The following is a 57,671-nucleotide window of genomic DNA, read 5'->3' as shown; positions in this document are numbered from 1 at the left end:
TGATACTGCTGAGGTGCGGTTTTTATACTCCAGTGACACCTCTATCAACAGAGACAATAACTAATGATCTGCCCTACTTTTTGTCATGTTGGCGCCCTGACGGGCGCCGTGCCCCCTCTCCCCTCTTTTCCCCTGTTCATCTTGTGATCCTGGGCATGGGCAAGGTCAGCGCAGGGCGGTCAGCAGCCATGCCGAGAATCCTTCCAGCTCGGGGTTGGCCGAAAACGTCGCCCGCCACTGACGCAGCAACTCGTCGATGGCCTCGGGACGATAGGCCACCCCGGGCAGGCGTGCGGCCAGGTCATCCAGGGGCGCAGGGTCCAGGGTGTCGCTGAAGATCTGTGCCCGTCCTATCACCCCCTTCTCCACGTCGAAATGAAGCTCGACCCCGCCCCAGGGGAAGCGCTCCTCCAGCAGGTGGCTGAAGGCGGGAGCATGGCCGAAGTTCCACTCCCAGCTGCGTTGGCGGGCAAAGGTCTCGGCAAAGCCGGGCAGGTCGGGCATCCGCTCGGGGGAGATGTGCTCGGGCGGCACCACCTCACCGTGATGGGCAAAGAAGGCGTCGCACAGGGCCTGCACCACCTGCTCATGACCCAGGCCAGGCAACAGCTCGCCAAGGTTCGCCACCCGGCTTCTCACCGAGCTGATACCCTTGGCCGCCAGCTTCTTGGGGTCGGGATTGAGGTAGTGGGCGAGGCGGCCGAGATCGGCATCCAGCAGCAGGGTACCGTGGTGAAAGCCGCGATCATGGGTCTCCCGGTAGGCCGAACCCGACACCTTGCGATCCCCGTCCGGGGTCGCCACCAGCAGGTCGTTGCGCCCGGAGGCAAAAGCACTCACGCCGAGTCTGGCGAGGGCATCAATGACGATGGCGGTGGAGACGCTCTTGTCATAGCCGGGCTTGCCCGCCATGAAGGTGAAACAGCTGTTGCCAAGGTCGTGGAACACGGCGCCGCCCCCGCTGCTGCGCCGGGCCAGGGTCACCCCGTCCTCTTCCATGCGGCGGGTGTTGCACTCCTTCCAGGGGTTCTGGGCCCGGCCTATCACCACCGTATTGTCGTTGCGCCACAGGAACAGCACCCGCTGGGCCGGGTCCATCTGGCGAAAGATGCACTCCTCCACCGCGAGGTTGAACAGGGGATCGTGGGAGTCGGAGAGCAGCAGGCGCAAGGAAGACATGACAGGACCTTCTCGGGAAACAGGAAACGGATGACTACCATACCACCCTGAACGAAGGAAGGCGTCCCCCGACCGCCACAGGTCGACACCCGATACGGACAAGAGCATCAACTTCTGATACGACAGGAGAAGATAAGAGGGAATTGCCGAAAACACGCAGTTTGTCATTAACAGGCGAGAAGAGAGGCGGCAGCCATCCCTCTTGGAATGACACCTAATGCCCTTGTCACCGGGCCGGTGACGAGTCAACAAGGTTTCAAAATGAGCCGTGACGCCCATTGACGTGATGAATGACACAAAAATGACTTTTAATGCCTCCCGCGCCCCATCTTATTGGGGCTTGCTCCCCTTGCGAATAACAGGAAATTGTTTGACTCTAGCCAGAAGAGCACCTCCCGAGAGAACAGCGGTATGACGGAGTCCGATGCATCTCGCCAGCCTGTACGCTGGCTTCTGCCCTTCTGGGTGATGATTGCCACCCTGACCACGGCTCACCTCAGGGCGGATGAGCGCGTCATCCTGCAGCTTCCCTGGCAGCACCAGTTCCAGTTTGCCGGTTACTACGCCGCCATCGCCAAGGGGTTCTACCGGGAGGCCGGCCTGCAGGTCACCCTGCGGGAGGCGGGGCCGGGCACCGACGTCATCAATGAAGTCACCACGGGTCGCGCCCAGTTCGGCATCCGCGGCAGCGATCTGCTGCTGGCCCGGGCAGCAGGTCGCCCTGTGGTGGTGCTCGCCGCCATGTTGCAGCACTCCCCCCTGATGCTCATCACCCTGGAGCGGCCGGATATCCAGACCCCGGGCGATCTGGCCAACAAGCGGCTGATGCTCGAACCCGGCTCCAACGAGCTGCTCACCTACCTGCATCGCTACACCCGCAGCCGGAAGTGGGAGACCCTGCCCTACGAGCGGGGGGTACAGGCACTGCTGAGGGGCGAGGCGGACGTCATCAGCGCCTACAGCACAACCGAGCCCTTCACCCTGCAGCAACTGGGCATTCCCTTCCGGGTGTTCAGCCCCCGCGACATCGGTTACGACTTCTACGGAGACAACCTCTTCACCTCGGAGAGTGAGGTCATCAACCAGCAGGAGCGGGTCCAGCGCTTCTTGCAGGCCAGCCTCAAGGGGTGGCGCTATGCCATGGATCATCCCGAGGAGATGATCAACCTGATCCTGGAGCACTACCCCAGCGGGGCCGGGCGCGAGGCGCTCGCCTTCGAGGCCCGTGAAACCCGGGCCCTGATGCAGCCCGACATCATCGAGCCCGGTTACATGCAGCAGGATCGCTGGCAGCAGATCGCCCGCACCTACCAGGAGGCCGGGATGATCAAGGCGGTGCCCAACCTCACCTCCTTCCTCTACAACAGTACCCAGGCGAGCCTTCGTCAGCAGCGCCAACTGCTCGACAGGAGCGTGGCCATCGCCATGCTGATCTCTTTCTCCCTGCTGGCCCTGCTCGGCGTCTTCCTGCACCTCTATCTGCGTCTGCGGGAAGAGGCCAGTGACCGACAGCGGCTCACCCGGGAACTGGCACAGCGCGAGCAGCACTACCGCTTCGTGGCGGAGAACAGCGGCGACGTGATCTGGACCATGGATACCAATAGCCTGCGTTTTCGTTACATCAGCCCCGCCATCGCATCCCTGAGCGGCTATGAACCCGCCGAACTCTTTGCCCTCTCCCTGCGCCAGCTGCTCCCCGATGAGTCCTGGAAACAGCTTCGCGACGGCATCACCGCCTCCCTCGAGGCCTGGCAACGGGGGGATCATGGGCAGACCCGGTGCGTCATCCACTCCCAGCTGCGCCACAAGCAGGGTCATCTGGTGACCATCGAGACGGTCACCACCTTGCACGGCAGCACCAGCACAAGACCGGACGCCATTTTGGGGGTGACCCGGGATGTCACCGAACGTTCGGCCCGGGAGGAGATGATGCGCCGCCTCGCCTTCTATGACCCCCTCACCGGCCTGGCCAACCGCCGCCTGCTGCAACAGCGGCTCAAGGAGACCCTGGAGCAGGCTCCACAGCAGCCCCTGGCCCTGGTCTTCATCGATCTCGACCACTTCAAGCCCATCAATGACACCTTCGGCCACGAAACTGGCGACCTGCTGCTCAAGCTGGTGGCCGAGCGCATGGGGGAGTGCGTCAGGGAAGAAGACCTGGTGGCACGCCTTGGGGGGGACGAGTTCGTGATCATGCTGCCCGATACGGATGCCTCAGGCCTCGCGGTCGCCGACAAGCTGCACCACTGCCTGCATCACCCCTTCCAGCTTGAACAGCAGGCGCTGCGTATCTCCGGCAGCATAGGGGTCGCCCTCTATCCGGATCACGGCACCGACCCCAAGACCCTGATGCACCACGCCGATCAGGCCATGTATCAAGCCAAGCACCATGGCAGGGGCAGGGTCTGCCTGTTTTCCACCGGGCAGGATCCCCTCCCCGGCACCCTACAATGGCAGCCCGCCCACGCATGCGGCCACCCCCGCATCGATGCGGACCACCGCCAGCTCTACCTGCTGGCCAACCGCTTGCTCGAGCACATGCAGGATCCCGGCATCCATCCGGATGCCTTGCTGGCAGACATGGCGCAGATATTCGAGATGGCGCGCCAGCACTTCCTCCTCGAAGAGCAAGTCCTCGCGCAATATGGCTATGAGGAGCTGGCGGCCCATCGCCAGGAGCACCAGCATCTGCTGAAAAAAGCCGGTCAGCTGATGGCGGCCGCACAGGCGGGCACCCTTGGCAACGACGCCCTGCTCAACTTCATCATCCAGGAGCTGGTCGTGGGTCACATGAGCCAGGCGGATCGCCGTTATTTCCCCCTGATGAAAACCTGCGATGCCCGCGAGGCGGTGTGATGCCAGAAAACAGGGGGCACGTGCCCCCTGTGTTTACCTCTGACTTCGGCGAACAAGCAGGCTGTAGTAGAGCAGCGGGATCACCACCAGGGTGAGCAGGGTGGAAACCAGGATCCCGAAGATAAGGCTGATGGCGAGGCCATTGAAGATGGGGTCATCCAGGATGAAAAGCGCCCCCATCATGGCCGCCAGCGCCGTCAGCATGATGGGTTTGGCTCGCACCTGCGCCGCCTCGATCACCGCCTGCTCGAACGCCACGCCACTCGCCCGCTGCTGCTCGATGAAATCCACCAGCAGGATGCTGTTGCGCACGATGATCCCGGCCAGCGCAATCATCCCGATCATCGAGGTGGCGGTGAACTGGGCCCCCAGCAGGGCGTGACCCGGCATCACCCCGACGAGGGTGAGCGGAATGGGGGCCATGATGATGAGCGGCACCAGATAGGAGCGGAACTGGGCCACCACCAGCAGGTAGATGAGGATCATCCCCACTCCGTAGGCTAGCCCCATGTCGCGGAAGGTCTCGTAGGTTATCTTCCACTCCCCGTCCCACAAGAGCGCCACCTCCCCCAGCTTGTCGGGCTGATGCACGTAATACTGTGGCAGCGAGATGTCGGCACCGGCGGCAAACATGCCGTAGAGCGGGCTGTCGGTATGGCCGCCCATGTCAGCCACCACCATCACCATGGGCTGCATGTTCTTGTGCATGAGGTAGCTGGGGGCCACCTCGTCACGACGGCTCACCAGCTCGGAGACCCGCACCAGCTGGCCGCTCTGGCTGCGTACCTTGAGAGCCAGGATGCCGGTCAGATCCCGCTTGTCACCGGGGGCGAGCTCGATGCGGATCGGTACCGGATACTTGGCGCCTTGCCCTTGCAGCCAGCTCGCATTCTGATAACCCACCCCGCCATTGAGGGTGTTCACCAGATCCCCGAGATCGACCCCGAGCAGGGCCGCCTGGGCGCGATCCACCACCAGCCGCCACTTGGGCTGGGGGTCGGTCAGATAGATGTCCACGTCCACCAGATCCGCCGTGGCCACAAAGCGGGCCTGTACGGCGCGGGCAGCGGCTTCACGGGCGGCCTGCGTCGGGCCATACACTTCCGCGACGATGGGTGACCAGACAGGCGGTCCCGGGGGCACCTCCACTACCTTGAGGTTGCCCCCTGCCGCACTGGCGATGGCCTGCAAGGGCGCACGCACCGACCGGGCAATCTCGTGACTGCTGCGATCCCGTTCATGCTTGTCCACCAGATTGACCTGGATGTCCCCCACGTTGGCGCCGCTGCGGATGAAGTAGTGGCGCACCAGCCCGTTGAAGTTGATGGGGGCGGCGGTGCCAGCGTAGATCTGGTAATCCTTCACCTCGGGCACCCTGGCGAGCTCCCGACCCACCGCCAGCAGGGTGCGCTCGGTCTGCTCCAGGGTCGCCCCCTCCGGCATGTCGAGCACCAGCTGGAATTCAGACTTGTTGTCGAAGGGGAGCATCTTGAGCACCACCCACTGCACCACCGGCATGGCAGCCGCCCCCGCCACCAGCAGCAGAATGACCAGCCAAAGCTTATGTCTCGCTCTCCTGGCACCCGCCCCCATCAGAAAGGGGGTCATCAGCCGGTGAAAGAGCCCGGCCTTGGCCTCGCCGTGGGCACCGTGCGCCTCCCCCTTGAGCAAATGGCTCGCCAGCCAAGGGGAGAAGATAAAGGCCACCAGCAGGGAGATGAGCATCCCCATGCTGGCATTGATGGGGATGGGGCTCATGTAGGGGCCCATCAGGCCGCTGACGAAGGCCATGGGCAGCAGGGCCGCGATGACGGTCAGGGTCGCCAGAATGGTCGGCCCCCCCACCTCGTCCACCGCGCCCGGAATGAGATCCTTGAGGGAACCCTTGCCCAGGCCACGATGGCGGTGGATGTTCTCCACCACGACGATGGCGTCATCCACCAGGATGCCGATGGAGAAGATCAGCGCAAAGAGGGACACCCGGTTGAGGGTAAAGCCCCACGCCCAGCTGGCAAACAGGGTCAGCGCCAGGGTGATGACGATGGCGACCCCCACCACCAGCGCCTCGCGCCACCCCATGCTCACCAGCACCAGCAATACCACCGCCGTGGTGGCAAAAATGAGCTTGCCGATGAGGGTGTTGGATTTGGTCTCGGCGGTGACGCCGTAGTCACGGGTCACCGTCACCTCGACGCCAGCCGGGATGAGTCGATTCTTGAGGCTCTCGACCCGTTCTTCCACCCGCTTGGCCACCTCCACCGCGTTCTGCCCCGGCTGCTTGCCGATGGCCAGGGTCACCGCCGGGTAGCTGGCTTGCCCCTGCCCCATCCAGCTGCGCTGGACCGGGGTCTCTTCCCCAAGCGCCACCCGGGCCACCTCACCGAGATAGACGGGCTTGCCGTCGTGCAACCCTACCACCAGCTCGCGGGCCTCCTGCTCGCTTTGCAGGAACTGCCCCACCTGCACCTTGATTTCCCGGTTATCCTGCACCACGGCCTGCTCGCTGCCCACCCGGTTGGCGGCCGCAAGTCGCTGGCTCAGCTCGCCCCAACTGATGCCATGGGCGCTGAGGGCCGCCGGGTCCGGGATCACCCGCAGAACGGCGCGCTGTCCCCCCAGGCTGTAGATGTCCCGGGTACCGGGAATGCGCTTGAGTTCGGTCTCCAGCTCGTGGGCGACCCGGGTCAGATCGGGGGCCCCCAGTTGCTTGCTCCAGAGGGTCAGACTGACGATGGGCACATCATCGATCCCCCGGGGTTTTACCAGTGGCTGACCCACCCCCAGCCCCTGGGGCAGCCAGTCTCGATGGGAGTCGAGCTGGTTGTTGAGATCCACGATGGCCTGCTCCCGGCTCACGCCTACCTTGAACACCACCACCAGCAGGGCACCATCGGGTTGGGAGAAGGAGTAGAGGGTATCTATCCCCTTTATCTGGGAGACCACCTGCTCGGCAGGGGTGGTGACGAGGGATTCCACCTCTGCCGGGCTGGCGCCCGGGAAGGGAATGTAGACGTCGGCGAAGGTGACATCGATCTGGGGCTCCTCCTCCTTGGGGGTCACCAGCACGGCAAAGAGGCCGAGCAAGAGCCCCACCAGCGCCAGCAGCGGGGTGATGGCCGAGCCCTGAAACAGGGCCGCCAGCCGACCCGCCGGCCCCAGGTGGCCATGGTTGTCGTTCAGATCGCTACTCATGGGGCACCTCCTGTTGACGGGTCCAGGCATCGGGGGCCAGGGTGTCACCGCCCTTGAGACCCGCCAGGACCTCGCACAGCCCAGCCTCGCAGTGGCCGACCCGCACCGGGGTCAGGGCCCAGCCCTCCCCCTCTTTGAGGTAGACGCCGTTGAACTCCCCCTGCCGCAGCAGGGCGGGCTCCGGCACTTGCAACACCTGACGCTCACCCTGTTTGAGCTGCACCTTGAGCCACATGCCAGGCAGCACCCCTGCCGTGTTCGGCGGCAGATCGAGGCGCAGCCGGAAACTGTGGCTCTGGCTGTCGGCGTAGTTGAAGCGGGTCAGCTTGACGGGAGTCACGGCCTTGCCACCGGGCAGCAGCACCTGCACATCCGACGGCTGGCCGGCGAGAGCCAGTGCGGACTGGGGCAGCTCCAGCTCCACCCTCAGCTCGCCCAGGGAGAAACCGGATAGCAGCGGCGTACCGGGGGCCACCGTCTCCCCCAGCTCCACCAGCCGCCTGGTCACCACCCCGGCGTAGGGGGCGAGGATACGGGTATAGCCGTAGGCTTCCCGGGCCTGGATGAGGGCGGCCTCGGCGGCATTGACCTCGGCGCGGGCGGCCCGATCCGTTGCCTGGGCGTTGTCGAGCTGGGCCCGGGTGATCACCCCCTTGGCGATGAGGGCCTGATAACGGGTGAGCTGGCGCTCGGCCTCCACCTGCTGGGCCTGGGCCCTGGCCACCCGCGCCTCGGCGCCGGTCACGGCGGCAGACTGCTCCTTGCCGCTTATCTCGAGCAGGGGCTGCCCGGCCTGTACCTCGTCGTTCACATCCACCAGCATGCGGGAGACCCGGCCACTGGTCTGGGCCGCGACAGTCCCCTGATGAATGGCGCTCACGGTACCGCTCAGGGTGAGCCAGTCGGTGACGCGCTGCGGGGTCAGCGTCAGCGACCCCTTGGCCTCCTCGGCCGCCACCAGGGTGGATGTCATGACCAGCAGGGTGGTCACCAGCAACCGGATTGTGTTCATCATGATTCTCCTTCCCTGGCTCATGGGCACCTTGAAAACTCAGGCAATACGGTGCTGGCGAGCCTTCTCCAGCACCCTGTTCCAGACCTTGTCCACCAGCAGGATCCCGGCCGCCATAGCCCCGATGAACAACAATATCATGGGCTGTCCGCTGGAAATGAGACTCAAGGCAGGCCCTGGACAGATGCCGACCAGGCCCCAACCGATCCCGAACAGTGCGGCCCCGCCAATCAGGCGGCGATCCAGCACGGGAGCGGGAACCCGGGCCATGGGCTCCCCCAGCAGGCTCAGACGACGGGGTTTCACCAGCAGGAAGTAGCCCGGCATGAAGACAGCCAGGGCCCCTCCCATCACGAAGGCCAGGCTGGGATCCCAGGCACCGGCCAGATCGAGAAACCCGGTGACCCGCGCCGGATCCATCATCCCGGAGAGGGCCATTCCCAGCCCGAACAACAGACCCGCAAACAGACTTGTCAGCAATTTCATGGCAATCAACCCGTCAAAACATGTGGTGAGTAAAGAACACGGTCGCCACGCCCATCCCCATAAAGGTGAGCGTCGCCACCACGGAGCGCGTCGACAGCCTCCCCATGCCGCAGATGCCGTGACCGCTGGTGCAGCCATTGCCAAGACGGGTGCCGATGCCCACCAGCAGGCCGGCCAGCAGCACCACGGGCCAGCCGGGCAAGGCATCAAAGGCGGGCATGGTGGCCCAACCCAGGGTCAGCGCCAGCCAGGCCCCCAGTCCCAATCCCAGCAGAAACAGCACCCTCCAGGGGGTCTTGTACTGCATTGCACCGGCCAGAATGCCGCTGATCCCGGCCACCCGGCCGTTGAACAACATCAGGATCAGGGCCGAGAGCCCCGCCAGCATGCCGCCCCCCAACGAGAGCAGCCATTGGCTTTCCATCATCGAATTTCCTCATCTGAGTGACAAAAATGGGTTTGCAGCGCCGCCAGCACATCGGCCGCCGCCTCGCTCACCAGGGAGTAGTAGATCTGCTGGGAGACTTTGCGCGAGCGGATAAGGCCCTGGCGCTTCAATACCGACAGTTGCTGGGAGAAGGCCGACTGCCCGAGCTGGCTGTGGGCCAGCAGCTCCCCGACCCCCTTCTCCCCTTCCACCAGCTGGCAGAGCACCATCAGGCGTTCGGGATGAGCCAGCGCCTTGAGCAGGCCGGCGGCGGCTGTCGCATGTCGGTTCATCTCGTCGAAGTGGCTCATAAGATTAAATTAGCAATTGCTGATATTTGTTCTATTGTATAAAACAACTCTAAATTAGCAATCACTAAACAAAAGGAGACGAGAAATGACCGTCGATAACGGAGTCAGAGTGGTCGCAGGTGGCATGTTGCTGCTGTCGCTGCTGCTCACGGCCTGGGTCCACCCGGGCTTTGTCTGGTTGAGCGTCTTTGTCGGGGTCAACCTGATCCAGAGCGCGTTCACCGGGTTCTGTCCCGCCGCCGCCGTGCTCAGGCGAATGGGGCTCAAGTAGGCAGGCGGACATATTGGCTCACAGGAGCCGTGTAATAGAGCGGAGGCTCATTATGGCAACCATCATCATCATCGGGGCAGGGTTGGGGGGCATGTCGGCCGCCTACGAGCTCAAGGCCGAACTCGGCAAGCAGCACGACGTCATCCTGGTGAACGACAAACCTGACTTTGAATTCAACCCTTCGAACCCGTGGATTGCGGTCCGGTGGCGAGAGCGCAAGGATATCTCCCTCCCCATAGAGCCTCATGTGAAGAAGAAGGGGATCCGCTTCATCCACGCCGCCCTGACCGGGTTGCAACCCCTCGAACAGCAGATCCGCCTCTCCGATGGCCAGCACCTGCACTACGACTTTCTGGTGCTCTGCACCGGCCCCGCACTCGCCTTTGAAGAGGTGCAGGGAGCAGGCCCGACGGCGGGCGGCACCGCCAGCGTCTGCACCCTCTCCCACGCAGAGGAGTGCCTGCACAGTGTCAACGGGCTGCTCGACGAACCGGGTCCGGTGATCGTCGGTGCCATGCCCGGCGCCTCCTGCTTCGGCCCGGCCTACGAATACGCCTTCATCCTCGATCGCCACCTGCGCGACAAGAAGGTGAGAAAGGACGTGCCCATGACCTTCGTCACCAGCGAACCCTACATCGGTCACCTCGGCCTCAACGGCGTGGGGGATTCCAAGGGCATGCTGGAGAGCGAGCTGCGCATGCGCGACATGCAATGGATCTGCAATGCCCGCACCGTGGCGGCCAGGGATGGGGTGATGACGGTGGAGGAGCTGGATGAAGATGGCAACGTCAAGCGCACCCACAGCCTCCCCTACAAGCATGCCATGATGCTGCCGGCCTTCGCCGGCATCAGCCCCCTGCGGGGCCTCGAGGGGCTGGTCAATCCCCGCGGGTTCGTCATCGTCGACGAACACCAGCGCAACCCAGTCTTCCCGCAGATTTACGCCGCCGGGGTCTGCATCGCCATCCCGCCCCAGCACAAGACGCCGGTCCCGACCGGGGTGCCCAAGACCGGCTACATGATCGAAGCCATGGTGCGCACCCTGAGCCACAACATCAAGGCGGAGCTGGACGGCCAGCCCCCGGTCACCCGGGCGGTGTGGAATGCCATCTGTCTGGCGGACATGGGGGACACAGGGGCCGCCTTCGTGGCCATGCCGCAGATCCCGCCGCGCAACGTCGCCTGGTTCAAGAAAGGAAAGTGGGTCCACCTGGCCAAGATAGCGTTCGAGAAGTATTTCCTGCACAAGATGCAGGTGGGCGACACCGAACCCATCTATGAAAAACTGATGCTCAAATACCTGGGCATCGACAAGACCCGGTAACCCCCCAAGGGCCCGCCGGTGAAGGGAAGAGGGCTCCCTTTACCGGCGCTTTCATCTCTTTTTTATTATGTTTCAATATGTTGCTATCAAGGGCTCGGGGTTTACCCAGGCCGCCGTATCGGCTACCATGTCGCCTCTTTATCACTAGCGGAGACCATCGGTGGGCAACTCATCAAGTGACAGACGCACGCCGACCCTCGTCGTCGGCACCCTGGTCGCGAGCTAGCCGCAGGTTTTTCTCTGCCGCGACTCGCCACCCTGCGAGAAGTGGATCCCTCTTTTCCCCGCTTTTCACACTTGACGTCAGGTGACGCGGACTCATCCCCCGACACCTTGCCTGCATAGTTTCTGCTTCCCAAAAGGAGGCTGCTATGCGCTTGATTTCAAACAACCCTGTCGCTGACAAATCCCCTTCCCTGCTGAGCAGACTGGGACGGGGCCTGCGACCACTCTGGCAACGTGGCAGACGGCGTCAGCACCTCTATCGGCTGCACATCCGCTGCGAAGACAGAGCCGACATGGAGCAGGTGCTGGCGGCGGTGAGCCACACCCTGCAACCGGCCGGACTAAGTCCCCTGCAGTCCATGAAGCCCGGGCGCGGTGAAGGCCGCGTGCTGGTGCTGAGCCTCTACTGCACGCCGCCCCAGCGCCGCTATCTGGTGCAGTTCATCCACCAGGTCGGGGCTGTCCACCCGGTACGCTGGGAACTGCGCCCCCGCACCGGGGACGACGCCACCAGGCATTGACCCTCGAATGAGGCGAGGTCCTTCCCGGGCAACCGTGAAGGGCCTGTTCCCTGTTCTGCGCCATCCCGCCCCGTCAGGAGGCGGGTCGCGCCCTTGCATTCACCACGATGTCGACCTTGCCCCCCGTCTCTCACGCAACCCGGGGGAGCAGGCTGGTCGGCATCCCCAGAAGGAGACCCTTCATGAGAATGTGGCAACAACTCGATTTTCTCGCCCTGCTCGACACCCTGGCCAGCCTGCTGCTCGCCTTCGTGCTGGGCAGCCTGGTCGGCCTGGAGCGCCAGTACCGCCAGCGCACCGCCGGCCTTCGCACCAACGTGCTGGTCGCCGTGGGGGCGGCCCTGTTCGTCAACCTGGCCCAGCGCATCTATGACCTGCATGGCGGCAGTTACGGGGTCGTCCACGTGGTGGCCTACATCGTCTCCGGCATCGGTTTTCTCGGCGCTGGCGTCATCATGCGGGAATCCGGCAACATCCGGGGCATCAACACAGCGGCCACCCTGTGGGGCGTGGCCGCGGTCGGGGCCGCCTGCGGCGCCGGGTTCGCCCTGGAGGCCATCCTCGGCGCCCTCTTCGTGCTGGCCGCCAACACCCTGCTGCGCCCCCTGGTCAACCAGATAAACCGTGACCCGGTGGACAACATGGACACCGAAGTGACCTATCACGTGACCGCTCTCATCGGCCGCGCTCACCAGAAGGAGGTGCTGCCCTGGCTCGAGCAGATGCTGGAGCAGGCCCACTACCCCCTGAGCGAGCTCGACATCACCCCCTTCGGCGATCAGGATCTCGAGATCTCGGCGGCGCTGCTCGCCACCGCCATCGATGGCACCAAGCTCGATGCCCTGATGAACACGCTCGGGGAGCACCCTCACATCAAGCAGATCTTCTGGCGGGCCAGCATCACCGATTGACGCCCTCATACCAGGCGCAGCAGAAAAAGCCCCGCCGGATCCGGCGGGGCTTTTTCACAGGAAAGGGAAGCCGTGTGCCTAACGGCGGCTGCGCCAGCGCACCCTGGGGTTAATGACCTGGGCGGTCTGGGCTGGGGGATTGCCCGCGATGAGTTGCTGCATCATCTCGAAGGCGGCCCGGGCCAGGGCCGGGCAATCCTGGGCCACGGAATCGATGCGCATGGGGATGCAGTCGAGCAGATCGTGATCGTCGAAGGTACACAGGCGCATGCCGGTCTCCATCAGTTCCGCCTCGTTGAGGTAGCGCAGCACCCCCTCCAGCAGGGTGAAGGAGGCGGTAAAAAGCCCCTTCGGCGGTGCCCCGAGTTCGTCCACCAGCTCAGACATCAGCTGATAACCCGAGCTCGGCTGGTAGTCACGGTGGCGGACCCGGTCTGAAGTGGCCTCCAGCCCGGCCCGGTGCAATCCGAGCTCGTAACCCGCCAGCCGGTGGCGGCTGGGGGAGAGATCCAGCAGACCGCCGAAGTAGTAGATCTCCTCCCCGCAATCCTCGGCCATATCCTGCACCAGCTCGGCGGTAGCCTTGCAGGCGTCCGAGATCACCATGGGCAGGCGCGACTCACCGATGTGGCGGTCGAGCTGCACCACCGGCAAGCGGTCGTGGATGCGGGCATAGATATCGTCACTGTGGCCGCTGGAGGCGACGATGAGGCCATCCACCTGGCGGCTGATGAGGTTGTCCACCACCCGCTGCTCCAGTGTGGGGTCATCCTCGGAGCAGGCGATGAGCAGCTGGATCCCCGCCTCCCGACAGCGGGCCTCCAGGGCACGGGCGATGCTGGCGAAGCCGAAGTTGGTGAGATCGGGGATCACCAGCCCCCAGGTGTAGCTGCGCACCTCCCGCAGGGAGCGGGCGTGGATGCTCGGCTGATAGTGGCACTCGTCCGCCACCGCCTGGATCCGCTTGCGGGTATCGTCGGCGATGCGGTATTCCGCACTCTTGCCGTTGAGAACCAGACTGGCGGTGGCCTTGGAGACCCCCGCAAGCGTGGCTATCTGGGCAATCGTGATCCGTTTCTTCTTCTCCACCTGACCTCCCGGCACACTGAGACCGGGCTATTGTACTAGGCAGGTCGCCAGCGGCCAGTGATCGAGGCAAATTTTGCTGCCATCACCACCGCAACGTGCGGAAAGTACTGGGTTTTCGCCGGGGAAGTAACGGGTCGACAAGCTCTGGCGCCCGCCATCGACGAAGCACTCCAGGCTGGAGCGGTCACACAAGACGGTGATCTTGCCCCCAAGCCAGGGGGCGCTTCGCTCCTCCCACTCCCCGCTCTGCCAGTTCTGGCGACGCAGCACAAGACGCCCCGGCTGCCAGCACAGCTCGACCACGGCCCCGAACCCGAGGCGCCCTTCACCGCACAACGCCAGATCGAGCCAGGCCGAGTCGATGGCCAGTGCAGGCAGCTCATCCGGCGCCCCCTCGAAGCGGGTCTGCTCCCCTTTCAGGGCGCCCAGCTCAGCCACCGGCCGCTGGCAGAGCCACTCATCCTGCCAGAACAGCTCCCGCGGGCAGCTCATCTGGTGGATCCAGCCGTGCTCGAGAGTGGGCTGGCTCATCTCGTTCTCCTCCGGCAAGCCCAGCCAACCGAACAGCAGGCGCCGCCCCTGGCTGTCCTGGGTAGTCTGGGGGGCATAGAACTCGAATCCCCTGTCCAGCTCGTGGAAGGCACCGTGGGCGAAATGCGTCCCATCGAAGTGGCCCACCAGCCAGCCGCACTGGTAGAGGTTGCGATAATCCTCTCCCTGCGGGGCAATCCCCTGGGGGCAGCTGATCAGCACATGGCGATCTCCCAGGGGGAAGAGATCCGGACACTCCCACATGTAGCCAAACTCCCCGAGACCGCCGCGCCCGCTGCCGGCGATGGGGCCCACCAGCGTCCAGGCATCCAGGGTATCACCGCGATAGAGCAGCACTTCCCCCCGATCGTCCAGGGTGCGGGCCCCCAGCACCATCAGCCACTGCCGACCGTCGTGCCACACCTTGGGGTCGCGCACATGGCCGCTGTAGCCTGCGGGCAGGTCCAGCACAGGGCCCAGCTTGGCAAAGCCCCCCGCACCGTCGGCGCGGGCCAGACACTGGTAGGCGGTGCGGCTGCCGTCCGGGTATTTGACGTTGCCGGTGTAGATGAGGGTCAGACGCCCCTGCTCATCGCTCACCGCCGAGCCCGAATAGCAGCCGTGGCTCTCATAGGCCTCGGTGGGCAGCAGCGCCACCGGCTCGTGCTGCCAGTGCAGCAGATCGGTGGAGGTGACATGCCCCCAGCCCTTGTTGCGGTGCTCGCAACCGAGCGGGTTCCACTGGTAGAAAAGATGGTAGTGCCCGTCGTGCTCGATGAAGCCGTTGGGATCGTTGAGCAGCCCCACCGGGGCTGCCAGATGCCAGCGGGGCCGATGGGGATCGGCCGCCGCCTTGAGCTGTCCGGCCAGCAGGGACCGGACAACCTGGTTCAGGAGATGGCTTTCCTTCATCACTCCACCTTGTACTTGAGCAGGTAGGAGGCGGCGAAAGCGGCGCCAAAGGCGATCACCAGACCGATGACGTAGTGGATGAGGCTCATGGGCTGGACGATGGCCATGCCCGGGATGCCGGTCAGGCCCACCGCCGTCATGCCGACCTTGGCCGCCACCACGTAGGCGCCGCCGCAGGCCCCGCCGAACAGACCGGCCAGGAAGGGCTTGATGTAGCGCAGGTTGACCCCGAAGATCGCCGCCTCGGTGATGCCGAGCAGGCAGGACATGGCCGCCGGCACCGTGATGGCCTTGATCTTCACATCGCGGGTCTTGAAGTAGACCGCGAGGCAAGCCCCACCCTGGGCCACGTTGGCCATGGCCCAGATGGGCAGCAGGAAGTTGACGCCGATGGCCGGGTTGGTGAGCAGGCCCGCCTCGATGGCGTGGAAGCTGTGGTGGATGCCGGTGATGACGATGAGCGAATAGGTGCCGCCAAACACCAGACCCGCCAGCCAGCCTGCCTGCTCATAGAGGGCGCTCAGACCGAACGAGATGCCATCCCCCAGCACCCGACCGGCGGGGCCGATGAAGAGCAGTGCCACGAAGCCGGTGATGATGACGGTCAAAAACGGGGTGAGGATGAGATCCAGGGCGTCAGGGATGCGCTTGCGCAGCTGCTTCTCCAGGTGGGACATGAACCAGACCGCCAAGAGCACCGGGAAGACGGTGCCCTGGTAGCCGATCATGGCGACATCCAGGCCGAAGAAGTCCATGGTCTTGAAGCCCCCGGCCACGCCCCAGGCGTTGGTCAGGGCCGGGTGGGTGAGAATGCCGCCGAGCGTCGCCCCCAGATAGGGGTTGCCGCCAAACTCCCGCGCCGCCGTAAAACCGATGAGGATCGGCAGGATGATGAAGGCTGCCGAGCTGAACATGTCGAGCATGACGAACAGGGCGCTGTCGGCGTTGACCCAGCCGTAGGTGCGCACCATGCCGAGCAGCCCCATCAGCAGGCCGGAGGCGACGATGGCCGGAATGATGGGCACGAAGATGTTGGAGAGGGTCCGCGCCAGACGCTGGGCCACGTTGAGCTTGGCCGTCGCCATGTCGGTCAGCTCCGCCTTGCTGGCGGTGCCGGTCCCGGTCAGGGTGACGAACTCCGCATAGACCTTGTTGACCAGGCCGGTGCCGAAAATGACCTGGATCTGGCCGGCGTTGCTGAAGCACCCCTTGACCCCCTCCAGCTTGTCGATGGCGGCCTTGTTCACCTTGCTGTCGTCCGCCAGCACCAGCCGCAGCCGGGTGGCGCAGTGGGCGGCGCTGACGATGTTCTCCCTGCCCCCGAGCAGGGGCACCAGATCCTGGGCTATCGCACTAATATTCATATTCTTCCTCTTATGACCCGCCACGCTGGCGGGCCCTTGTCACATGAGAGTAGGGGCTGTCGAGCCGGGCTTCTAGCCGCAGATCAACAGCCGTCTGCGCCTGATCGCAAAAATTCATCCAGCCGGGTGCGGGTGGGCAGTGCCGTCATCGCCCCCTTGGCGGTGGTGGCGAGCGCCCCGCAGCCGTGGGCCTGGGCCAGAATGGCGGGCAGCTCGGCCAGCGTCGGCAGCGAGGTCCGTTCGGCCAAGGCCGCCAGCAGCCCGGCGACGAAGGCGTCCCCCGCCCCCGTGGTATCGAGTGGCGTCACTTTGGGCCCCACCCACTCCAGCAACTCGCCACCCAGACGGGCCACCACGCCCCCCGCCCCCCGGGTCACCAGCACCAGTGCCGGGCCTGAAAGAGTGGCAAGCCCCGCCGCCAGATCGTCCAGACCGCTCAGCAGTTGCAGCTCCTCCACCGAGAGCTTGACCACGTCTGCGAGGGCCATGGCCTCGCGCACCACGGGCAGCATTTCGGCAGGGTTGCCCCACACCTCTGGCCTCAGGTTGGGGTCGAAGCAGACCCGCCCCCCGACGGCCCGAATGGTCGCCATGGCTTGCAGGCAACTGCTGCGCACCGGCTCGTTGGCGAGCGCAATGGAGCAGGTCAGCAGCCACTGCCCGGCCTGGAAGACCGGCAGATCGGCGGGGCTCAGGAACTGATCGGCGCTCGGGCGCACCATGAAGGTGAAGCTGCGCTCCCCCGCCTCATCGAGATCCACCAGTACCGTGCTGGTGCGATGGGCCGGATCCTGGATCAGATGGCGAATGTCGACCCCCTCCCTGGCCAGAGTCTCCCCCATGAAGCGGCCGAAGGGATCCGCGCCGACCCGGCCAATGAAGGCCGACTCCCCGCCGAGCCGGGCAACGCCCACCGCCACGTTGGCCGGTGCGCCACCCGGACACTTGAGGTAGTGCTGCTCCCCTTCCGGGATCAAGTCCACTACCGCATCCCCCATTACCCACACACGATTCGTCACCTTGTTGCTACTCCACTGCTGCACAGGATTTGCCGGGGTCAGCCCCGGGTTCTGGGTCCGCATTATCAGCTAAACCGTTTTAGCTAACCAACAGATCCCGGGGCCGCCTGCCATTTTTGTGATCGGGATAACGAACTAGAACCAGGTTTCCATCTGCACGCCAAAGTTCCACTCGCCCCCGGCGGTGAAGTTGCTCTGGCCCATGGCATCGGAGCTGGCGTAGTTGTCGAGCTCGGAGGACCAGTCCATCCAGGTGGCGAACACCCGAAGCTCGGGCCGCTCGAAGAAGCCGGCGGTCTGCGCCTTGAAGGTCGGCGCGAAGGTGAGCTTGGTGAAATCGCCGCTCACCGCCTGACGACCCTTGTAGCCCTTGGGATCGAGGTCCATGTACTGCCAGGTCGCCTCGTAGACCAGCTCGACGTTCTGGCTCAGCACCTGGGCCAGGCGGCCATTGAGGGTCACCCAGCGGTACTCGTCCCCTTTCACGTAACGATCCTGGCTGTGCTCGGCCAGCAGGGCCGGGGCCACACGCCAGCGGGGCGCAAGATCGGTGGCGCCAAACACGGCGACCCGCACCGCATCGGCATCCGGCAGCAGCTCGCTGTCGGAGCCCAGCCCCTTGAGCTCGGCACCCAGACCGTGGCCATACAGCACCGCCGCCTTGGAGAAACCGGGGTTGATGCCAAAGAAGCTGTCGGCGTGGTAGGCCACCAGGGTGTGGGCCCCCTTGTTCGCCGCTTCGCTGCCCGTGCCGCCGTCGTTGATGCGCGCCTCGTTATCCTTGGCGGAGAGGCCGTTCAGCATCCACTGCCAGTTGCCAACGCGGTTGTTCATGGTGAGGATGTAGCTCTCGATGTCGGAGAGACCGCTCGCGCTGATGTCGCCGTAGTCGCGCCCGTAGAGGGAGAAGTTCGCCTTCCAGCTGTCGGCCAGCTGCACGTCGTAGACGCCGCCGCCGGTACCGGCCAGGAAGACCACATCCGAGTCGAGCCAGTGGATGTCGAAGTTGTCCCGGTCAAAGCGCTTGCCCGCCCAGAGCACCGAGTGCTGGAAAGGACCGCTGAAGCTCGCCAGATCGCCGATTTCGGCAAACACCTGGCGGGTATTGAGGCTGGAATCGCTGGCGGTCCAGTCGTTGCTGGTCTCCACCCCGTCCGCCAGCATCAGCTTGTAGCGGGCCCAGCTGCCATCGTCGAAGGTCTGGGTCTTCAGCAGGTTGGCCTCCATGTAGGTGTCATCCTCGTTGCCAAGGCGACCCACGGCGCCGCCCACCGAGCCGGCCGGGGTGATGTAGGGGCCGCCGCGGCCACCATTGCCGTTGCCGTTCACCAGCAGGCCCGAGCGGGCATAGCCGTGGAACTCGAAGCCCTGGGCCCCGGCGGTCTGCTTGTCCACCTTCTCGCTCTGGGCCTTGGCCACCACGGCCGTCTCGCGGGCTTCGTTTGCCTTGCTCTGGGCCTCATCGGCCCGCGCTTCGGCAGCGGTGGCGCGCGCCTCGGCTGCCTGCACCCGCGCCTCCAGCGCCGCCAGACGAGCCTCGATACCACCATCCGCCGCCCACAGCGGGCTGCTCATTCCCAATCCCAGCGCCACGGCCAGCGCCAACTTGCTCTTGAACATCGTCATCGTCCTCACCTGTCTTCTGTCGCCCGTCCGGGCTCTGTTGTTGTTGACGAGCCGAGGATAGCTAAACCGCTTTAGCTGACTCAATATGCCAGCTAAACCGTTTCAGCAGGAGTGTGAGCGGGATAACATTTGTACAGGAGGAATTGGTGGAAGTTGTGAGGAGGATCCCTCATCGGGATCCACTCAATAAGGGGGGATCCAGGCCAGATGGCGGGCAAAAAAAAAGCCGGCACATCCGTGCCGGCTTGGGTAACGCGGGTCGCGTTTATTTGGTCAGGTCGTCGAAGAAGCGTTTCACCCCTTCGAAGAAGCCTTCGGATTTCGGCTTGTGAGTCTTGGCAGCGGCGCCGCTGAAGGAGTCATCCAGCTGGCGCAGCAGATCTTTCTGGGTCTCGGTCAGCTTGACCGGAGTCTCGATCACCACCTTGCACATCAGATCCCCCACCTGGCCGGAGCGCACGGACTTGACGCCCTTGCCCCGCAGGCGGAACAGCTTGCCGGTCTGGGTCTCCGGGGTCACCTTGAGCTTGACCCGGCCATCCAGGGTCGGCACTTCAATCTCGCCGCCGAGCGCCGCCGTGGTGAAGCTGATGGGCACTTCGCAGTAGAGGTCGTTGCCGTCACGGACGAAGATCTCGTGCTCGCGCACGTGAACCTGTACGTACAGATCCCCCGCCGATGCGCCGGTTTCCCCCGCTTCCCCTTCGCCGGAGAGACGGATGCGATCCCCGGTATCGACCCCGGCCGGGATCTTGACCGACAGGGTCTTGGTCTTCTGGTAGCGCCCTTCCCCATGGCACTTGCGGCACGGATCCTTGATGATCTTGCCGCGACCGTGACAGTGGGGGCAAGGCTGCTGCACCGCGAAGAAGCCCTGGCGCATCTGCACCTGGCCGGAGCCGTGGCAGGTGGGGCAGGTCTGGGCCTGGCTGCCGGTATGGGCACCGGAGCCGTTGCAGACTTCGCAGTGGACCTGGGTCGGGATCTTGATCTCCTTGGAGACCCCGCGCACCGCCTCTTCCAGCGTCAGCTCCATGTTGTAGCGCAGATCGGCGCCACGGGCCGGGCCGCGACGACCGCCCCCGCGACCACCGAAGATGTCGCCAAACACGTCGCCGAAGATGTCGCCGAAATCGGCACCACCGCCAAAGCCGCCGTGGCCGCCACCCTGGCTCGGATCCACCCCGGCATGACCGTACTGGTCATAACGGGCACGCAGGTTCTCGTCGGTCAGGACCTCGTAGGCTTCCTTGACCTCTTTGAACTTCTCTTCAGCCCCGGCATCACCCTGGTTGCGATCCGGGTGATACTTCATGGCCAGACGCTTGTACGCCTTCTTGATCTCGCGCTCGTCGGCACCTTTCGATACCCCGAGCACTTCGTAGAAATCGCGCTTCGACATACTCATCCTGTTGCTATATCAGCAGTTACGCAGACGGGCGTTGGTTACCCAACGCCCGTAAATTCATTGACGAATCTGCTCACACTCTTACTACGAAGCCGTGATCAAGGCTCATGTGCTGCTCGGAATCCTCACGTATATCTATACGCTCCGGTTCCTGCGCTGCTCTTTACCTTGCTGACGGCCTCTCGCGACAGACCGTGAACAGATTCTGAGCCGATGGGCGAAGCGGACTTCGCCCATCCGGGTCGGGCTTACTTCTTGTCGTCTTTCACTTCTTCGAACTCGGCGTCGACCACGTCGTCGTCAGCCTTGGCAGAAGAGGAGGACTGACCGGCGTCAGCACCGGCGGCGCCTTGCGCCTGAGCCTGCTGCTGGGCAATCTCCATCAGCTTCTGGGACGCTTCCAGCAGCGCTTGCTGCTTGGCTTCGATGGCAGCCTTGTCGTCACCCTTGATGGCGGATTCCAGCTCGCTCAGGGCAGTCTCAATCTTGGTCTTCTCGTCGGCAGGCAGGGCTTCACCGGCTTCGGTGACCTGCTTGCGCACGGAGTGGACCAGACCGTCAGCCTGGTTGCGGGCCTGCACCAGCTCTTCGAACTTTTTGTCCTCGGCCGCGTTGGCTTCGGCTTCGCGTACCATGCGTTCGATCTCGTCATCAGACAGACCGGAAGAGGCCTGGATGGTGATCTTCTGCTCCTTGTTGGTCTCCTTGTCTTTGGCGGAGACGTGCAGGATGCCGTTGGCGTCGATGTCGAAGGTCACTTCGATCTGCGGCAGACCGCGCGGTGCCGGACGGATGCCTTCCAGGTTGAACTGGCCCAGGGACTTGTTGTCGCTGGCGCGCTTGCGCTCACCCTGCAGCACGTGAATGGTCACGGCAGACTGGTTGTCTTCGGCGGTGGAGAACACCTGGGACTTCTTGGTCGGAATGGTGGTGTTCTTCTCGATGAGCGCGGTCATCACGCTGCCCATGGTTTCGATCCCCAGGGAGAGCGGAGTCACGTCCAGCAGCAGTACGTCGGTCTTGTCACCGGACAGTACGGCACCCTGGATGGCAGCACCCATGGCCACGGCTTCGTCCGGGTTGACGTCTTTACGCGGCTCTTTGCCGAAGAAGTCGGCCACGGTCTTCTGAACCAGCGGCATACGGGTCTGACCGCCCACCAGGATGACGTCGTCGATCTCGCCAACCGCCAGACCGGAGTCTTTCAGGGCGACACGAACCGGCTCCAGGGAGTCTTTCACCATGTCTTCCACCAGGGATTCCAGCTTGGCGCGGGTCACCTTGATGTTCATGTGCTTCGGACCGGTGGCATCTGCTGTGATGTACGGCAGGTTCACGTCGGTCTGCTGGGCAGAAGAGAGCTCGATCTTGGCTTTTTCGGCGGCGTCTTTCAGACGCTGCAAGGCCAGCTGGTCGTTGCGCAGGTCAATGCCCTGCTCGCGCTTGAACTCGTCAACCAGGTAGTTGATGACGCGGTTGTCGAAGTCTTCACCACCCAGGTGGGTGTTACCGTTGGTTGCCAGCACTTCGAAGGTGGTCTCGCCTTCGACTTCGTCGATCTCGATGATGGAGATATCGAAGGTACCGCCCCCTAAGTCATACACGGCAACCTTGCGCTCGCCCTTGACCTTGTTGACGCCGTAGGCGAAAGCCGCGGCAGTCGGTTCGTTGATGATGCGTTTTACATCCAGACCGGCGATGCGACCGGCATCCTTGGTGGCCTGACGCTGGGCGTCGTTGAAGTAGGCCGGTACGGTGATGACGGCTTCGGTCACCGGCTCGCCCAGGTAGTCCTCGGCGGTCTTCTTCATCTTTTTCAGCACTTCGGCAGAGATCTGCGGCGGTGCCATCTTCTTGCCTTTCACTTCAACCCAGGCGTCACCGTTGTCGGCCTTGGCGATGGCGTACGGCATGATTTTCAGGTCACGTTGTACTTCGTCATCTTCGAAACGACGGCCGATAAGACGCTTGATGGCGAACAGCGTGTTCTTCGGGTTGGTGATGGCTTGGCGCTTGGCCGGCTGACCAACCAGGATTTCGCCGTCATCGGCATAGGCAATGATGGACGGAGTAGTACGGTCGCCTTCCGCGTTCTCGATCACGCGAGCATGGTCGCCATCCAGAATAGCGACGCAGGAGTTGGTAGTACCCAGGTCAATACCGATGATTTTACCCATTTGACGAATCTCCAAATACTTTGAATAAACTGGCGAGGGGCTCGCCTTGATACGTTAACGGCTAGGTGGGGCCTGCCACTGTGGCTTTCAAGCTCCCGGCATCAAATTTTTTGTGCCGCCGTGGCCTTGCAACCTATATGGGGTCTCAAGTCGGCGCTTCAAGTCCGGCCCTGAAAAAACCTGCATACAGACCACCTGACAGCCAAATGACGCCAGACACGTTTTTTGGCGCCACATCCAACAAAAAGCCCGCCAAGCGGCGGGCTTGGTGAGAACAGCGTGATCAGTCAGCGGACTTGGAGACCATCACCATGGCCGGGCGGATGACGCGGCCATTGAGCTCGTAGCCCTTCTGCATCACGGCGATCACTGTGTTCGGCGCCACGTCGGCACTGGGCACCATGCTCATGGCCTGGTGGGCATTGGGGTCGAACGGCTGGTTGGTCGGGTCCAGCGCCACCAGGCCAAACTTGGCCACGCCGCTCTGCATGGATTTCAGGGTCAGCTCGACCCCTTCAATCATCGGCTTGAGAGTGTCGTTCTCCTTGTCCGCCAGCTCGATGGCGCGCTCCAGGTTGTCCAGCACCGGCAAGAGCTCTGCGGCGAACTTCTCCAGTGCAAACTTGTGGGCTTTCTCCACGTCCTGAGCGGCACGGCGACGCAGGTTCTCCATCTCGGCGACGGCGCGAATGGCGCGCTCGCGCTCTTCCAGGGAAGCCTGCTGGGCCGCCTCCAGCTGGGCCTCCAGCTCGGCGATGCGGGCCTGTTCGGCTGTCACTTCACTGTCTACATCGGTCGGCTCGACTGGCTGGGCTTCCACTTGCTCCATCGCTTCAACCTTTTGTTCTTCGTGGCTCATGACATCTCCAATATTCAGGGGTTGCGTGTGAGGGTGGCTGGCGTTCAGACAAGCGACACGCGCCAGCAGACCCTGTGTTGGCGCTATTATGGGGACACAGCCCCGGCTTTCAAGGGGAAAAGGGCAGATCGGGCACAATGGCGCCCATCCGCGTGCCAGGCAGCCCCTTTTCGGGGCCGATTGCACCAACCGCCACGGAGGCAGACAAATCCCCGGCAAAGCGCGGTATACTCCCCCCAAGACTCTCCCAGACCCGATAACCTATGGATTCTCCGTTCAAAACCGTTGCCCTCATCGGCAAGCCCCATCACGAGGGGGCCAACCAGACCCTGACCGGCCTGTATCAGTACCTGACCAGCCGCGGCTTTCGTGTGCTGCTGGAGAGCCGGGTGGCCCATACCCTGGGGCTGCTCGGGGAGAACGTGATGGATCTGGTGCAGCTCGGCGAGCAGGCGGATCTCGCCATCGTCGTCGGCGGTGACGGCAACATGCTGGGGGCCGCCCGGGTGCTGTCACGGTTCGATGTGGCGGTGATCGGGGTGAACCGGGGCAACCTCGGCTTCCTGACCGATCTCTCGCCCCAGGATTATCTGCTGCCCCTGGAGCAGGTGCTCTCGGGTCACTTCAAAAGCGAGCATCGCTTCCTGCTGGAGGCCGCCGTCTATCGCCACGGGGAGCGCAAGTCGAGCAACCTCGCGGTCAACGAGGCGGTGCTTCACCCGGGCAAGATCGCCCACATGATCGAGTTCGAGGTCTACATCGACGGCAGCTTCATGTACAGCCAGCGCTCGGACGGCATCATAGTGGCGACACCCACCGGCTCCACCGCCTACTCCCTGTCGGCAGGGGGCGCCATTCTCACCCCCAAACTCAACGCCATCACGCTGGTGCCCATGTTCCCGCATACCCTGAGCAGCCGCCCCATCGTGCTGGATGCGGACAGCGAAGTGCGGCTGCTGGTCTCGCCAGACAACCAGGACGACGCCATGCAGGTGAGCTGCGACGGCCAGGTCACCCTGGCGGTCCACCCGGGGGACGAGATCCTCATCAAGAAGAGCAGCCACAAGCTTCATCTGGTGCATCCGCTGGATTACAGCTACTTCCACGTGCTGCGCAACAAGCTCGGTTGGGGCAGCAAGCTCTTCTAGCCAGGCAACACCGGTGGCGAGGGTCTACCCCTCGCTGCTTTCGACCAGCCGAGGCAGTGCCGGCTCGAATGCCAGATGCACCCCGTTTCTCCCCGCTTCCTTCACCCGGTACATGGCAGCATCGGCTTTGGTCAGCATCAGTGCCAGGTCAGCCTCGGCACTGGCGCACACAACCCCCATGCTCACCGTGACCCCCTCGCACGGCAGGCAAGCCCCCTGCCGGGAGCCCGTCTCTATCTGGCGGCGGATCCGGTCACAGATGTCGTGGGCCATCTGGCCGCTCACGCCCCCCATGATGATGGCGAACTCCTCGCCACCGATGCGCCCCACCAGATCATCCTTGCGTACCTCGGCCACCAGCACCCCGGCCACATAGCGAATGACCTCATCCCCGCAGCCGTGACCAAACTGGTCGTTGACCCGCTTGAAGTGATCGATGTCCAGGACCACCACGCAGCGCGTCTGGCCAGGCGTAGCCCCCTCCCCCTGCCTGAAGAGACCGCGCCGATTAAGCACCCCGGTGAGGGGATCCCGCTCCGAGAGCGCCAGCAATGCCTCCTCCGTCTCCACATAGGCCACCAGAGGCAGCAGCAACACCGAGCCGATGGTCAGCACCATGTGCATGAAGAAGATGAGATCGAGCCAACCTCCGCCCCCCATCCGCCCTTCGACTCCCAGCAAGAGCAGCCCCCCCTGGCTCAGCAGGATGGTGAAATGCAGCAGGTAAATGAGCGCCACCGCATGGAGCACCCGCTTCTGTTGCCGGCCGAGAGAGACGATGAGGCAGGCGCACCACAGGTACAACATCGACTCCATCAGAGCCAGCACAATGCGCACGGGGGCGAGGCTGGACAGTCCCAGATAGAGCAGCAGCAACACCGCCACGCCTCCCCCCACGGCATGGGGATGCCATGCGCGTTCGTAAAGCGCACAAAAACCGGCGAGCAACAGCAGGATGCTCATGAGCGAGACCAGGCCGCCGACCCGGATGCCCAGCGCCGGATGACCACCCAACACCCCCAGACTGAGCAGCAGGATGGAGAGGGAGAAGAGAAAAGCGGAGAGGGACCAGTACAGAAAGTTGCCTCGACCCGGCTTCAGGGAGTGGATGAACAGCATGATCAGCCCCGACATCAGGTTGATTGCCAGGGAGATCAGCAGCAGGGTCGGGGTATGGATCATCTTGACGCATCCTTGCGAAGAGGTCTGTGCACAGCCCAGGCTCAACCAGGACTGTTTCGAGTGTGTCTCAGCCAGCCACTCACCACAAGAGAGCCCCTCAAGGTGGCTTCTCGCATCGCCTCAGCCCATGCCAGGTAGGCAGGTAGGCAGGTAGGCAGGTAGGCAGGTAGGCAGGTAGGCAGGTAGGCAGGTAGGCAGGTAGGCAGGTAGGCAGGTAGGCAGGTAGGCAGGTTGATTTTGCAGGCCATCGGATCGGCGTCACCCCCATGCCGCGGCCTTGACATCCTTGCCCTCCCCCTGTTTCGCAAAAATCCTCCCTGCCCACTTTACTGTATATAAGACCAGTATATACTGGATGCATACACAGTAATGTTGGCCCATACAGGATGAGACCATGCTGACCCAGCTGACCGTCAACAACTTCGCCATCGTCAAGTTTCTCGAGCTCGATCTGCAACCGGGGATGACCTGCATCACCGGGGAGACCGGCGCGGGCAAATCCATCGCCATCGATGCTCTGGGGCTGTGCCTGGGGGAGCGCGCCGAAGCCAGCATGGTGCGCCCGGGCAGCGACAAGACCGAGGTGAGTGCCCGCTTCCTGCTGGAGGGAAATCCTGCCGCCCGGGCCTGGCTCGCCACCAACGAGCTTGAAAATGACGGTGAGTGCATCGTCCGGCGGGTACTGTCCGCCGAGGGGCGCTCTCGCAGCTATATCAACGGGGTTCCCGTCCCCCTCGCCCAGCTCAGGAACCTGGGTCAACTGCTGGTCAACGTCCACGGTCAGCACGCTCACCAGATGCTGCTCAAACCCGATTACCAGCTCGCACTGCTGGACGGCTACGCCGGTCATCATCTGCTCCTCGACGATGTGCGCCGCCACTACCAGCAGTGGCGCCAGTTGCAAAACGAGCTCAACCGGCTCAAGGCCGAGCAGCAGCAGCGGGAAGCCCGCCGTCAACTCATCGAATACCAGGTGCAGGAGCTGGACGAATTTGCCCTTCAGCCGGGAGAGTTTGAAGAGATTGAAGAGGAGCATCAGCGGCTCGCCAATGGCACCGAGCTGATGCAGGAGTGCGGGTATTGCCTCGATCTGCTCTATGACAATGAAGAGACCACCATCGCCGGTCTGCTGCAGACGGCCGTGGACAGGGCCGAGACCCTGGTCGGCATGGACAGCCGGCTTGGCAACGTGTTCGGCATGCTCAACGAAGCCCTGATCGGCGTACAGGAGAGCCACAGCGAGCTGCGCAGCTATCTCGACCGGCTGGAACTGGATCCAGAGCGCTTCAACGAGCTGGAGAGCCGCCTCTCCAAGGCCATCAACTTGGCACGCAAGCACCATGTCAAACCGGCGGAGCTGGCCCTGCACCATCAGGAGCTGGCCGCCGATCTGGCCCGCCTCAACTCCGACGAGGAGCGCCTCGAGGGGATGGAGGACGAGCTGGCCTCGGCCCGCCAGGCCTTCGTGCAGGCCGCCGAGGCCCTGAGCCAGAGCCGCCAGCGCTATGCCGAGGAGCTGGGCGCCAAGGTAAGCGCCAGCATGCACGAACTGGCGATGCCCGATGGCCGCTTCGCCATCGAGGTGCGACCCGATGCCCAGAGCAGCCTCTCGCCCCTTGGCATCGATCGGGTGGAGTTCATGGTCACCACCAACCCGGGTCAGCCCATCCAACCCCTTGGCAAGGTGGCTTCCGGCGGCGAGCTGTCGCGTATCAGCCTCGCCATCGTGGTGATCAGTGCTCGCAAGATCTCCACCCCGACCCTTATCTTCGACGAAGTGGATGTGGGGATCAGCGGCCCGACCGCCGCCGTGGTGGGCCGCCTGTTGCGCCAGCTCGGCGAATCCACCCAGGTGATGGTGGTCACCCACCTGCCCCAGGTGGCAGGCAAGGGTCACCAGCACATGGTGGTGAGCAAACACACCGACGGCAAGACAACGGAAACCCAGATGCAGGCGCTCACCCCGGGCGCCCGGCTCAACGAACTGGCCCGCCTGTTGGGGGGCGACCAGATCACCGACAACACCCTGGCCAATGCCCGTGAGTTGCTCGCAAGCTGACCACGGGGCGGGCGGGACATCCTCCCGTCCATGTCGCCCCTTTTAGATTGACCGAGTCATCATCGCGGTAGCCATTTGAAGCCTTTTGCCGACGGCGCCGGCCTGGTTGGCCGATGCCGTAAGCCGCAAGAAAGAGGGGCTGCCCTGGCTAATCCGCGGCACGTGTCTTGATGCTCAGTCTGAGTCTGTCAGCCTGGTCATCACCCAGCCGGGCTTCCATCGCCATGGTCAGAACGCCACTCATCTTCGTTGCACTCATTCATATATCGAACGGACCCACTCCTTCATTTTCCATTCAACTCAGTCTGTTATGATGATGTAAACGGACTCGGTACCTTCAGTTGCCATCGACAGAAGATGACGCTTGATGCAAACACACCGGGTTCGTTTGAGCTGACATTTCGCGGGAAGGGAGAATGGGAGCGCGCTTCCGCCGTCTGACCCGCACCTGCCAAGGAGAACTGCTTATGAGCCCGACCAATATTGTGCTGTTGCTGGAAGGCAAGGATTACGAGCAGGAGACACTGGCCAAGGCGAGCCGTCTGGCACAAGGGCTGGGCGCCAACCTGACCTTGTTGCACCTGACCCACAGCAGCAAGACCCGTCGCAATAGTCTGTCCCTGTCACAAGAGGAGCGCAGCGCCCAGGGCACCCTGGATGCCAAGGCGATCATCAGTGAACTCATCACCCAGCTGTCTCATCCGGTGGATTACCAGTGTCTGGTGGTGGATGACGTGGTGCCGGATCTCCAGCACTGGCTGGCCGCCCACCCCGCCGACCTCTTGCTGGTCGGCAGCCGTCATCACTGGATGGAGGGCTCGCTAGCCCGCCTGCTCCTCTACAAACTGCCCCTCGATATCCAGATCTGCCACGAGCCTCACGCCGCCTTGCTCAAAGCCGTCGGTTGACACCAGAAGACCCGCTCCCTGAGCGGGTCTTCTTGTTTCTGACGCCCCGCCGTCACCCTCCCCCAGCTTGACCTCCTCCACTGCGTCACCGCCAGAACCACACGATTTCTTACACATTGCTCGCTTCTTTTTGAGGGCCATTTGCTGCACGATATGGCCCTTGCACGCCTTCGCTCGTTTCGTTCAGGTGATAAATGAAAGCTCTTCGAAAACCCGGCAAGCTCGCCCTGCTCGCCCTTGTGCTGATCCCTCTCGTCACCTGGCTGGCCTGGCCAGGCAACACACCGGACCCGGTACTGACCGCAACGGTTACCCGCCAGGATGTGGAGCAGACGGTGCTCGCCAGTGGCGTACTGCAGGCCATCGAGCAGGTGGATGTGGGGGCTCAGGTCTCGGGTCAGGTCACCTATCTCGCGGTGGAAGCGGGTCAACAGGTCAAACAAGGAGAGCTGCTGGCGGAGATCGATCCCCTGATCGCCCAGAACAACCTCAAGACCGCCGAGGCGGAGCTGGCCAGCCGCCGCGCCCAGCTCAAGATCAAGCAGGCACAGCTCAAACAGAACGAGCTTGCCTGGCGCCGCCAGCAGCAGATGTTTCGGCAGGAAGCGAGCTCTCGTGCGGATCTGGAGAGCGCCGAAGCCCAGCTTGCCGTCACCCGGGCCGAGCTGCAAAGCGCCCAGGCCGACATCGACAACGCCATCATCAAGGTGGAGCGCGCCAAGACAGAGCTCGGCTACAACCGCATTCAGGCCCCCATGGATGGTACCGTCGTCTCCATCGTCACCCGGCAGGGGCAGACCCTGGCCGCCAGCCAGACGGTACCGACCCTGCTCAAGCTCGCCAATCTTGACACCATGACGGTCAAGGCCCAGATCTCCGAAGCGGACGTCACCCGTGTCAAGGCGGGCATGCCGGTCTATTTCACCCTGATAGGGGATCCGGATACTCGCTACCACGGTACCCTGCGCACGGTCGAGCTGGCACCCACCAACATCAATGAGCAGACGGCCAGCACCACGGCCACCAGCAATGCGGCCATCTACTACTATGCCCTGTTCGATGTGCCCAACCCCGGCCATCAGTTGAGGGTCGCCATGACGACCCAGGTCACCATCGTGCTCGGCGAGCGCAAGCAGGTACTGGCCATTCCCCAGACCGCCCTCGGCAAGAAGACTGGCGACAACGAGTACGAGGTCAGCCTGCTCAAGGCAGGGGACCAGAGAGAGACCCGCCGCATCAAGACCGGCATGAAGGATGACATCAAGATTGAGGTGGTGAGCGGCCTGACCGAGCATGAGAAGGTGATCCTGGAGCAGGGCAAGCCGGCCCTGCACGATGAAGGGGAGATGGAGCCGTGAGCGAGCCCCTGATCCGTCTCAAGGGCATCGAGCGGCGCTACCAGAGCGGAGAGCACGAAGTGACCGTGCTGCACCCGCTGGATCTCGCCATCGATGCCGGGGAGATGGTGGCCATCGTCGGCGCCTCCGGCTCCGGCAAATCGACCCTGATGAACCTGCTGGGCTGCCTCGATCGCCCGAGCGGCGGCCAGTATCTGTTTCGCGGCCAGGATACCGCGACCCTGGATACCCTCTCCCTGGCACGGCTGCGCTGCCACCACTTCGGCTTCATCTTCCAGCGCTATCACCTGCTGCCCCATCTGGATGCGGCCGCCAACGTGGAGATCCCCGCCATCTATGCCGGCACTGCCCGCCTTGATCGCCAGGCCCGAGCCCGCACCTTGCTGACCCGCCTGGGACTGCAGGATCGCAGCCACCACAGACCCGGCCAGCTCTCCGGCGGTCAGCAGCAGCGGGTCAGTATTGCCCGGGCGCTCGCCAACGGCGGCGAGGTGATCCTGGCGGACGAACCCACCGGCGCTCTCGACAGCCAGAGCGGCAAGGAGGTGATGACCATCCTCAAGGAGCTGCACGCCCAGGGCCACACCATCATTCTGGTGACCCACGACATGGCGGTGGCAAGCCATGCGGATCGCATCATCACCCTGCGTGACGGGCGGGTAGTGGAGGACAGCGGCCATCGGGCGGCCGATGACAACGCAGCCTCCCCATCCGGGGCGCCGGCCCACCCGCAGCCGGGTGACGGCAGCCAGCTGGCCCCTCCCTCTGTCGGGCAAGATGCACAGGCCACAGGCGCCGCCGTCCGCACCGCAAGCCGGGGCTGGGATCGCTACCGGGAGGCGGGGCGCATGGCCCTGCACGCCATGCTGGCCCATCGCATGCGCACCTTCCTCACCATGCTCGGCATCATCATCGGCATCGCCGCCGTGGTCAGCGTGGTGGCGCTGGGTCAGGGGGCGCGCGCCAAGGTGATCGACGACATCAACGCCATGGGCACCAACACCATCGACATCTTCCCCGGCAAGGACTGGGGAGACGAGAAGGCCGCCAGCATCCAGACCCTGAACGAGCGGGATCTCGACGCGCTGCTCGGCCAGCCCTATCTGGAGGGGGCCAGCCCCCAGATAGCGACGTCGGGCCAGCTTCGCTATCGCAACAAGACCAGCAGCGGCAGCGTGATCGGGGTCGGCAACGACTTTTTCCGGGTCAAGGGGATGACGCTCACCCAGGGGCGCCTGCTCGATGAGCGGGACATTCGCAACCGGACGGCAGTCGCCGTGGTGGATGGCAAGACCATAGAGAGCCTGCTCGGCCAGGTGGACCCGGTCGGCCAGGTGGTGCTGGTCGGCACCCTGCCGGTGCGCATCGTGGGGGTGGTCACCCAGGAGACCGGCTTTGGCCGCAGCAGCCAGTCGGTCAATGTCTGGCTCCCCTACAGCGCCGTCATGAGCCGTCTCCTCTCCCAGCAGCACTTCACCCAGATCACCATCCGGGTCAAGGACGGCGTCCAGCCCGCCCTGGCCGAGCAGGCGGCAGTCGCCCTGCTGACCCAGCGCCACGGCGTGAAGGACTTCTTCACCTTCAGCAGCGACAGCATCGTCAAATCGGTGGAGAAGACGACCGCCACCCTGACACTGCTGGTCTCCGCCATCGCGGTGATCTCCCTCATCGTCGGCGGCGTCGGAGTGATGAACATCATGCTGGTCTCGGTGGTAGAGCGTACCCGGGAGATAGGGATCCGCATCGCCGTCGGCGCCCGCCAGTCCGACATACTGCAACAGTTCCTCATCGAGGCGGTGATGGTCAGCCTGCTGGGGGGGCTGCTCGGTATCGGCCTCGCCCTGCTCATCGGCGCTCTCTTCTCCCTGCTCGTGGAAAGCTTCCAGATGCGCTTCTCGCTCTTCTCCATCCTTATGGCCTTCGGGTGCTCCTCCCTCATCGGGATCCTGTTTGGTTACCTGCCCGCCCGCAATGCGGCCAGGCTCGATCCGGTGGAGGCACTGGCGAGGGAATGACGATGCACAACCTATCAAGGCTCGGGCTAAGCCTGATGCTCACCGCCAGCCTCGGTGCCTGCAGCCAGCAGAGCAACTATCACAGACCCGATCTCGACGTGGCGCCAGCATGGCAGCAGGAGAGCCGGGGTCTCACCGTGCAGCAGGCTGGCCCCTGGTGGCAGGGATTCCAGGATCCCGCGCTCGATCGCCTGGTCGAGGCGGTGCTGGCCGCCAACCCGGACATGCGGGTGGCCGGGCTCAAGCTCAAGAATGCCCTGCTCGGCGCCGATCTGGCTGACACCAACCTCACCCCCTCGGTCAGCGCCAATCTCGGGGCCAGCGGCACCAAGAACATGAAAGATGGCAGCGCCAGCAGCAACCTGGGCCCCTCCCTCAACCTCAGCTACGAGGTGGATCTCTGGGGCAGACTGGCCGCGGCAAGGGATCAGGCGAGCTGGGAGGCACAGGCCAGCGAACAGGATCTGGCCGCCACCCGGTTGCTGCTCATCGGCAAGACCCTGGAGCAATACTGGCAACTGGCCTACCTCGGCTCGGCCATTACCCTGGGCACCCAGCAACTGGTCAATCTGGAGCGCATTGAACGCCTGACCCGCGCCAAATACGAGGCGGGCGCCGTGACCCGACTCGATCTGGTACAGGCCAGCCAGCAGAAGGCAGGCAAGCAGGCGGAGCTCGCCACCCTCACCCAGCAGCGGGCACAGGCGGGCAATGCTCTTCGCCTGCTGCTGGGCCGCAGCAGCGGGCCGCTCGCTGACGCTCCCGACGCCCTGATCATGGGCCCGATCCCGTCCGTGGCGGCCGGCATTCCCGCCGATGTGCTGGCCCGGCGGCCCGATGTGCGCGCCGCCGAACTCAGGCTGCGCAAGACCCTTGCGAGGGGAGACGAGATCCGCACCGGCTTTTATCCCACCCTGAGCCTGACCGGCGGTGCCAGCACCACCTCGGATACCCTGACCCAGGTGCTGCAAAATCCAGTCGGCACCCTGGGCGCCACGCTGGCGCTCCCTTTCCTCGAGTACAACAAGACCCGGCTCTCCATCGCCAGCGCCGACATCGACTACCAGATTGCCGAAACCGAATTTCGCAAGCAGCTCTATACCGCGCTGCTGGAAGTGGAGGATGGCCTGGCCGCCCGTCAGCAAGGGGATCAGCGGCTGCGCTATCTGGAGCAGCAGAGGGCCTATGCCCGGGAGGCCGAGAGGCTGGCAGGCGCCCGTTTCCTGGCCGGAGCCACCGGGGTGCAACCCTGGCTGGATGAGCAGAACCGCCTGTGGGATGCCGAGCTCGCCCTGCTGGCACAGCAGCAGGCCCAGCTCAACAACATGGCAGGCATCTATCGGGCGTTGGGGGGAAGCGATCAAACCTGACTCAGGCAGAGAGTGTTGTATCGCGATGGACATCCCGAGGAGGTCAATCGCGACCCATTCTGCCCACAAACCAATTGATAATAGTTTTCATTTCATCAAGAATGGGCGCCATCATCAGCCAGGAGTATGCCCATGTCTCAACCCGCCCCGGCCAATCGCCCCCGCCTGCTCACCGTCAAGCATGTTCAGGATGTGAGCCCGCACCTGCGCCGAATCTGCCTGACCAGCCCCGAGCTTGTGGACTACCCCTTCAGCTGTGGCGGTGCTCATGTCAAGATCATGCTGCCCCGACCGGGTCAGCGCGAGATAGTGTTGCCCACCCCCACCGACAAGGGGCCTCGCTGGCTCGATCCCGCCCAGAAACCCGTCATTCGCACCTTCACCATACGCGCGTTTCGCCGGGAGGCGCTGGAGCTCGACATCGACTTCGCCCTGCACGGCGAGGCCGGCCCCGCCAGTCGTTTCGCCCTGCACGCCAAACCGGGTGACAGGCTCGCCATCTCGGGCCCGGGCGGTCCCGACCCCATGCTGCAAACGGCCGAGCACTATTACATGGCGGGGGATCTCACCGCCCTGCCCGCCATCAGCGCCATGGTGGAAGTGATGCCAGCCCATGCCCGCGGCCATATCGCCCTGCTGGTCCCCCATCAGGACGACGTGCAGGATCTGTCGCTGCCGGCCGGCGTCGACCTGCGCTGGTTCGTGGGCAATCCGGAACAGGCCGCGACCCTGGTGGCGCATTTCACCGCCCAGCCCATGGTCGCCGAGGGGAGCTATTTCTGGTTTGGCGGGGAAGAGAGCCTGGTCGTGCCGCTGCGCCGCCACGTCAGACGCGCCCTGGATGCCGAGCGCCAGCGGGTCTACGCAGTCCCCTACTGGCGCAGCGGCAAGGATGAAGACGCCTACCATCAGGACAGGCACGCCGTGATGGACAGCTGATCCCCTCTTTATCTTGTGACTGGCGGGCTTCTTCCCTCGGGGAAGCGGCCTGCTTTTGCTGCGGTTCCCCCGCCATCGTTCTCTCTCCCCCCATCTTCGCCTGGCGATTTCATTGCACTTGCATTTGAGACAAACACCAAGATAATGACAATCATTCTCAACAACTGCGATAAGCCGTGAATCTGTCTGCTCCCAACAAGATGCCGCATACGGGTTCCCCATCGCACACATGCACAGCAAGGTAACTCCAGATGGCAGTTTTGAATTCGGTCATGCGCGCCTTCGCCATAGAGGCGCTACCCACCCCTGCCGAGCTGCTGGCGCAGCACCCCTGTCCGGCCGATATGGCCCGGCACATCGACAACCAGCGCCATCAGGCACGCCGGATCCTGGCAGGTGAAGACGATCGCCTGCTGGTCGTGATTGGCCCCTGCTCCATCCATGATCCCGTCGCGGCCCTGGACTATGCCGGACGGCTGGCACGACTCGCCACCGCCTATGAAGACAGCCTTCAGATAGTCATGCGCGCCTATTTTGAAAAGCCGCGCACCACGGTGGGCTGGAAGGGGCTGGTCTTCGATCCGCACCTGGACGGCAGCAACGACATCAATCGGGGATTGCATCTGGCACGCCAGGTGCTGCTCGACATCAATGGACTGGGGCTCGCCACCGCCACCGAATTCCTCGACACCACCAGCTTTCTCTATCTCGCCGATCTCGTCAGCTGGGGCGCCATCGGGGCACGCACCACGGAGTCTCAGGTCCACCGGCAATTGGCCTCCGCACTGCCCTGCCCCGTGGGATTCAAGAACGGTACGGACGGCAATATCCGGGTCGCCATTGATGCCATCCAGGCCAGTACCGCCTCCCATCTCTTCACCGCCCCCGGCAGCCAGGGCGGCATGGTAGTGATCAAGAGCGAAGGCAATCCCGACGGCCATATCATTCTGCGTGGCGGCACCCTGCCCAACTACCACCAGAGCGATGTGGCGGAGGCAGCAGACCGCCTCACCCGCCAGGGACTCCCCCCTCGCCTGATGGTGGATTGCAGCCATGGCAACAGCCAGAAGCTGCACACGAACCAGCTGAAGGTCGCCAAAGAGCTCTGTCGCCAGCTGAGCGAAGGGAGCCAAGCCGTCGCCGCCGTCATGGTCGAGAGCTTCTTGCTGGGAGGAAACCAGAAACCGGCTCCTTTGGGTGAACTGCAATACGGTCTGTCAGTGACCGATGCCTGCCTCTGCTGGGAAGAGAGTGAACACCTGCTTGCCATGCTGGCAGAGGCGGTCCAGGCCCGTCGCCGCACCCGGAGAAAATACACACACGCCGTTCAGTCTGAACTCGGACAACCCGTCATCTAGCATTCGGTTTATTTGTTTGCCACCAATCCGTGTCTGCCTCAACCGCACATTGTCCGGCATCGTGCGGATATATCGCAGAAGAGCGGTGTCAAACAGACCATAAATAGAGGGGATAAATTAATAGGCGGTGGGCGTCATGCATCAGCATGAAAAAGAGACGGGCCGCTCAGGCATACAGATGAGGATCCACCGCCGCTATTTCATTCTGTCACAGCAGGTATCCATGATCGTTTCTCACAAGGGACGAAGAAACACGGGCTGTATGAGTCCTCAGTGCGTATAAGTGGCGAGGTGGCGTGGAAGATGATGCGCCAACTTTATTGGGCACATGATGGTTATGGCTATTCCAGACGAGGCTCTCCAATTAACCGGAGTAACCTGCGCAATTGGGTTTTACTGCGACATCCTCTGAACCCTGAAAATAATAATGCCGCCCTGCAGGCGGCATTATCGAGATCCGGATCCGGCGATCAGATCAGGAAATCGTTCAGATCCTTGCCCAGCGCAACTTGCTCGGCGATGGCCTTGGGCATACGACCCTGACCGGTCCAGGTCTTCTCCTGACCGTCTTCCTGGTACTTGTATTTCGCAGGACGGGGAGCACGCTTGCTCTTGGTGGTGCCCGCCGCAGCCGGAGCCGCCACGCTGCCGATCAGCTCACGGGGATCGATACCAGCCTGTTGCAGCATTTCGGTGAATTCATTCAGTTTGCGCTGACGCTCTTCCTGTTCGGCACGTTCCTGTTCAACGGACTCGGCACGCTCGTTATATACCAGGTCAAACTTTTCTTTCGCTTCTTGCAGTTGCTCAAACGGCAGTTCACGAATGGCAGCGCGCAAGCTGCGAATGTTCAGCAGAACCTTCAGAAACTCGTTCATTACTTCCTCACAGAATTATTTTTGTATGTCACAGGGATAACACGATTTGAGAATAGCATGCCCATTGGATAACAACATAATGTTTTTATACCATCCGGCAGCGCGCTGACACCATATGGACATTATTCACCGTGGTTAATTCCCTGCCTGATACTTATTGGGAATACCCTCACGGACTTTATTTTCTATTTTCCCCGGTTAATCTCTGGTTCACCTCATCCGTTGCACACGCTGTTATCTCTTACCCGCGACGCTCTGCGCCAAGTCATTTAGCAGCAGTGCCGGCCCTTATTGTACAAATAGTGCGCTCATGGCCATCACCTTCGCGGACAATAAACCAGGTCCCGTTTCAGGATGCCCCTTGCGCCTGATCCTGTATCCAGCGGATGAATGCCTGGATCTTGGGACACTGGCGATGAGGGAGGGTCGCCAGGTAATAACGCGGCTCGCAGCGCACCGCCATGTCCGGGAAGGGCATCACCAGCGCTCCGCTCGCCAGCGCCTGGCTTGCCAGCTGCCTGCGCCCCATGGCGACACCGGCGTGGTGGGTGGCGGCAAGGATCGCCAGATCCGCTCGATCAAATCCCATGTGTGACGAGCAGGCCTCCAGGGAGAGATGCCAGTGGCTCCCCCAGGTGCGCCACTCGTCGCTGTCGGTGTCCAGGCCCCAGGCCTGTCTGTCATGGAGCAGGCGGCACTGCTGCAGATTCCCCACCTCCCCCATCAGACCGTGGTCGCTGGCGTATTGAGGGCTGCACACCGGCACCATGTATTCATCCATCAGGGGGTGGATGGCCAGGCCCGTCGGGGTTCTGGCATCGAAGTTGAGGGTCAGATCGATGCCGTAGCCGTGCAGGTTGATGTGCTCGTTGCCCGTCAGCAGGTTGAGCTCGATGTGAGGATGCAGACGGGAAAAATCGGCGAGCCTTGGCACCAGCCAGCACTGGGCGATGGAGGGGCGCGAGTGCAGCGTCAGGGAGCCCGACAGCGCCTGCTCCCTGATCTCCAGCACCTCCTGATTGATGAACTCCAGGGAGGAGGTGAGGGCCCAGAAGATGCGCTGCCCCTCCGTGGTCAAGGCCACCTTGCGGTGAAAGCGCTGGAACAGCAAAAAACCGAGCGCCTCTTCCAGGGCCGAGATGCGGTGGCTCACCGCGCTTGGGCTCAAGGAGAGCTCGTCGGCGGCGAGCGCAAAGGAGCCGTGGCGGGCCGCCGCCTCGAAGGTGTGGAGCCTGGCGAGCTGATGGCTGCTGAGCAGCTTGCTCCTCACCCCCGGGTACTCATCGCGTTGCATGGTTGGGCCTCCCTCTCTTTTATCTGGCAGATGATACCAGAAGGGCGAGGTTTGCATTCACCAGGAAGACTCAACTCACCCGTATTCGAAGGCACAGCAGGGTAGATGACCATTTGCATCAACTGGGCTCATCCAAGCGACGCGTTTTATCATTTGTCACGGCAACGCTGGTGCCATTCAATGGGATGATTCCGTCACCACCCCGCGAGGCTTTCATGACACACACCGACATTGCCGGGCTCATCGCCCGCTTCCCCCTGCTCGAACCGCTGATCGCCCTCACCCCTGTGACCTGGTTCAATCCGGGGGCCACCTCCCTCGCGGAAGGATTGCCCCATGTGGGGCTCACCCGGCACGATGTGGCCACCGCCTCCGCCCGGCTCGCCCGCTTCGCCCCCTACCTGTGCGAGGCCTTCCCCGAAACCCGCGCCAGCCACGGCATCATCGAGTCCGGGATCGCCGCCATCCCGACCCTGCAGGGGACCCTCAATGCGCGCTACGGTGTCGAACTCACCGGCAGGTTGCTGCTCAAACAAGACAGCCATCTGCCCATCTCCGGCTCCATCAAGGCGCGCGGCGGCATCCACGAGGTGCTGGCCCATGCCGAACACCTGGCCATCCAGGCTGGACTGCTGCGCGAGACGGATGACTATCGCACGCTATTTTCGGACGAGTTCCGCCACTTCTTCGGCCAGTACAGCATCGCGGTGGGGTCGACCGGCAACCTCGGCCTCTCCATCGGCATCATGAGCGCCCGCCTCGGCTTTCGCGTCACCGTCCACATGTCGGCTGATGCGCGGGAGTGGAAGAAGCGCAAGTTGCGCGAACATGGCGCCATCGTGGTGGAATACGCCGAGGATTACGGGGTGGCGGTGGAGCAGGGACGCAAGGAGGCCGAGCGCGACCCCAACTGTTTCTTCATCGATGACGAGCACTCTCGCACCCTGTTCCTCGGCTATGCGGTGGCGGGCGAGCGGGTGAAAAAGCAGTTCGACGAGATGGGCATCAGGGTGGACGCCGACCATCCGCTCTTCGTCTACCTGCCTTGCGGCGTCGGCGGTGGCCCGGGCGGGGTGGCCTTTGGTCTCAAGCTGGCGTTTGGAGACAACGTGCACTGCTTCTTCGCCGAGCCCACCCACTCCCCCTGCATGCTGCTCGGGGTCCACACCGGGTTGCACGATGCCATTGCGGTGCAAGACCTTGGCATCGACAACCTCACCGCCGCCGACGGCCTCGCGGTGGGACGCGCCTCCGGTTTTGTCGGCCGCGCCATGGAACGCCTGCTTGCGGGCTTCTACACCCTGAGCGATCAGGAGATGTACGACCTGCTGGGGCTCCTGGCCCGGAATGAAGAGATCCGGCTCGAGCCCTCGGCACTGGCGGGCATGGCAGGCCCCTGGCGAGTGGCCACCAACCTTGAGTGGCAGAGTGGGCAGGGACTGGATGCAGCCAGGATGGCCGGGGCCACCCACCTGGTGTGGGCCACCGGCGGCGGCATGGTGCCCGCCGAGGAGATGGAAAAATACCTGGCCTGCGCCCGGATCTGATCTTTTTTTCGCCCCCGTGACCCGCCGACCTGGCGGGTTTTTCTGCTGCGAGATCAGCAAGATGGCACCTCAGCCCTCGCCAACATGACACAGACGGCCAGACTGCTGGACAGCCTGATTTGTCATCCAGCCCCACTGACTGGTTATTTTGTGATACGATAGAGACCGTTTTTTGACATCTGCGCCCCGTTGTCCCCTTTTTCCGGTGAGATAACCACCGGATCCGGCGACCAACACCTGCCGGGCGCAGCACAACATGTGCCCAGTTCGAATCGCTCCTGCGCGACCTTGACGCCAGGAGCACTCCCCTCTGGGCACCTTAGATAAGGAGATCGGGCGATGAAACAATATCAAAGCTGGTTGGGACAATATCTGATGAGCCGCCGTGACGGAGACCACGCCATGGCATCCGAGCTCGCCAACTCCATCTGCGAATTCTGGCAGGCCCGTGGAGATGAGGCCGAGACCAGCAAATGGCAGCAGATCTACGAGCAGCACGTGGAAAAAACCACCTGACGACCTGCTCTCCTCCATAAAAAAACCGGCGCTCATGGCGCCGGTTTTGCATTTCAACGACCCGGATCACATCTGGTCGATCATGTCCTGGGCGAACTGGGAGCAGGAACGCAGGGTGGCTCCTTCCATCAGACGCTCGAAGTCATAGGTGACGGTCTTGTTGGCGATGGCCGCTTCCATCCCCTTGACGATGAGGTCAGCCGCCTCGGTCCAGCCCAAGTGGCGCAGCATCATCTCGGCAGAGAGGATGAGGGAGCCCGGGTTGACCTTGTCCTGGCCAGCGTATTTCGGCGCGGTGCCGTGGGTGGCTTCGAACAGGGCAACGCCATCGCCGATGTTGGCGCCCGGCGCGATGCCGATGCCGCCGACCTGGGCCGCCAGCGCGTCGGAGATGTAGTCACCGTTGAGGTTCATACAGGCGATGACGTCATACTCGGCCGGGCGCAGCAGGATCTGTTGCAGGAAGGCGTCGGCGATGACGTCCTTGACCACGATGGTCTTGCCGGTCTTCGGGTTCTTGAAGGAGCACCAGGGGCCGCCGTCGATGAGCTGGGCATCGTACTCTTTCTGGGCCAGGGCATAGCCCCAATCCTTGAAGGCACCCTCGGTGAACTTCATGATGTTGCCCTTGTGCACCAGGGTCACGGAGTCGCGATCGTTGTCGATGGCGTACTCGATGGCGGCACGGACCAGACGCTCGGTACCGGCCTTGGACATGGGCTTGATGCCGATGCCGCAGGACTCGGGGAAGCGAATTTTCTTCACGCCCATCTCGTTTTGCAGGAAAGCGATCACCTTCTTGGCTTCATCGCTGTCCGCCTTCCACTCGATGCCAGCGTAGATGTCTTCGGCGTTCTCGCGGAAGATCACCATGTCGGTCAGCTCGGGGTGCTTGACCGGGCTCGGGGTCCCTTCGTAGTAACGGACCGGGCGCAGGCAGACGTAGAGGTCCAGCTCCTGGCGCAGGGCCACGTTGAGGGAGCGAATACCACCGCCGACCGGGGTGGTCAGCGGGCCCTTGATGGCCACGCAGTATTCACGAATGAAATCCAGGGTTTCGGCCGGCAGCCAGGCACCTTCGCCATAGACATGAGTCGATTTCTCGCCGGTATAGATCTCCATCCAGGCGATCTTGCGCTCGCCTTTGTAGGCTTTCTCGACCGCAGCATTCACCACATTCAACATGGCCGGGGTCACGTCCACACCGATACCATCCCCTTCGATAAACGGAATGATGGGATTGTGGGGAACCTGCAGCTTGCCGCTGGCATCGACTGTGATTTTCTGGCCCTGGGTCGGGATAACTACTTTGCTTTCCATCGGCATCTCCTAACTTCCGTTTGTTATCAATCTGATCGTTGCGCGCGGCCATCTTAAGCCCATCCATTTGCATAATCAAATAGCGGGCGTGCATGTCAGACCATAGTCGGGGAGTGGATCACAGTGCGCCTGAGGATCCCCTACTCCCTCGCTGCCCTCTGGTCCTGACGAGGCGCAGGCCCCGTCCATCCGGGCCTCTTCCTCTAGTGATGACAGCGTCTTCCTGCCCTCGCCGCCCCGAAGGCGCCACTCCCCCAAATCCCGTTCGCCTTTACATCGTCGTAACCCCTTTGGCGAGGCAAGGCGCGTCGGGGGACAGGCAGCCGGATCCGGACTAGGCTCTTTGCCAGTGATCGGGGCGCCCGGGGCGTGGCCGATCATGAAGAGAGCACGACAACAAGGAGAACACCATGTTTATCGTCACCAACCGGATGGTCAACGAGCAGGGCAAGACCCCCAGCGAGATCTTTGGCGAAAAACCCGCAGAGGGCCCCAACGAACTGCGCCTCGCCGAGGCCCGGCGTCAGGGCAAACAGTGGCAGCTGGACCTGCTGCCGGATCAGATCACCGCCGAGATGGCCGCCAGCGTCGGCCTTGACCCCGACCTCCCCCACCCGGCCAGCGCCTATGTGGCGCGCAAGCTGCTGGAGCGCTGCGCCGGGACCGGCAGCACGGCCAAGCAGAAGCTCAAGACCGGCAAACACCTGCTGCTGTTCGTACACGGCTTCAACAACGATCTTGACGATGTGCTAGAGCGAGCCGCGGGGCTCGAGGCCCGGTACGGCGTCGAGGTGCTCTGCTTCAGCTGGCCCGCCAATGGCGGCGGCGCCCGGGGCGTGCTGAGCTACAAGAGCGACAAGCGCGATGCCCTGGCCTCGGCCGGTGCCCTTGACCGAGTGCTGGAGAAGATGAAGGGGCTGCTCGACGAGTTCAACGGCCAATATGTGACGCAACTGGAAGAGAAGGCCCAGAAGAAGTTCGCCGACAACGGCGAGGCCTGGGATCGCTACTTCGCCAAGGAGGTGAACAAGCGCTGCCCCTTCACCATCAACCTGCTGCTGCACAGCATGGGCAACTACCTGTTCAAACACCTGCTGGGCAGCACGACCTACCACGCCAACCAGCTGCTGTTCGACAACATCATCATGGCCGCCGCCGACACCAACAACGAGCTTCACGCCCAGTGGGTCGACCGCATCCAGTGTCGCAACCGCCTCTACATCACCATCAATGAGCGCGATGGTGCCCTGATGGCATCGCGCATGAAGATGGGGGAGCAGCAAAAGGCGAGGCTCGGCCACTACACCCGGCGGCTGGATGCCAGAACGGCCACCTACGTGGACGTGACCAATCAGCCCCATGTGGGGGACTCTCACGCCTACTTCGAAGGGGATGCCCTCGCCAACGAGAAGGTGCTGCGCTTCTTCCACACCGTCTTCAACGGCGGCACCGGCGAGCGCGCGGAGCTGTTCGATGCGGCCCAGAACCTCTATCGCCTCTAGCCACTGCGCAAAAAAACCACCGCCCCAAACAGGGCGGTGGTTTTTCATTATGCGCTCACTCGGTGGCCACAAGGCCGCCAGGGGCTAGTGTTCTGCCGCTTCCGGCTGGGGCGCTTCGCTGCGCTCCCGTTGCAGTTCATCGACCCTGGCCTGCCATCTGTCCTGGGCCTGTTTTTGCCCCTGGGACTCGAATTCCTGGCGCATGGTGTCGATTTTTTGGTCAAGTTTTTCCATCAGGATGTCTCCTTACATCTCGGGTTACACACTGGCTGACGGCACTGTTTGGCCAACCTGCTCACCCGATTGGACACCAGGTTTTCCCCAATTGTCCAACAAAATAAACGATTGATTATGCAAAAACCAATCTAGAAAATGGGTTAAAGCTCCTTATGAAACCCCATCACCCACCCTGAAAACGCCTGATAAAAACACTATTTTTACCATTTATATCAATATCTTGAAATTTATGATTCGCTCAATGACTCCCTTGAGATCGGCATGACGAGGATATGCACATTTTTTTCACAAAAACTCCCCGCTCTCCGGGTTTTGCGACCGGAAAGACCCCCTTGTCCATCCAAAAACACGATAGGTTATGACGCAACCCATCTCTTTAATGGATAGATAATCCCCAACCCCGGCCCTGCGGCTTGCCAGCCCGACCACCAGCAGGTTCGCTTGTTACCCATCCGGGCATATCCCGCCCCACTCCCGCCCCGATAAAATGGGGCCGCACCGCGCCTGCTGAGCGGGTTGTTGCCGCCCTCATCCCCTCTCGTCGGAGTCATGACATGGATCTCTTCTGGTGGTTTGCCCTGCCCGTCGCCGCAGGCACCTTCTATGGGTGCTATTTCTGGAACCAGCGCCATGCCCAGCCCGACTGGCTGCGTCTGCCCACCCGCGCCGACTACCTGCACCAGCATCCCGAGTGCGCCACCGACGATGAACATGGGGCGCGCTGCTGCGCCTGCGGCTCCGACAAGGTGCTGGGCCACCCCCAGACCGGCTGGCCTGATCATCGCTTTCGCCACACCTGCCTCGCCTGCGGCAAGGCGCTCTTTCGCACCGAAGAGCCCCCTATATAAGTATCCACATTCGCCCTTTTTGTATGGCGATGGCAGATGCTGACACCCGCGAAGCAGCAAAGAGCACGCGCTCGGGGCAGGGGGATGGCGCAGGCGTCCTGACAGGGAGAGCGCCGACCAGGTCATAATGGGTTGTCGTTTGTGACCCTCTTTCGTACTATTGCCCGCCACTGCGAACCCCCTTTTCCGGCCCGGGCGTCACGCACGGCGCGGGCCCACAAACGGATAGCGATCCCATGACATCTCTGACCCACTGCTCGGTGCTGGCGATGACGCTGGTTGCACTGCCCGCCCTCGCCTCCGGTGACGGTGACGGGTGCGGCTTCTGGCTCACCGACTGCCCTCTCCCCACCTATCCACTCTATCTCAACCAGAACGACACCCGGGGCAACCTGCTGATGCTGCTGGGGGATGCCCAGCATCACCCCCTGCCCTTCACCCTGCCGGCAGATCCGCTGAACGAGCGCAGCCAGCCGCTGTTCTACCTCACCCGCCTCCCCCAGCCGGAGGAGGTAGAGGACCCGGCGCTGCGCGAGCAGCTCGGCAGCCGGCTGGCCGCCTACGACCCGTCCCTCCCCCCGCTGCTCGAGCACTACGCGGGCCACGACTCCCTCTACGGCCACGCCATCTCCAACTCCCTCTCCTCGGTCAGCGCGTTTCTGGACGCCCTCGAGCAGAGCGAGGTGCCCGCCCCGGAGCGCACGTCGCTGCTGCGAAGCCGTCTGCTGATCCTTGGGCAGCAGGAGAGCCCGGCCCCCGCGACCGAAATGAGCGGTGCTGCCCTGGAGTGGCAGGGGTATCTGCAAGCTGCCCGGCACTTCTACGAGAGCCGCTTCGAGGAGGCCCGCGCAGGCTTTGCCGCCTTGCAGCAGGCCAAGGCCCCCTGGGTGGCCGAGAGCGCGACCTACATGGTGATGCGCACGGAGATCAACCTCGCGATGAAGGAGGCGAAGGACGAATACGGCGATCAGGACGTGACCAGGAGTGACAAGGAGGCCCTTCGCCGCGCCATGGCCCAGGGTCAGGCCTATCTGGCGGCCTACCCGCAAGGGCGCTACGCCAGCTCGACCAGAGGACTGTTCAGACGCATCCAGTGGATGTCCGGTGATCTCGGCGCCCTGCGGGATGCCTATGACGAGGCCATGGCAACCCGCCAGCCCTTGCCGGCGCTGGAGGCCCTGGTCAACGAGATCGATCTCACCCTGCTCAGTGGCGATGCCTATCGCCATCAGGCGGCCTATCAGGACTCGGCCCAGCCGGCGCTGCTGTTCGTCAATGCCCTGCGGGGTCTCAGACCGACCTATGAGCGGCCGCGGGACTGGCAAGATGCCCAACTGGACGACGCCATCGCGCACCTGCAAAAAACCGGTCACCAGGCGCAGGCGGCCTATCTCAAGGCCTACGCCCTCTTTTTGGACAAGCAGTTCGAGCAGGTGCTGGCCCTGCCCTCCCCGGGGCAGGAGGACGCCACCCTGGCATTCAGCCACCAGATGCTGCGCATCTGGGCCTGGCAGGGCATGAAGGCCTTCGACAAGGCCGAGCAGGCCCTGATGGCACTGGTGGCCTCCCCCCTGGGTCAGGCCCAGCAGGCGTTCGTGGAGAACGTGCTGGCGGATCACTGGGTGCGCACCGGCAACACGGCGGCCATCTTCCAGCCGGGCAGCCCCATCACCCAGCTGCGCATCCGAGCGGCCGTGCTCAAGCAGGAGGCCGACCCCGCTCTGTTGCGCCAGCAAGCCAGTCAGGGCCCGAGCGCGGCGGAGCGGCAGATTGCGCTCCATACCCTGCTGGTGCGGGATCTCATCGCCAGCGACCCGGCCACCTTCTTGCAGGATGTGGCCCTCATCCCCGCCGATTACAAGGAGGCGACCCCTCCCGCCGACGCGCCCTGGGAACCCGTGCCCAACGGGGATGTGCGCCTCTCGGCGTTCCAGTGGCGCGGAGAGGGGACGCCCCAGGGCTACCACTGCCGGGATCTGACCCAGACCCTTGGCACCCTGGTGCAGCGCCCCGACGATGGTCATGCCCTCAACTGCTTCGGGGAGTATCTGCGCAGCCGGGATCCCCATATCGACCTGTTGCAGGATCGCGAGATGATCTGGGGGCTGGCGCAAGACGAGCGCCCCACGTTCCCGAGTCGCCTCGCCCTCTATCAGGCCGTGATGACCAACCCCAAGGCAGAGCCCGAAGACAAGAGCTATGCCCTCTATCGCGCCATCCAGTGCTATGCCCCCTCCGGCTACAACAGCTGTGACAGCCAGGAGATCCCCAAACGCACCCGGCAGGCCTGGTTCAACACCCTCAAGCAGCGCTATGGCAACTCGGTGTGGGCCAGATCCCTCAAATACTACTGGTGAGCCATGAGCAGACGCTCTGAACGCGCCCTGCTGGCGCTGCTGCTGACGGCCCTGGCCACCCCCCTTGAGGCCAGTGTCGATGCCAGCGCCTATGACGCCTTCTGGCTCTGGTCCGCCACCCGCCACCAGCCGGTACTGGAACAGGCCAGCACCCTCTATCTGCATCAGGGGGAGATCCTGGACAGGCCCGGCGGCCCCCGCTTCGTCAAGCTGGGGCGGGTTCCCTCCCCTCTCAAGGCCGGGCAGGTCTGGCTGGTGGTGCGTGTCAACGCCCTCCCCCTCTCCCCCGCCCACGAGCAGGTGCTGGTGCGCCTCTACGAGGGGTGGCGCGCGGCCGGGGCCAGGGTGGCGGGCATCCAGATCGACTTCGATGCGGCGACCCGCCAGCTCGATCGCTATGGCAACGCCCTGCAACAACTGCGGCGCGCCCTGCCTCCCGAGTGCAAGCTCAGCGTGACGGGGCTGCTCGACTGGGCGAAAACGGGGGACGTGGCAGAGCTCAATCGCCTGCCCGTGGACGAGCTGGTGATCCAGACCTATCAGGGCACGCGCACGGTGCCGGGCTATCAGGCCTATCTGCCCGCCATGGCACACCTGACCATCCCGTTCAAGGTCGGGCTGGTGCAGGATGGGGAGTGGGATCCCGCCTGGCAGACAACACTGGCCGCCTCCCCCCATTACCGGGGCGAGGTGGTCTTTCTGCTCAACCGCCCGGCGCCGATCCCGGAGACCAGCGCCCCTGTTCCCCGGCATGACACCACTGAGACTCGGGTGAACCCTATCGGGACACAGGGGCAAGGGCGTGCCCACGGCAAGCAGCTGTGGCCGACCTAGATCCGGCTGTTGGCATCCACACCGGGCGAGATGCCGTGCGAGAGGAACGCCGCCCGGGCCACCACATCGGTCAAGCCCGCCATCGTGCTGCGCGGCGCGCGCCGTCACAAACAGGGAGAGAAACAAGGATGACGTTTGTCGAGATGAACCCCGCCCACCTGCCGCTGGCCCTGCTGCTGGAGGCCGATCCCGCCGCGTCGCGCATCGCCGCCTACCTGCCCGGGGCCTGGGGCTTTGCCGCCCTGGCGGACAACGAGGTCGTGGGGGCCTGCGTGGCGGGCCTGGTGGGGGAGCAAACCGCCGAGATCTTCAACATCGCCGTTGCCCCCAGCCGCCAGCAGCAGGGCATCGGCTCCGGCCTGCTGCGCTTCGTGCTGGAGAACCTGGCCGGGAAGGGGATAGGCCGCGTCGAGCTCGGTACCGGCAGCTTCGGCCACCAGCTCGCCTATTACCAGCGCCACGGCTTTCGCGTCCATGCCGTCGTGAAGGATCACTTCCTCATCCACTATCCCGAGCCCCTGATGGAGCACGGCATCCAGCACAAGGACATGCTGCGCCTCTCCCTCGCACTGGCGCCGGACACCGCCTCCCCCTGACCCGAGAGGTAAGCCCCGCTCTCCCCCTGATGGCCGCCCCCTGTGGTACACTCCGCCATCCCCTGTTTTTGGTAGGCATGCGATGAAATCAGCCCGTCCCCGTCTCTCCCTCTCCGCCCGCCCTGACGCAGGCCGCACGGCCAGCGGGCCTACCACTGTGCCCCCATCCCAACGCCGGGAGGCCCGGCACCCAGGGAGCGTCAACGAGCGCAAACCGGCCCCCGCCCCGGCGGATCGCAAGCTGCTGCTCCTGAACAAGCCTTACATGGTGCTCTGCCAGTTCACCGACGAGGCGGGCCGCGAGACCCTCAAGGATTACATCAGCGAGCCCGGCATCTATGCCGCGGGCAGGCTCGACCGCGACAGCGAAGGGCTCTTGCTGCTCACCAACGACGGCAAGTTGCAGGCGCGCCTCACCCAGCCGGGAGAGAAGACCCCCAAGACCTACTGGGTGCAGGTTGAAGGCATCCCGAGCGAGGAGAAACTGGCCGCTCTTCGCGCCGGTGTGGAACTCAACGACGGCATGACCCTGCCCGCCGGGGCGCGCATCATGGATGACCCTGCCGTGTGGCCACGCAATCCGCCCATACGCGAGCGCAAAGAGATCCCCACCTGCTGGCTCGAGATAACAATCGTGGAGGGGCGCAACCGCCAGGTGCGGCGCATGACCGCCCATATCGGTCACCCCACCTTGCGCCTCATCCGCTATGCCATCGGGGAGTGGACTCTCGATGGGCTGGCGCCGGGAGAGAGCCGCGCCCTGCCCGCTCCCGATCTGGCACCCGCGTCACGACCAGCCGCCACGCAAGGCAAACCACGGGCATCCGCCGCAGCCGGGGGCACTGGCCGCAGCGCCCCCCGCACCGCCCGGCCAACAGATCAGGATCCAGCCCAGGGGCGGGACCGCCGCGGGGCAGACCCGCGCCAGGCCAATCGCAGCGGCGGGCGCACCACCGCCCGCCGTCCGGCTCGCACCAAGCCCTCTGAATGAAGGCGACAGCGGATCTGCATCGAGCGCCCCCGCCGGGGCACAGCCAACAAGACAAGGAGTCCTTATGAGCGATCACCCACCGCTGCCCACCCGCCTCACCGTGGCCGCCCTGGTGCACTGGCAGGGGCGTTTCTTGCTGGTGGAAGAGGAGATTGCGGGCAAGCGCCGCTTCAATCAGCCCGCCGGCCACGTGGAGCCGGGAGAAGATCTCATCCAGGCGGCCTGCCGCGAGCTGAAGGAGGAGACCGGACTCACCGCCGCCCCCACCGGCTGGCTCGGGGTCTACCTCTTCAAACCGGCGGACAGCGAGGCCACCTTTGTGCGCACCGCCGTCATCTTCGACCTTGAAAAGTCGCCCGGTCAGCACCATCCAGAGGATCCCGACGGTGACGTACTGGCCTGTCACTGGCTCAGCCTGGAGGAGATTGCCGAGTGCAAGCCCGCCCTGCGAAGCCCCCTGGTGTGGCAGTGCATCCAGGACTATCTGGCAGGCACCCGCCTGCCGCTGTCGGCCCTCAAGGCCTTTATCTAAGCGCCATTGGACGCTCTTTTTGACGCGATGGGGCCGAGACAAGAAAAACGATTTCCCGCCACCGGGCTTCCAAGGGGAACGGCGGCAGGGAGATGTGACCGGGGGCGCAAAACTCTGGTAGAATACGCCCCGTTTAAACGAACTGGTAACTTCGACTAATGACAGACAACAGCCAAATCAAGGTGATCGTCGGCATGTCCGGCGGCGTGGATTCTTCCGTCTCGGCCTACCTGCTCCAGCAGCAGGGCTATCAGGTCGAAGGCTTGTTCATGAAGAACTGGGAAGAAGACGACACGGACGAGTACTGCTCTGCCGCCCAGGATTTGGCTGATGCCAAGGCCGTCTGCGACAAGCTGGGGATGAAACTCCACACCATCAACTTCGCCGCCGAATACTGGGACAACGTCTTCGAGCACTTCCTGGAAGAGTACAAGGCGGGTCGCACCCCGAACCCGGACATCCTGTGCAACAAGGAGATCAAGTTCAAGGCGTTCCTGGAATTCGCCGCCGAAGAGCTGGGGGCCACCTACATCGCCACTGGCCACTATGTGCGCCGTGACGACAGCACCGGCCGCCCGCGCCTGCTGCGCGGTCTGGATACCAACAAGGATCAGAGCTACTTCCTCTATACCCTGAGCGAAGCCCAGGTGGGTCAGAGCCTGTTCCCGGTCGGGGATCTGGAAAAACCCGAGGTGCGCCGCATCGCCGAGCAGCTGGATCTCATCACCGCCAAGAAGAAAGACTCCACCGGCATCTGCTTCATCGGTGAGCGCAAGTTCAAGGACTTCCTGGCCAAGTTCCTGCCCGCCCAGCCCGGTCCCATCGAAACCGTGGACGGCAAGATCATCGGCGAGCATCAGGGGCTGATGTACCACACCCTGGGCCAGCGCAAGGGGCTTGGCATCGGCGGTCGCAAAGATGCCACCGAAGAGGCCTGGTACGTGGTGGACAAAGAGGTGGAGCGCAACACCCTCGTGGTGGCGCAAGGGGAACACCCCCGTCTCTACTCCGACGGCCTGGTCGCGAGCCAGCTGCACTGGGTGGATCGCACCCCTATTCGCGCGCCGCGCCGCTGCACCGTCAAGACCCGTTACCGTCAGGAAGACATCCCCTGCCTGATCCAGCCCATCGACGATGAGACCATCCGGGTCATCTTCGACGAGAAGCAGGCTGCGGTGACCCCGGGCCAGTCCGCCGTCTTCTACGACGGGGAAGTGTGTCTGGGCGGTGGCATCATCGAACAACGTTTCAGCCATCCGGTCTAAGGGCTGGGCGCTCACGAGCGTCCGCGCTGTACTCCCTTCTCCCCTCGCGGGAGAAGGGTTGGGGATGAGGGGGTAACCACCCTCACCCTGACCCTCTCCCTGAGGGAGAGGGGACAAAGAAAAACAGTACCAGGCAGCGATGCATGATTGGCAACGTCCAGGCCGGATCATGGCATCGGCCGGTGAATGAACAGAACAGGGCCGTGAAGATATGAGCGACAAATTCCAAGACAGAACCATGGCCTTCGCAGGCATCTGCCAGGCCGCCTATCTGGTGCAGAAAGTGGCCCGTGACGGCTCCTGCGACGAAGCCTCCCTGCGCGAGAGCCTGCAAAGCATTCTGGTCACCAACCCCACGCAGCCGCTGGAAGTGTTCGGCAGCCACCTGGCCATTCGCGACGGCTATCGCGCCCTGGTGGAACAGCTGGGAGCCGACGGCAGCCAGAAGAATGCCGAGCTGACCCGCTACGTGGTGAGCCTGATCGCGCTGGAGCGCAAGCTCGCCAAGCGCAAGGACATCCTCAACATGCTGGGGGAGCGGATCAGCCAGATCGGCCGCCAGCAACAGCATTTCGATCTGCTCGACGAGCAGATCCTGGCCAACATGGCGAGCATCTACAGCGACCTTATCAGCCCCATCGGGCCGCGCATCCAGGTGGCGGGCACCCCGCTCTTCCTGCAGCAGCCCCTGGTGCAGCACAAGGTGCGCGCCCTGCTGCTCGCAGGCATCCGCGCCGTGGTGCTGTGGCGCCAGCTCGGCGGCAGCCGTACCCAGATCATCTTCGCCCGCAAGAAGATGGTGGAACTGGCCAAACGATTTTAACCCCCACACCAATCATCAGGAGTTCACCCCATGGAGCTGTCCGCGCTGACTGCCGTTTCCCCGATTGACGGTCGTTATGGCGACAAGGCCGATGCCCTGCGCCCTATCTTCTCCGAATTCGGTCTGCTGCGTTTTCGCGTCGAAGTCGAGGTGCGCTGGTTGCAAAAACTGGCCAGCCACGCCGGGATCCCGGAAGTCCCTGCCCTGAGCGAGGCAGCCAATGCCGTGCTTGACGGCATCGTCAGCAACTTCAACGAGCAGGATGCCGCCCGCATCAAACAGATCGAGCGCACCACCAACCATGATGTGAAAGCGGTGGAGTACTTCCTGAAAGAGAAGGTGGAAGTGAACCCGGAGCTGGCCGCCGTCAGCGAATTCATTCACTTCGCCTGCACCTCGGAAGACATCAACAACAACTCCCACGGCCTGATGCTGAAGACCGCCCGGGAAGAGGTGATCAAGCCTTATTGCGAAAAGCTCATCAGCGAGATCAAGCGCCTGGCCGTCGAGTACCGCGACATGCCGCTGCTCTCCCGTACCCACGGTCAGCCGGCGACCCCGAGCACCATGGGCAAGGAGATGGCCAACGTCGCCTACCGTCTGGAGCGCCAGCTCAAGCAGATCATGGCGGTGGAGCTGCTGGGCAAGATCAACGGTGCCGTGGGCAACTACAACGCCCACATCAGCGCCTACCCGGATGTGGACTGGCACCAGTTCTCCGAGGAGTTCGTCACCTCTCTCGGCCTGACCTGGAACCCCTACACCACCCAGATCGAGCCCCACGACTATATCGCCGAGCTGTTCGACGCCCTGGCCCGCTTCAACACCATCCTGATCGACTTTGACCGCGACGTCTGGGGTTACATCTCCCTGGGCCACTTCAAGCAGCGCACCATCGCCGGCGAAATCGGCTCCTCCACCATGCCCCACAAGGTCAACCCCATCGACTTCGAGAACTCCGAAGGCAATCTGGGTCTGGCCAACGCCGTGTTCCAGCACCTGGCGAGCAAACTGCCCATCTCCCGCTGGCAGCGTGATCTCACCGACTCGACTGTGCTGCGCAACCTGGGTGTGGCGGTGGGTTACTCCCTGATTGCCTATCAGGCGACCCTGAAGGGCATCTCCAAGCTGGAAGCCAACGCGGACGCCATGGCCGCCGATCTGGACGCCAACTGGGAAGTGCTGGCGGAACCCATCCAGACCGTGATGCGCCGCTACGGCATCGAGAAGCCCTACGAGAAGCTCAAAGAGCTGACCCGTGGTCGCCGCGTCGACGCCGAAGGGATGCGCACCTTTATCGACACCCTGGCCCTGCCGGAAGCGGTCAAGGTCGAGCTCAAGAAGCTGACCCCGGCCAACTACATCGGCGACGCCCAGCGTCTGGTCGATCTGCTGAAATAAGTGATGTAACCGAACCGGCGGGGGCTCTGTCATGACGGCAGGGCCCCCGTTGATTTTGGCCCATTTGATATGATCACCCTCTATCGGGCCATTTCAGAGCCCTTGCCCAAGCCCGCCTTGGGCAAGCCCTCTCACAAGATACGAGAAGCACCATGTACCAACTCAATCTGGATATCGCTCACTTCCTCGAGCACTACTGGCAGAAGCGCCCGCTCCTCATCAAGGGCGGTTTCATCGACTTTCAGGATCCCATCAGCCCGGACGAGCTGGCGGGTCTGGCCATGGAAGAGGTGATCGAATCGCGCCTGGTCACCCGCTTCAACAACAAGTGGGAGGCGGCCCACGGCCCCTTCGAATCCTACGATCACCTGGGGGAAGAGAACTGGACCGTGCTGGTGCAGGCGTGCAACCACTGGGTACCCGAGGTGCATGAGCTGGCGGTGCCCTTCCAGTTCATCCCGGGCTGGCGCTTTGACGATGTGATGGTGAGCTTCTCCACCCCTCACGGCGGTGTCGGCCCCCACATCGACAACTACGATGTCTTCATCACCCAGGGTCAGGGCAAGCGCCACTGGCGGGTCGGCGATGCCAAGCCCCGGAGCGAGTTTGCCGCCCACGCCGCCCTGCTGCACTGCGAGCCGTTCGAGGCGATCATCGACGTCATCATGGAGCCGGGCGACATCCTCTACATCCCGCCCGGATTCCCCCACGAGGGCTACGCCATCGAGCCCTCCCTGAACTTCTCGGTGGGTTTCCGCGCACCGGACGCCAAGGCCCTTGTCTCCTCCTTTGCCGATCACCTGATCGACAACGAGATCCGCACCGAACGTTACGGCGACCCGGACCTCCAGCCCCGCGCCCGCCACGGGGAGATCCAGCCCCATGAGCTGCACCGCCTGCGGGAGCTGATGCAACAGGCCCTCGACGACGAGACCCTGTTCAAGGAGTGGTTCGGCACCATGATCTCCGAGGCCAAGCACGACCTGGACGTCAATCCGGTGGAGCCGGACTACAGCGCCGACGAGGTGGCCGACCTGCTGAGCCAGGGGGAGCCCGCCATCAAGGTGCCGGGGTTGCGCAGCGTCTGGTTCAGCGGCGAGAGCCGCACCTGCTACATCGACGGCGAAGCCTGGACCCTGCCGAGCGAGGATCCGGCCGCCATCGCGCTCCTGTGCGACAAGGACATCATCACCCAGGACGCGCTGGTGGAACTGGCCGATCAGGCGGGCTTCCTGCAACTGCTGACCCGGCTGGTCAACCGCGGCTACTGGTTCTTCGGCTGATCCAGAGGGCTGCCGCCCCTCCCGGCGTGCCGGGAGGGGCGGCGTTTTTTCCGCTGTAGGCCAACCGGCTCCTGCCTTGCACTGCTTCGCCCTGACGCCGCGGGAGGGAGTGACTACACTGGATGACGGCCAACGGCATCGGGCCGGATCGCCCCCGCAATAGGGCCCTGTTGTTTGTCATTTAACAACATGGGATCGGGCAGGATGCGGGGCCAGAAATGGGAACCAAATGGCCTCAGTTGCGGAAAATCAATTATTTTAGCCCCTAAAATGAGCTGTGAGCGAAAACGTTATCTTTCAAATTGAGGCCGTTTTCGCTCAAAACGTTGTTTCTGGATCATAAAAAGTATCCAAAAACTGGTGTATATTGCACGGCGGAAATTCCTTAACCATGAAGACTGACATGAAAAAGACCAAAATCGTCTGCACCATCGGTCCCAAGACCGAATCCAAAGAAATGCTGGGCAAGATGCTGGATGCCGGCATGAACGTCATGCGCCTGAACTTCTCCCACGGCGACTACGCCGAACACGGTGGTCGCATCAGCAACCTGCGCGCTGTCATGGCCGAAACCGGCAAGCACGCAGCCATCCTGCTGGACACCAAGGGTCCGGAAATCCGCACCATCAAGCTCGAAGGCGGGAACGACGTCTCCCTGGTCGCCGGCCAGACCTTCACCTTCACCACCGACCAGACCGTGGTGGGCAACAAAGACAAAGTCGCCGTCACCTATGCCGGCTTTGCCAGCGACCTGCGCGTCGGCAACCGCATCCTGGTTGACGACGGCCTGATTGGCCTGGACGTCATCGAAATCACCGAGCGCGAAGTGATCTGTAAAGTGCTCAACAACGGTGACCTGGGCGAGAACAAGGGCATCAACCTGCCGGGCGTCTCCATCAAGCTGCCGGCCCTGGCCGAGAAAGACAAGCGCGACCTCATCTTCGGTTGCGAGCAAGGCGTTGATTTCGTTGCCGCCTCCTTCATTCGCAAGAAAGAAGACGTGCTGGAAATCCGTGAGCACCTGAAAGCCCACGGTGGCGAGAACATCCAGATCATCTCCAAGATCGAAAACCAGGAAGGCCTGGACAACTTCGACGAGATCCTGGCTGTCTCCGACGGCATCATGGTTGCCCGTGGCGACATGGGTGTCGAGATCCCGGTAGAAGAAGTGATCTTCGCCCAGAAGATGATCATCGAGAAGTGCAACAAAGCCCGCAAAGTGGTCATCACCGCCACCCAGATGCTGGACTCCATGATCAAGAACCCGCGTCCGACCCGCGCCGAAGCTGGCGACGTGGCCAACGCCATCCTGGACGGTACCGACGCAGTCATGCTGTCCGGTGAGTCCGCCAAGGGCAAGTACCCGCTGGAAGCCGTGACCATCATGGCCACCATCTGCGAGCGTACCGATGCCGTGATGCCGTCCAACCTGTCTGCTGCCAACGACAGCAACAAGCTGCGTATCACCGAAGCGGTCTGCAAAGGCGCGGTCGAGACCTCCGAGAAGCTGGACGCCCCGCTGATCGTGGTTGCCACCGAAGGCGGCAAGTCTGCCAAGGCCATCCGCAAGTACTTCCCGAAAGCCTGGATCCTGGCCATCACCACCAACAAGAAGACCGCTGCCCAGCTGGTGCTGACCAAGGGTGTGGTTGCTCACGTGGTTGACTCCATCGCCTCCACCGACGACTTCTATCGCATCGGCAAAGAAGCCGCGCTGGAAATCGGCATGGGCGTGAAGGGTGACGTGGTTGTCATGGTCTCCGGTGCCCTGGTACCGAGCGGTACCACCAACACCGCCTCCGTTCACGTACTGTAATCAGTCCTGAACCGATGAAAGCGGCGCCTGCGGGCGCCGTTTTTTTTTATCTCTCCCCCTGCTGCCCCTCTTGCGCCGGTGCTAGAATCCACGCGGATTTTACCCTGGTGGAAAATCCCCCGAACATCGCATAATCACCCGGACGCTTTATGCTCTCAACACGCTTCAAAAGAGCCTCGGCCACCCTGCTGCCGCTGCTCTGTTTACTCATCACCTTCTGGACCCCGAGCACCCTGGCGCAGGATCTGCCCCAGCGCGCCACCGTGCAGCGGGCGCTCGACGCCCTCGGCAAATCGGACACCCCCACGGCCAGCCAGCAGGCGGACCAGAAGTTCCTGACTGACACCCTCTCCCTCCTCGACAGCATCGACAAGGAGAAGACCAAGGCCAAAACCCAGAGCGAACGCCTGCGCACCCTGCCGGCAGAGCTCAAGGAGATCGGCGCCAAGCTCGACGCCCTGACCCAGGGCAAGAGCCCGGAGCAGCTCAAGAGCGAATACGCCACTATGAGCCTGGCGGAGCTCGATGCCCGCCAACCCGAGATCATGGCCAACATGCAGGCGGCCCAGGAGGCCCTTGGCACCATCGGCAGCCAGATCACCAACCTGCAGACCCTGCCGGAGCGGGCCCAGGCCAGCATGAGCCGCGCCTATCAGCGCAGCCAGGAGATCCGCACCCGCCTCAACGCCGGGGACGGGGTGAGCAGCGCCGAGAAAATGAAGCTTAATGCCGAACTGGCCCTGCTGGATCTGCAACTGGCCAACCTGCAAAAGGAGCTGGACAACCGCACCAGCATGCAGGATCTGGTGGTCAAGCAACGGGACTACCAGAGTGCCCGTCTCGCCAGTGAAGAGCAGAAACTGCAGGCATTGCAGGAGCAGAGCAGCGCCAAGCGCCTGGGGGACACCGAAAAGACCGCCGAAGAGACCGGCGAACTGGTGGCCGCCGAAGACAACCCCCTGGTGCAAAAAGAGCAGGAGCTCAACTACCAGCTCAGCCAGCAACTCATCAGCTCCACCAACAGCCTCAACACCCTGGCCCAGAAGAACCTGCAGGCGAAGAGCATGCTGGAGCGCGGCACCCAGACCGAGCGCAACCTCAACGAACAGGTGCAGATGCTCAAGGGCAACCTGCTGCTCTCGCGCATCCTCTATCAGCTCTACCAGCAGCTGGAAGCGGCCCCCTCCACCCTGGTGAAGAACCTGGAGGAGCAGATCGCCGACCTGCACCTGGCCCAGTTCGAACTGAGCCAGCAGCGTGACCAGCTGTTCCAGAAGAACCAGTATCTGGACAACCTCATCGCCAGCAGCGGCGAGACGGTGAGCGACGAAGACAGGGCCAGCCTTGCCAAGCTCATCGACACCCGCATCGGCCTGCTGGATCAGCTCAACCGCCAGATGGATGCCCAGCTCACCAACGCCATCAGCCTGCAACTGACCCAGCAGCAGCTGACCCGGGTCTATGCCTCCATCGAGTTCACCCTGCAGCAGCACATCTTCTGGGTGAGCAGCAACAAGCCCATTGATGCCAAGTGGTTCATCACCTGGCCGGCCCAGGCCTTCAAGCAGGCCTCCGACTGGGTGCTGAAACCGGA

Annotated in this window: 47 protein-coding genes (1 of these 47 running past the window's edge); 28 read left to right on the top strand and 19 right to left on the bottom strand. The window is 63.3% G+C overall.

Going from position 1 to position 57,671, the window contains the following annotated elements:
- Nucleotides 1-165: 165 nt before the first annotated feature.
- Nucleotides 166-1,179 (bottom strand): lipoate--protein ligase, encoded by a 1,014-nt coding sequence (locus tag AB5Y59_RS18990; protein WP_368212522.1) that lies wholly within the window; start codon nt 1,177-1,179, stop codon nt 166-168.
- Between the two features lie 468 nt (nt 1,180-1,647).
- On the opposite strand from AB5Y59_RS18990, the gene AB5Y59_RS18985 reads away from it, so the two are divergent.
- The gene (locus AB5Y59_RS18985) at nt 1,648-4,035 is read left to right on the top strand and encodes a diguanylate cyclase (protein ID WP_368212552.1); all 2,388 of its coding nucleotides are present in this window, start codon (nt 1,648-1,650) and stop codon (nt 4,033-4,035) included.
- 33 nt (nt 4,036-4,068) lie between these two features.
- Here AB5Y59_RS18985 and AB5Y59_RS18980 read toward each other — a convergent pair whose 3' ends face one another.
- The 5 genes from AB5Y59_RS18980 to AB5Y59_RS18960 are packed head-to-tail and all read right to left on the bottom strand — an operon-like array spanning nt 4,069 to nt 9,463.
- Complete coding sequence (locus AB5Y59_RS18980; RefSeq protein WP_368212521.1) at nt 4,069-7,227, bottom strand: efflux RND transporter permease subunit; 3,159 nt, start codon at nt 7,225-7,227, stop codon at nt 4,069-4,071.
- Entirely contained in the window at nt 7,220-8,239 is a 1,020-nt protein-coding gene (locus tag AB5Y59_RS18975) for an efflux RND transporter periplasmic adaptor subunit (protein WP_124245132.1), read from the bottom strand. Before AB5Y59_RS18975 ends, AB5Y59_RS18980 begins: the two co-directional genes overlap by 8 nt.
- 39 nt (nt 8,240-8,278) lie before the next feature.
- Nucleotides 8,279-8,725: a YeeE/YedE family protein gene (locus tag AB5Y59_RS18970; protein WP_041214809.1), complete on the bottom strand. Its 447-nt coding sequence runs from the start codon at nt 8,723-8,725 to the stop codon at nt 8,279-8,281.
- 13 nt (nt 8,726-8,738) lie between these two features.
- Nucleotides 8,739-9,152 carry a YeeE/YedE family protein gene (locus AB5Y59_RS18965; protein WP_042881673.1) on the bottom strand — a complete coding sequence of 138 codons (414 nt, stop codon included), beginning with the start codon at nt 9,150-9,152 and terminating at the stop codon, nt 8,739-8,741.
- Entirely contained in the window at nt 9,149-9,463 is a 315-nt protein-coding gene (locus AB5Y59_RS18960; protein ID WP_039039225.1) for a helix-turn-helix transcriptional regulator, read from the bottom strand. Before AB5Y59_RS18960 ends, AB5Y59_RS18965 begins: the two co-directional genes overlap by 4 nt.
- A gap of 85 nt (nt 9,464-9,548) precedes the next feature.
- Here AB5Y59_RS18960 and AB5Y59_RS18955 point away from each other — a divergent pair, with 85 nt between their 5' ends.
- From AB5Y59_RS18955 to AB5Y59_RS18940, 4 genes are all read left to right on the top strand, one after another.
- Nucleotides 9,549-9,734 (top strand): DUF2892 domain-containing protein, encoded by a 186-nt coding sequence (locus AB5Y59_RS18955; protein ID WP_039039226.1) that lies wholly within the window; start codon nt 9,549-9,551, stop codon nt 9,732-9,734.
- 52 nt (nt 9,735-9,786) lie between these two features.
- Complete coding sequence (locus tag AB5Y59_RS18950; protein ID WP_039039227.1) at nt 9,787-11,058, top strand: NAD(P)/FAD-dependent oxidoreductase; 1,272 nt, start codon at nt 9,787-9,789, stop codon at nt 11,056-11,058.
- A 371-nt stretch (nt 11,059-11,429) separates the two neighbouring features.
- A complete protein-coding gene (locus tag AB5Y59_RS18945; protein WP_368212520.1) occupies nt 11,430-11,804 on the top strand; it encodes a hypothetical protein in 375 nt (124 codons plus the stop codon).
- A 182-nt stretch (nt 11,805-11,986) separates the two neighbouring features.
- Complete coding sequence (locus AB5Y59_RS18940) at nt 11,987-12,715, top strand: MgtC/SapB family protein (protein ID WP_041213246.1); 729 nt, start codon at nt 11,987-11,989, stop codon at nt 12,713-12,715.
- Nucleotides 12,716-12,793: 78 nt separating this feature from the next.
- On the opposite strand, the gene AB5Y59_RS18935 is transcribed toward AB5Y59_RS18940, so the two are convergent.
- The 8 genes from AB5Y59_RS18935 to grpE all read right to left on the bottom strand — a co-directional run bounded on the left by AB5Y59_RS18935 (nt 12,794) and on the right by grpE (nt 23,700).
- Nucleotides 12,794-13,804: a substrate-binding domain-containing protein gene (locus AB5Y59_RS18935; RefSeq protein ID WP_041213247.1), complete on the bottom strand. Its 1,011-nt coding sequence runs from the start codon at nt 13,802-13,804 to the stop codon at nt 12,794-12,796.
- 27 nt (nt 13,805-13,831) lie between these two features.
- Nucleotides 13,832-15,247: a glycoside hydrolase family 32 protein gene (locus AB5Y59_RS18930; protein WP_368212519.1), complete on the bottom strand. Its 1,416-nt coding sequence runs from the start codon at nt 15,245-15,247 to the stop codon at nt 13,832-13,834.
- Entirely contained in the window at nt 15,247-16,611 is a 1,365-nt protein-coding gene (locus tag AB5Y59_RS18925) for a sucrose-specific PTS transporter subunit IIBC (protein WP_316286685.1), read from the bottom strand. The genes AB5Y59_RS18930 and AB5Y59_RS18925 overlap by 1 nt, the downstream gene beginning before the upstream one ends.
- 83 nt (nt 16,612-16,694) lie before the next feature.
- On the bottom strand, nt 16,695-17,654 hold the full coding sequence (locus AB5Y59_RS18920; RefSeq protein ID WP_080767827.1) for an aminoimidazole riboside kinase: 960 nt from the start codon (nt 17,652-17,654) through the stop codon (nt 16,695-16,697).
- 111 nt (nt 17,655-17,765) lie between these two features.
- Nucleotides 17,766-19,256, bottom strand: coding sequence for a carbohydrate porin (locus AB5Y59_RS18915; RefSeq protein WP_103261433.1), 1,491 nt, complete (start codon nt 19,254-19,256; stop codon nt 17,766-17,768).
- A gap of 265 nt (nt 19,257-19,521) precedes the next feature.
- Nucleotides 19,522-20,658, bottom strand: a complete 1,137-nt coding sequence (gene dnaJ / locus AB5Y59_RS18910) for a molecular chaperone DnaJ (protein WP_010673647.1) — start codon at nt 20,656-20,658, stop codon at nt 19,522-19,524.
- A 254-nt stretch (nt 20,659-20,912) separates the two neighbouring features.
- Complete coding sequence (gene dnaK / locus AB5Y59_RS18905; protein WP_010673646.1) at nt 20,913-22,841, bottom strand: molecular chaperone DnaK; 1,929 nt, start codon at nt 22,839-22,841, stop codon at nt 20,913-20,915.
- Nucleotides 22,842-23,124: 283 nt separating this feature from the next.
- Complete coding sequence (gene grpE, locus AB5Y59_RS18900) at nt 23,125-23,700, bottom strand: nucleotide exchange factor GrpE (protein ID WP_029314044.1); 576 nt, start codon at nt 23,698-23,700, stop codon at nt 23,125-23,127.
- A 263-nt stretch (nt 23,701-23,963) separates the two neighbouring features.
- Here grpE and nadK point away from each other — a divergent pair, with 263 nt between their 5' ends.
- Entirely contained in the window at nt 23,964-24,848 is an 885-nt protein-coding gene (nadK, locus tag AB5Y59_RS18895; protein ID WP_010673644.1) for an NAD(+) kinase, read from the top strand.
- 24 nt (nt 24,849-24,872) lie between these two features.
- Here the strand turns inward: nadK and AB5Y59_RS18890 are convergent, their stop codons facing one another.
- Nucleotides 24,873-26,030: a GGDEF domain-containing protein gene (locus AB5Y59_RS18890; RefSeq protein ID WP_368212518.1), complete on the bottom strand. Its 1,158-nt coding sequence runs from the start codon at nt 26,028-26,030 to the stop codon at nt 24,873-24,875.
- 394 nt (nt 26,031-26,424) lie between these two features.
- On the opposite strand from AB5Y59_RS18890, the gene recN reads away from it, so the two are divergent.
- The 7 genes from recN (at nt 26,425) to AB5Y59_RS18855 (ending at nt 36,037) form a co-directional block, all read left to right on the top strand.
- A complete protein-coding gene (recN, locus tag AB5Y59_RS18885; RefSeq protein WP_368212517.1) occupies nt 26,425-28,089 on the top strand; it encodes a DNA repair protein RecN in 1,665 nt (554 codons plus the stop codon).
- Between the two features lie 467 nt (nt 28,090-28,556).
- On the top strand, nt 28,557-28,997 hold the full coding sequence (locus AB5Y59_RS18880; RefSeq protein ID WP_010673640.1) for a universal stress protein: 441 nt from the start codon (nt 28,557-28,559) through the stop codon (nt 28,995-28,997).
- 194 nt (nt 28,998-29,191) lie between these two features.
- Complete coding sequence (locus AB5Y59_RS18875) at nt 29,192-30,355, top strand: efflux RND transporter periplasmic adaptor subunit (protein ID WP_042864171.1); 1,164 nt, start codon at nt 29,192-29,194, stop codon at nt 30,353-30,355.
- Nucleotides 30,352-32,370, top strand: coding sequence for a MacB family efflux pump subunit (locus AB5Y59_RS18870; RefSeq protein ID WP_368212516.1), 2,019 nt, complete (start codon nt 30,352-30,354; stop codon nt 32,368-32,370). The genes AB5Y59_RS18875 and AB5Y59_RS18870 overlap by 4 nt, the downstream gene beginning before the upstream one ends.
- Nucleotides 32,367-33,740 carry an efflux transporter outer membrane subunit gene (locus AB5Y59_RS18865; protein ID WP_221435898.1) on the top strand — a complete coding sequence of 458 codons (1,374 nt, stop codon included), beginning with the start codon at nt 32,367-32,369 and terminating at the stop codon, nt 33,738-33,740. Before AB5Y59_RS18870 ends, AB5Y59_RS18865 begins: the two co-directional genes overlap by 4 nt.
- A gap of 132 nt (nt 33,741-33,872) precedes the next feature.
- Nucleotides 33,873-34,679 carry a siderophore-interacting protein gene (locus AB5Y59_RS18860; RefSeq protein WP_124244881.1) on the top strand — a complete coding sequence of 269 codons (807 nt, stop codon included), beginning with the start codon at nt 33,873-33,875 and terminating at the stop codon, nt 34,677-34,679.
- Between the two features lie 251 nt (nt 34,680-34,930).
- Nucleotides 34,931-36,037: a 3-deoxy-7-phosphoheptulonate synthase gene (locus AB5Y59_RS18855; protein WP_045524002.1), complete on the top strand. Its 1,107-nt coding sequence runs from the start codon at nt 34,931-34,933 to the stop codon at nt 36,035-36,037.
- Nucleotides 36,038-36,507: 470 nt separating this feature from the next.
- Here the strand turns inward: AB5Y59_RS18855 and AB5Y59_RS18850 are convergent, their stop codons facing one another.
- Together AB5Y59_RS18850 and dsdC are read right to left on the bottom strand one after the other, a co-directional pair.
- On the bottom strand, nt 36,508-36,915 hold the full coding sequence (locus AB5Y59_RS18850; RefSeq protein WP_010673634.1) for an H-NS family nucleoid-associated regulatory protein: 408 nt from the start codon (nt 36,913-36,915) through the stop codon (nt 36,508-36,510).
- Between the two features lie 349 nt (nt 36,916-37,264).
- Complete coding sequence (dsdC, locus tag AB5Y59_RS18845) at nt 37,265-38,209, bottom strand: DNA-binding transcriptional regulator DsdC (RefSeq protein ID WP_045524001.1); 945 nt, start codon at nt 38,207-38,209, stop codon at nt 37,265-37,267.
- 215 nt (nt 38,210-38,424) lie between these two features.
- Between dsdC and dsdA the strand changes: the two genes are divergently transcribed.
- Nucleotides 38,425-39,756 (top strand): D-serine ammonia-lyase, encoded by a 1,332-nt coding sequence (gene dsdA, locus AB5Y59_RS18840; RefSeq protein WP_368212515.1) that lies wholly within the window; start codon nt 38,425-38,427, stop codon nt 39,754-39,756.
- A gap of 339 nt (nt 39,757-40,095) precedes the next feature.
- The gene (locus AB5Y59_RS18835; RefSeq protein ID WP_080944224.1) at nt 40,096-40,272 is read left to right on the top strand and encodes a hypothetical protein; all 177 of its coding nucleotides are present in this window, start codon (nt 40,096-40,098) and stop codon (nt 40,270-40,272) included.
- A 66-nt stretch (nt 40,273-40,338) separates the two neighbouring features.
- On the opposite strand, the gene icd is transcribed toward AB5Y59_RS18835, so the two are convergent.
- A complete protein-coding gene (gene icd, locus AB5Y59_RS18830) occupies nt 40,339-41,592 on the bottom strand; it encodes an NADP-dependent isocitrate dehydrogenase (RefSeq protein WP_010673630.1) in 1,254 nt (417 codons plus the stop codon).
- 410 nt (nt 41,593-42,002) lie between these two features.
- Here icd and AB5Y59_RS18825 point away from each other — a divergent pair, with 410 nt between their 5' ends.
- Nucleotides 42,003-43,094: an alpha/beta hydrolase gene (locus tag AB5Y59_RS18825; protein ID WP_042864175.1), complete on the top strand. Its 1,092-nt coding sequence runs from the start codon at nt 42,003-42,005 to the stop codon at nt 43,092-43,094.
- 84 nt (nt 43,095-43,178) lie between these two features.
- Here the strand turns inward: AB5Y59_RS18825 and AB5Y59_RS18820 are convergent, their stop codons facing one another.
- Nucleotides 43,179-43,328, bottom strand: a complete 150-nt coding sequence (locus tag AB5Y59_RS18820; RefSeq protein WP_010673628.1) for a hypothetical protein — start codon at nt 43,326-43,328, stop codon at nt 43,179-43,181.
- Between the two features lie 557 nt (nt 43,329-43,885).
- Between AB5Y59_RS18820 and AB5Y59_RS18815 the strand changes: the two genes are divergently transcribed.
- The 12 genes from AB5Y59_RS18815 to mscK form a co-directional block, all read left to right on the top strand.
- Nucleotides 43,886-44,179, top strand: a complete 294-nt coding sequence (locus AB5Y59_RS18815; RefSeq protein WP_053288271.1) for a hypothetical protein — start codon at nt 43,886-43,888, stop codon at nt 44,177-44,179.
- A 236-nt stretch (nt 44,180-44,415) separates the two neighbouring features.
- Nucleotides 44,416-46,536: a hypothetical protein gene (locus AB5Y59_RS18810; RefSeq protein WP_368212514.1), complete on the top strand. Its 2,121-nt coding sequence runs from the start codon at nt 44,416-44,418 to the stop codon at nt 46,534-46,536.
- Between the two features lie 3 nt (nt 46,537-46,539).
- A complete protein-coding gene (locus AB5Y59_RS18805; protein WP_368212513.1) occupies nt 46,540-47,370 on the top strand; it encodes a DUF3142 domain-containing protein in 831 nt (276 codons plus the stop codon).
- Between the two features lie 128 nt (nt 47,371-47,498).
- Nucleotides 47,499-47,966 carry a GNAT family N-acetyltransferase gene (locus AB5Y59_RS18800; RefSeq protein WP_201893504.1) on the top strand — a complete coding sequence of 156 codons (468 nt, stop codon included), beginning with the start codon at nt 47,499-47,501 and terminating at the stop codon, nt 47,964-47,966.
- 82 nt (nt 47,967-48,048) lie between these two features.
- Complete coding sequence (locus AB5Y59_RS18795) at nt 48,049-48,957, top strand: pseudouridine synthase (protein ID WP_201893502.1); 909 nt, start codon at nt 48,049-48,051, stop codon at nt 48,955-48,957.
- 64 nt (nt 48,958-49,021) lie between these two features.
- Nucleotides 49,022-49,489: an NUDIX hydrolase gene (locus AB5Y59_RS18790; RefSeq protein WP_010673620.1), complete on the top strand. Its 468-nt coding sequence runs from the start codon at nt 49,022-49,024 to the stop codon at nt 49,487-49,489.
- A 158-nt stretch (nt 49,490-49,647) separates the two neighbouring features.
- Complete coding sequence (gene mnmA / locus AB5Y59_RS18785; RefSeq protein ID WP_010673619.1) at nt 49,648-50,754, top strand: tRNA 2-thiouridine(34) synthase MnmA; 1,107 nt, start codon at nt 49,648-49,650, stop codon at nt 50,752-50,754.
- Between the two features lie 211 nt (nt 50,755-50,965).
- Entirely contained in the window at nt 50,966-51,577 is a 612-nt protein-coding gene (gene hflD, locus AB5Y59_RS18780) for a high frequency lysogenization protein HflD (RefSeq protein WP_010673618.1), read from the top strand.
- A gap of 30 nt (nt 51,578-51,607) precedes the next feature.
- Nucleotides 51,608-52,978 (top strand): adenylosuccinate lyase, encoded by a 1,371-nt coding sequence (purB, locus tag AB5Y59_RS18775; RefSeq protein WP_069785343.1) that lies wholly within the window; start codon nt 51,608-51,610, stop codon nt 52,976-52,978.
- Between the two features lie 152 nt (nt 52,979-53,130).
- On the top strand, nt 53,131-54,261 hold the full coding sequence (locus AB5Y59_RS18770; protein WP_268453178.1) for a cupin domain-containing protein: 1,131 nt from the start codon (nt 53,131-53,133) through the stop codon (nt 54,259-54,261).
- A 403-nt stretch (nt 54,262-54,664) separates the two neighbouring features.
- The gene (pykF, locus tag AB5Y59_RS18765) at nt 54,665-56,077 is read left to right on the top strand and encodes a pyruvate kinase PykF (protein ID WP_010673615.1); all 1,413 of its coding nucleotides are present in this window, start codon (nt 54,665-54,667) and stop codon (nt 56,075-56,077) included.
- Between the two features lie 149 nt (nt 56,078-56,226).
- Nucleotides 56,227-57,671 carry the beginning of a mechanosensitive channel MscK gene (gene mscK, locus AB5Y59_RS18760; protein WP_010673614.1) on the top strand. Its footprint extends 1,873 nt past the window's final position, so the window shows 1,445 of its 3,318 coding nt (coding positions 1-1,445); it begins with the start codon at nt 56,227-56,229; its stop codon lies off the right edge, out of view.

The organism is Aeromonas sp. s10 (assembly GCF_040907975.1).
In the GTDB taxonomy this organism is placed as follows: Bacteria; Pseudomonadota; Gammaproteobacteria; order Enterobacterales; family Aeromonadaceae; genus Aeromonas; species Aeromonas caviae.
Note: the sequence above shows the minus strand (reverse complement) of the source record. Positions and strands in the feature narration are given on the sequence as shown.

Excerpts from the sequence above, each read along its gene's own strand:
- AB5Y59_RS18990 (WP_368212522.1), bottom strand. The coding sequence starts at position 1,179 with ATGTCTTCCTTGCGCCTGCTGCTCTCCGACTCCCACGATCCCCTGTTC.
- AB5Y59_RS18985 (WP_368212552.1), top strand. The coding sequence starts at position 1,648 with ATGATTGCCACCCTGACCACGGCTCACCTCAGGGCGGATGAGCGCGTC.
- AB5Y59_RS18980 (WP_368212521.1), bottom strand. The coding sequence starts at position 7,227 with ATGAGTAGCGATCTGAACGACAACCATGGCCACCTGGGGCCGGCGGGT.
- AB5Y59_RS18975 (WP_124245132.1), bottom strand. The coding sequence starts at position 8,239 with ATGAACACAATCCGGTTGCTGGTGACCACCCTGCTGGTCATGACATCC.
- AB5Y59_RS18970 (WP_041214809.1), bottom strand. The coding sequence starts at position 8,725 with ATGAAATTGCTGACAAGTCTGTTTGCGGGTCTGTTGTTCGGGCTGGGA.
- AB5Y59_RS18965 (WP_042881673.1), bottom strand. The coding sequence starts at position 9,152 with ATGATGGAAAGCCAATGGCTGCTCTCGTTGGGGGGCGGCATGCTGGCG.
- AB5Y59_RS18960 (WP_039039225.1), bottom strand. The coding sequence starts at position 9,463 with ATGAGCCACTTCGACGAGATGAACCGACATGCGACAGCCGCCGCCGGC.
- AB5Y59_RS18955 (WP_039039226.1), top strand. The coding sequence starts at position 9,549 with ATGACCGTCGATAACGGAGTCAGAGTGGTCGCAGGTGGCATGTTGCTG.
- AB5Y59_RS18950 (WP_039039227.1), top strand. The coding sequence starts at position 9,787 with ATGGCAACCATCATCATCATCGGGGCAGGGTTGGGGGGCATGTCGGCC.
- AB5Y59_RS18945 (WP_368212520.1), top strand. The coding sequence starts at position 11,430 with ATGCGCTTGATTTCAAACAACCCTGTCGCTGACAAATCCCCTTCCCTG.
- AB5Y59_RS18940 (WP_041213246.1), top strand. The coding sequence starts at position 11,987 with ATGAGAATGTGGCAACAACTCGATTTTCTCGCCCTGCTCGACACCCTG.
- AB5Y59_RS18930 (WP_368212519.1), bottom strand. The coding sequence starts at position 15,247 with ATGAAGGAAAGCCATCTCCTGAACCAGGTTGTCCGGTCCCTGCTGGCC.
- AB5Y59_RS18925 (WP_316286685.1), bottom strand. The coding sequence starts at position 16,611 with ATGAATATTAGTGCGATAGCCCAGGATCTGGTGCCCCTGCTCGGGGGC.
- AB5Y59_RS18915 (WP_103261433.1), bottom strand. The coding sequence starts at position 19,256 with ATGACGATGTTCAAGAGCAAGTTGGCGCTGGCCGTGGCGCTGGGATTG.
- dnaJ (WP_010673647.1), bottom strand. The coding sequence starts at position 20,658 with ATGTCGAAGCGCGATTTCTACGAAGTGCTCGGGGTATCGAAAGGTGCC.
- dnaK (WP_010673646.1), bottom strand. The coding sequence starts at position 22,841 with ATGGGTAAAATCATCGGTATTGACCTGGGTACTACCAACTCCTGCGTC.
- grpE (WP_029314044.1), bottom strand. The coding sequence starts at position 23,700 with ATGAGCCACGAAGAACAAAAGGTTGAAGCGATGGAGCAAGTGGAAGCC.
- nadK (WP_010673644.1), top strand. The coding sequence starts at position 23,964 with ATGGATTCTCCGTTCAAAACCGTTGCCCTCATCGGCAAGCCCCATCAC.
- AB5Y59_RS18890 (WP_368212518.1), bottom strand. The coding sequence starts at position 26,030 with ATGATCCATACCCCGACCCTGCTGCTGATCTCCCTGGCAATCAACCTG.
- recN (WP_368212517.1), top strand. The coding sequence starts at position 26,425 with ATGCTGACCCAGCTGACCGTCAACAACTTCGCCATCGTCAAGTTTCTC.
- AB5Y59_RS18880 (WP_010673640.1), top strand. The coding sequence starts at position 28,557 with ATGAGCCCGACCAATATTGTGCTGTTGCTGGAAGGCAAGGATTACGAG.
- AB5Y59_RS18875 (WP_042864171.1), top strand. The coding sequence starts at position 29,192 with ATGAAAGCTCTTCGAAAACCCGGCAAGCTCGCCCTGCTCGCCCTTGTG.
- AB5Y59_RS18865 (WP_221435898.1), top strand. The coding sequence starts at position 32,367 with ATGACGATGCACAACCTATCAAGGCTCGGGCTAAGCCTGATGCTCACC.
- AB5Y59_RS18860 (WP_124244881.1), top strand. The coding sequence starts at position 33,873 with ATGTCTCAACCCGCCCCGGCCAATCGCCCCCGCCTGCTCACCGTCAAG.
- AB5Y59_RS18855 (WP_045524002.1), top strand. The coding sequence starts at position 34,931 with ATGGCAGTTTTGAATTCGGTCATGCGCGCCTTCGCCATAGAGGCGCTA.
- AB5Y59_RS18850 (WP_010673634.1), bottom strand. The coding sequence starts at position 36,915 with ATGAACGAGTTTCTGAAGGTTCTGCTGAACATTCGCAGCTTGCGCGCT.
- dsdC (WP_045524001.1), bottom strand. The coding sequence starts at position 38,209 with ATGCAACGCGATGAGTACCCGGGGGTGAGGAGCAAGCTGCTCAGCAGC.
- dsdA (WP_368212515.1), top strand. The coding sequence starts at position 38,425 with ATGACACACACCGACATTGCCGGGCTCATCGCCCGCTTCCCCCTGCTC.
- AB5Y59_RS18835 (WP_080944224.1), top strand. The coding sequence starts at position 40,096 with ATGAAACAATATCAAAGCTGGTTGGGACAATATCTGATGAGCCGCCGT.
- icd (WP_010673630.1), bottom strand. The coding sequence starts at position 41,592 with ATGGAAAGCAAAGTAGTTATCCCGACCCAGGGCCAGAAAATCACAGTC.
- AB5Y59_RS18825 (WP_042864175.1), top strand. The coding sequence starts at position 42,003 with ATGTTTATCGTCACCAACCGGATGGTCAACGAGCAGGGCAAGACCCCC.
- AB5Y59_RS18820 (WP_010673628.1), bottom strand. The coding sequence starts at position 43,328 with ATGGAAAAACTTGACCAAAAAATCGACACCATGCGCCAGGAATTCGAG.
- AB5Y59_RS18815 (WP_053288271.1), top strand. The coding sequence starts at position 43,886 with ATGGATCTCTTCTGGTGGTTTGCCCTGCCCGTCGCCGCAGGCACCTTC.
- AB5Y59_RS18810 (WP_368212514.1), top strand. The coding sequence starts at position 44,416 with ATGACATCTCTGACCCACTGCTCGGTGCTGGCGATGACGCTGGTTGCA.
- AB5Y59_RS18805 (WP_368212513.1), top strand. The coding sequence starts at position 46,540 with ATGAGCAGACGCTCTGAACGCGCCCTGCTGGCGCTGCTGCTGACGGCC.
- AB5Y59_RS18800 (WP_201893504.1), top strand. The coding sequence starts at position 47,499 with ATGACGTTTGTCGAGATGAACCCCGCCCACCTGCCGCTGGCCCTGCTG.
- AB5Y59_RS18795 (WP_201893502.1), top strand. The coding sequence starts at position 48,049 with ATGAAATCAGCCCGTCCCCGTCTCTCCCTCTCCGCCCGCCCTGACGCA.
- AB5Y59_RS18790 (WP_010673620.1), top strand. The coding sequence starts at position 49,022 with ATGAGCGATCACCCACCGCTGCCCACCCGCCTCACCGTGGCCGCCCTG.
- mnmA (WP_010673619.1), top strand. The coding sequence starts at position 49,648 with ATGACAGACAACAGCCAAATCAAGGTGATCGTCGGCATGTCCGGCGGC.
- hflD (WP_010673618.1), top strand. The coding sequence starts at position 50,966 with ATGAGCGACAAATTCCAAGACAGAACCATGGCCTTCGCAGGCATCTGC.
- purB (WP_069785343.1), top strand. The coding sequence starts at position 51,608 with ATGGAGCTGTCCGCGCTGACTGCCGTTTCCCCGATTGACGGTCGTTAT.
- AB5Y59_RS18770 (WP_268453178.1), top strand. The coding sequence starts at position 53,131 with ATGTACCAACTCAATCTGGATATCGCTCACTTCCTCGAGCACTACTGG.
- pykF (WP_010673615.1), top strand. The coding sequence starts at position 54,665 with ATGAAAAAGACCAAAATCGTCTGCACCATCGGTCCCAAGACCGAATCC.